At 36.1% G+C, this 45185-nt stretch carries 42 protein-coding genes, 1 tRNA gene and 1 rRNA gene; 7 read left to right on the top strand and 37 right to left on the bottom strand.

The genetic code is table 11. The annotated features are described in order from the left end of the window. Positions 1-208, top strand: a 208-nt coding sequence (locus EFD62_RS17880; RefSeq protein WP_206659758.1) for a hypothetical protein, incomplete at its 5' end; no start/stop codon positions are given. Here EFD62_RS17880 and EFD62_RS18325 read toward each other — a convergent pair. Both EFD62_RS18325 and EFD62_RS14670 read right to left on the bottom strand, forming a co-directional pair. Continuing rightward, positions 108-515 (bottom strand): DUF6338 family protein, encoded by a 408-nt coding sequence (locus EFD62_RS18325; RefSeq protein ID WP_407921095.1) that lies wholly within the window; start codon positions 513-515, stop codon positions 108-110. The genes EFD62_RS17880 and EFD62_RS18325 overlap by 101 nt on opposite strands. Before the next feature lie 364 nt (positions 516-879). Then, a complete protein-coding gene (locus EFD62_RS14670; protein WP_128706364.1) occupies positions 880-1398 on the bottom strand; it encodes an AP2/ERF family transcription factor in 519 nt (172 codons plus the stop codon). 137 nt (positions 1399-1535) lie between these two features. Here EFD62_RS14670 and EFD62_RS14665 point away from each other — a divergent pair, with 137 nt between their 5' ends. Both EFD62_RS14665 and EFD62_RS14660 read left to right on the top strand, forming a co-directional pair. Then, positions 1536-1730, top strand: a complete 195-nt coding sequence (locus EFD62_RS14665) for a hypothetical protein (RefSeq protein ID WP_128706363.1) — start codon at positions 1536-1538, stop codon at positions 1728-1730. Further along, positions 1727-2608, top strand: coding sequence for a hypothetical protein (locus EFD62_RS14660; RefSeq protein ID WP_128706362.1), 882 nt, complete (start codon positions 1727-1729; stop codon positions 2606-2608). Before EFD62_RS14665 ends, EFD62_RS14660 begins: the two co-directional genes overlap by 4 nt. A gap of 28 nt (positions 2609-2636) precedes the next feature. Here EFD62_RS14660 and EFD62_RS14655 read toward each other — a convergent pair whose 3' ends face one another. The 15 genes from EFD62_RS14655 to yycF form a co-directional block, all read right to left on the bottom strand. Then, entirely contained in the window at positions 2637-2798 is a 162-nt protein-coding gene (locus EFD62_RS14655; RefSeq protein ID WP_162302520.1) for a SymE family type I addiction module toxin, read from the bottom strand. Further along, a complete protein-coding gene (locus EFD62_RS14650; RefSeq protein ID WP_128706360.1) occupies positions 2795-3763 on the bottom strand; it encodes a tyrosine-type recombinase/integrase in 969 nt (322 codons plus the stop codon). Before EFD62_RS14650 ends, EFD62_RS14655 begins: the two co-directional genes overlap by 4 nt. Before the next feature lie 86 nt (positions 3764-3849). After that, positions 3850-3941 (bottom strand) — tRNA-Ser (locus tag EFD62_RS14645). 240 nt (positions 3942-4181) lie between these two features. Further along, the gene (locus tag EFD62_RS14640) at positions 4182-4868 is read right to left on the bottom strand and encodes a polysaccharide deacetylase family protein (protein WP_128706359.1); all 687 of its coding nucleotides are present in this window, start codon (positions 4866-4868) and stop codon (positions 4182-4184) included. A gap of 129 nt (positions 4869-4997) precedes the next feature. Further along, positions 4998-5474 (bottom strand): FMN-binding protein, encoded by a 477-nt coding sequence (locus EFD62_RS14635; RefSeq protein WP_069195351.1) that lies wholly within the window; start codon positions 5472-5474, stop codon positions 4998-5000. Between the two features lie 114 nt (positions 5475-5588). Then, positions 5589-6344 carry a YdcF family protein gene (locus EFD62_RS14630; protein WP_069195352.1) on the bottom strand — a complete coding sequence of 252 codons (756 nt, stop codon included), beginning with the start codon at positions 6342-6344 and terminating at the stop codon, positions 5589-5591. Between the two features lie 59 nt (positions 6345-6403). Further along, entirely contained in the window at positions 6404-7660 is a 1257-nt protein-coding gene (locus tag EFD62_RS14625; RefSeq protein WP_069195353.1) for a hypothetical protein, read from the bottom strand. A gap of 177 nt (positions 7661-7837) precedes the next feature. Next, positions 7838-8317 carry a 23S rRNA (pseudouridine(1915)-N(3))-methyltransferase RlmH gene (rlmH, locus tag EFD62_RS14620; protein ID WP_069195354.1) on the bottom strand — a complete coding sequence of 160 codons (480 nt, stop codon included), beginning with the start codon at positions 8315-8317 and terminating at the stop codon, positions 7838-7840. A gap of 18 nt (positions 8318-8335) precedes the next feature. After that, positions 8336-9127 carry an MBL fold metallo-hydrolase gene (locus EFD62_RS14615; protein ID WP_069195355.1) on the bottom strand — a complete coding sequence of 264 codons (792 nt, stop codon included), beginning with the start codon at positions 9125-9127 and terminating at the stop codon, positions 8336-8338. Positions 9128-9167: 40 nt separating this feature from the next. Continuing rightward, on the bottom strand, positions 9168-10424 hold the full coding sequence (locus tag EFD62_RS14610; protein ID WP_128706358.1) for a UDP-N-acetylglucosamine 1-carboxyvinyltransferase: 1257 nt from the start codon (positions 10422-10424) through the stop codon (positions 9168-9170). 122 nt (positions 10425-10546) lie between these two features. Next, the gene (gene yycI, locus EFD62_RS14605; protein ID WP_128706357.1) at positions 10547-11353 is read right to left on the bottom strand and encodes a two-component system regulatory protein YycI; all 807 of its coding nucleotides are present in this window, start codon (positions 11351-11353) and stop codon (positions 10547-10549) included. Positions 11354-11367: 14 nt separating this feature from the next. Further along, positions 11368-12714 carry a hypothetical protein gene (locus EFD62_RS14600; protein ID WP_235832666.1) on the bottom strand — a complete coding sequence of 449 codons (1347 nt, stop codon included), beginning with the start codon at positions 12712-12714 and terminating at the stop codon, positions 11368-11370. A gap of 120 nt (positions 12715-12834) precedes the next feature. Beyond that, positions 12835-13365, bottom strand: coding sequence for a hypothetical protein (locus EFD62_RS14595; RefSeq protein WP_069195359.1), 531 nt, complete (start codon positions 13363-13365; stop codon positions 12835-12837). A gap of 111 nt (positions 13366-13476) precedes the next feature. Beyond that, complete coding sequence (locus tag EFD62_RS14590) at positions 13477-15276, bottom strand: ATP-binding protein (RefSeq protein ID WP_128706356.1); 1800 nt, start codon at positions 15274-15276, stop codon at positions 13477-13479. Between the two features lie 41 nt (positions 15277-15317). Then, the gene (gene yycF / locus EFD62_RS14585; RefSeq protein WP_069195361.1) at positions 15318-16016 is read right to left on the bottom strand and encodes a response regulator YycF; all 699 of its coding nucleotides are present in this window, start codon (positions 16014-16016) and stop codon (positions 15318-15320) included. 292 nt (positions 16017-16308) lie between these two features. Between yycF and EFD62_RS14575 the strand changes: the two genes are divergently transcribed. After that, positions 16309-16524 (top strand): Spo0E family sporulation regulatory protein-aspartic acid phosphatase, encoded by a 216-nt coding sequence (locus EFD62_RS14575; RefSeq protein ID WP_128706355.1) that lies wholly within the window; start codon positions 16309-16311, stop codon positions 16522-16524. 164 nt (positions 16525-16688) lie between these two features. Here the strand turns inward: EFD62_RS14575 and EFD62_RS14570 are convergent, their stop codons facing one another. From EFD62_RS14570 to EFD62_RS14505, 14 genes are all read right to left on the bottom strand, one after another. Then, positions 16689-18533: a polysaccharide biosynthesis protein gene (locus tag EFD62_RS14570; protein ID WP_069195363.1), complete on the bottom strand. Its 1845-nt coding sequence runs from the start codon at positions 18531-18533 to the stop codon at positions 16689-16691. A gap of 142 nt (positions 18534-18675) precedes the next feature. Beyond that, complete coding sequence (locus tag EFD62_RS14565; RefSeq protein ID WP_069195364.1) at positions 18676-20124, bottom strand: flippase; 1449 nt, start codon at positions 20122-20124, stop codon at positions 18676-18678. Between the two features lie 26 nt (positions 20125-20150). Then, positions 20151-21272: a polysaccharide pyruvyl transferase family protein gene (locus EFD62_RS14560; protein WP_069195365.1), complete on the bottom strand. Its 1122-nt coding sequence runs from the start codon at positions 21270-21272 to the stop codon at positions 20151-20153. A 13-nt stretch (positions 21273-21285) separates the two neighbouring features. Further along, positions 21286-22278 (bottom strand): glycosyltransferase family 8 protein, encoded by a 993-nt coding sequence (locus tag EFD62_RS14555; protein WP_162302519.1) that lies wholly within the window; start codon positions 22276-22278, stop codon positions 21286-21288. After that, on the bottom strand, positions 22250-23437 hold the full coding sequence (locus EFD62_RS14550) for an O-antigen ligase family protein (RefSeq protein WP_128706354.1): 1188 nt from the start codon (positions 23435-23437) through the stop codon (positions 22250-22252). Before EFD62_RS14550 ends, EFD62_RS14555 begins: the two co-directional genes overlap by 29 nt. Positions 23438-23479: 42 nt before the next feature. Next, on the bottom strand, positions 23480-24586 hold the full coding sequence (locus tag EFD62_RS14545; protein WP_128706353.1) for a glycosyltransferase: 1107 nt from the start codon (positions 24584-24586) through the stop codon (positions 23480-23482). Between the two features lie 31 nt (positions 24587-24617). Continuing rightward, positions 24618-25784: a glycosyltransferase family 2 protein gene (locus EFD62_RS14540; RefSeq protein ID WP_128706352.1), complete on the bottom strand. Its 1167-nt coding sequence runs from the start codon at positions 25782-25784 to the stop codon at positions 24618-24620. A gap of 32 nt (positions 25785-25816) precedes the next feature. Then, positions 25817-26875: a lipid II:glycine glycyltransferase FemX gene (locus tag EFD62_RS14535; RefSeq protein WP_128706351.1), complete on the bottom strand. Its 1059-nt coding sequence runs from the start codon at positions 26873-26875 to the stop codon at positions 25817-25819. Between the two features lie 27 nt (positions 26876-26902). Next, on the bottom strand, positions 26903-27592 hold the full coding sequence (locus EFD62_RS14530; protein WP_128706350.1) for a sugar transferase: 690 nt from the start codon (positions 27590-27592) through the stop codon (positions 26903-26905). 1 nt (position 27593) lies between these two features. Beyond that, positions 27594-28736 carry a DegT/DnrJ/EryC1/StrS family aminotransferase gene (locus EFD62_RS14525; RefSeq protein ID WP_128706349.1) on the bottom strand — a complete coding sequence of 381 codons (1143 nt, stop codon included), beginning with the start codon at positions 28734-28736 and terminating at the stop codon, positions 27594-27596. 57 nt (positions 28737-28793) lie between these two features. Beyond that, complete coding sequence (locus EFD62_RS14520; protein ID WP_128706348.1) at positions 28794-31829, bottom strand: O-antigen ligase family protein; 3036 nt, start codon at positions 31827-31829, stop codon at positions 28794-28796. A gap of 73 nt (positions 31830-31902) precedes the next feature. Then, complete coding sequence (locus EFD62_RS14515; protein WP_069195371.1) at positions 31903-33165, bottom strand: GumC family protein; 1263 nt, start codon at positions 33163-33165, stop codon at positions 31903-31905. Positions 33166-33385: 220 nt separating this feature from the next. Further along, positions 33386-36487, bottom strand: a complete 3102-nt coding sequence (locus EFD62_RS14510) for an Ig-like domain-containing protein (RefSeq protein ID WP_128706347.1) — start codon at positions 36485-36487, stop codon at positions 33386-33388. Between the two features lie 387 nt (positions 36488-36874). Beyond that, positions 36875-37048 carry an alpha/beta-type small acid-soluble spore protein gene (locus EFD62_RS14505; RefSeq protein ID WP_069195373.1) on the bottom strand — a complete coding sequence of 58 codons (174 nt, stop codon included), beginning with the start codon at positions 37046-37048 and terminating at the stop codon, positions 36875-36877. Positions 37049-37390: 342 nt separating this feature from the next. On the opposite strand from EFD62_RS14505, the gene EFD62_RS14500 reads away from it, so the two are divergent. Beyond that, positions 37391-37834, top strand: a complete 444-nt coding sequence (locus EFD62_RS14500) for a cell wall hydrolase (protein ID WP_069195374.1) — start codon at positions 37391-37393, stop codon at positions 37832-37834. A gap of 42 nt (positions 37835-37876) precedes the next feature. Beyond that, a complete protein-coding gene (locus tag EFD62_RS14495; protein WP_069195375.1) occupies positions 37877-38326 on the top strand; it encodes a hypothetical protein in 450 nt (149 codons plus the stop codon). 180 nt (positions 38327-38506) lie between these two features. Here the strand turns inward: EFD62_RS14495 and EFD62_RS14490 are convergent, their stop codons facing one another. Then, entirely contained in the window at positions 38507-38935 is a 429-nt protein-coding gene (locus EFD62_RS14490; RefSeq protein WP_069195376.1) for a CBS domain-containing protein, read from the bottom strand. 279 nt (positions 38936-39214) lie between these two features. On the opposite strand from EFD62_RS14490, the gene EFD62_RS14485 reads away from it, so the two are divergent. Continuing rightward, complete coding sequence (locus EFD62_RS14485; RefSeq protein ID WP_235832665.1) at positions 39215-40357, top strand: PGAP1-like alpha/beta domain-containing protein; 1143 nt, start codon at positions 39215-39217, stop codon at positions 40355-40357. Between the two features lie 272 nt (positions 40358-40629). Here the strand turns inward: EFD62_RS14485 and nadC are convergent, their stop codons facing one another. The 5 genes from nadC to rrf all read right to left on the bottom strand — a co-directional run bounded on the left by nadC (position 40630) and on the right by rrf (position 45178). Beyond that, positions 40630-41463 (bottom strand): carboxylating nicotinate-nucleotide diphosphorylase, encoded by an 834-nt coding sequence (nadC, locus tag EFD62_RS14480; protein ID WP_069195377.1) that lies wholly within the window; start codon positions 41461-41463, stop codon positions 40630-40632. 28 nt (positions 41464-41491) lie between these two features. Next, complete coding sequence (gene nadB, locus EFD62_RS14475; protein WP_069195378.1) at positions 41492-43090, bottom strand: L-aspartate oxidase; 1599 nt, start codon at positions 43088-43090, stop codon at positions 41492-41494. 115 nt (positions 43091-43205) lie between these two features. After that, entirely contained in the window at positions 43206-44117 is a 912-nt protein-coding gene (nadA, locus tag EFD62_RS14470) for a quinolinate synthase NadA (protein ID WP_069195379.1), read from the bottom strand. A gap of 142 nt (positions 44118-44259) precedes the next feature. Beyond that, a complete protein-coding gene (locus EFD62_RS14465) occupies positions 44260-44892 on the bottom strand; it encodes an accessory gene regulator ArgB-like protein (protein WP_128706346.1) in 633 nt (210 codons plus the stop codon). Between the two features lie 169 nt (positions 44893-45061). Beyond that, positions 45062-45178 (bottom strand): 5S ribosomal RNA (rrf, locus tag EFD62_RS14460). Between the last annotated feature and the right edge of the window lie 7 nt (positions 45179-45185).

Below are 45185 nucleotides of genomic sequence, written 5' to 3'. Positions count from 1 at the left end.
GCACTTCCAAAGGAACTTAAGGGTAGGCTTTTACTGTGTGCATAAGAGCAAGAATCATGATACTTACTTAAAGCCAAATATTGAATTTTCAAGGTGCATAGAGATTATTAATCTGCGAAGTTTAAGTGAATTAAAACAAAACAAGGGTGTCCTAATCCAAAAAACCTGTCCCATGCTCTTGGAGTGGGGTGTACAATATGACCTTTGAAAAAATCCCAACTAAGAATAAATTTTATCAGCATAGGCCAAATAATTGGGAAAACAAATAGTATAATAAACGTTAGTAGTTTAAGCCAAACAGGGTGATTACTAACAAAGTCTTTATTGCTTATTATATTTATTAACCAAGACAAAACTGCAAAATTTATACAACTATAGCTAATAGTTTCTAACATATAATCAGTAATTTTCCTTTTTTCCGTTGGCACAAGCAGATTCCAAACTTTAGTTGAAACAAACCCAGGTACAAAAAAGAATAAAAACAGACTAAGCTTATCTATGTTAAATATATCCAACAAATATCTTCCTTTCTAAAAAAGCTACTTTTGATATTTATTCTACATTTATTGATAATATCCTGCTAAAAATTGTAACTTTTAATGTGTTATTTCGGGAATTTCTCTTTGCCAGAAGCTATTTTTGTTGATTAATAGGACGGTCAACGCCCTTTACATATTAATTTCAATATAAAGTATCATGGGGAAGTTGGTAAAAAATCAAGAATATAGTAATGTCAGTTATCCTGCCACTTAACATTTATAACCGGGGTGGTCGTGTGCTTTACTCGGCTTAAAAATCTTTGTAACCCTTATGGTTGTTGGCTTATTGTGTATACACGATTGTTAGTCGTGGTATTTTTAACGTGGAAAAGGGGTAAAATTAATCCCTCGTCCTTGCTTGGTGTGAATATGGGTGATATTTCGCCTTGGCTTTTAAATATGCTTCGTGGGCTTCCTCCGGCGTTTCAAAATAGCCCAAATACTTTGTTTTGCCGTCAACTGTTATCCTTGCCCGGTACTTGCCTTTATACTCTCCAACACCGGGTAAATTGCTTTTATTCTGCTTGCGTGTACCCCTCATGTTTTGGTTGTTCTCGCTGTGTGTGGCTAATCTCAAATTCCAACGGCAATTATTCAAACCGTTCCAATTTTTATGGTCTACCTCAATTTTGGGGTCTGTAACGTCCATAATCAAACGGTGTAGCCTTATTTGCTTTCCGTCAACATTGGTCGTTACATACCATGTTTCGCCCCTCTCGGAATATCTCGCTGTCCATGTGCCGGGTACGCTGTCCGCCTTGGGTAAATCCTCCGCACTTATTAAAGCGTACATTTGTTGCCCTTTTCCCATAACCCATATATAACAAATGTCGTCTATCACTTCATAATAATTTTTCACCGTTCCACCCCTTTCTGTATATATTATAGTTACAATTTATCTATATAATGTATGTGACAAAGGCATTATTTATAGACTTATAGGGAATTTTTGTATATAATTTATATTAGTAGAATACTATGTGAGGGGGCTATATAGTGAATAAAAACACAATACAGAATATCATTGACGATTGTAAGGTTATGTTGAGGAAATATGGTGATATTCCATATGATAAAGTTTTTATAAAGACACAAAAAGAATTTGGTGAAATTGGTAGGAGATATGGTATTACAGGTGCAGACGTATTTAAAATATTAATGGAAAATTTCCCAAGGAGAAATGATAAATGAATGCAACAAAATCGTTAGGGCATGTATTAAAAGCTTTTGCCAATGTAGTTAAAGATTTGTTTTATAAAAATCCTGTACTTTTTTTAGTATTAGTTTATTTGTCCGATTTAGGAATAAGAAGCTATATAGAAGCTGGATACTCAAAAATATTACTACTCGACATAATTATATTGGTTGTATCTATAGGTATATATATTTCTACAAAAAGTATCTCGCAAACTACTTTAAGTTTTATATTAGGACTTTTAACTGTTTATACAATTGATTGGGAAAAATCAAGTATTACATTATTTATGATACTATATATCACTTACTTTATAATAATATTTTTTATTGGAAGTGTTAGGCTGTCGGCGAAACAAGAAACTATTTTAATTCAGGCAACAAATAAGTTAGCGGATTTATCAGATAATAGAGATTATAAACATGTCTTCAAAAGGCTTAAAAAAATATCTTTAGTAAATACCAAGTCAAGCCAATTAACAATTATAGAAAAATCTGAAGTTATTAGGTATTTAGCATTTAGACAAGTTGCTATAGGAGAATATGAAGACGCAATAAACACTGTTGAATTAATCAAAACAGTTTGTCAAATAGACTTAGGTAAATCATGTGAATTATATTATAGTTTATATACATTCAGTAAGAATAAATTATCAACAAATAATCATTCAAAAGAGGTTATCAATATATTAGATAGAATTTTGACAATTCCAATGCCCCACGAAGAGTTCTTTAATATATTTAGACAGACGAAGAAATTATTATTCCAAGATAAAATTAACTTAAATGATTATTTTATTAAAATTAAACTTTTAGCGATTGACGGTTTTGACGAAGACGAAATAATAGGTGAATTAAATGATTCTTATATGTAAAATTTAAGCAGGGGATTAAACCCCTGCGTCATTCTTCTTTAAGCCTAATAATTAGTTTATTTGGTTCTTCCTCAACAATAATCTTTTTTCCTATCTTAAAACCCAATAATTCAAGCCATTTACCGTGTAACTTAATAAAGGGATAACATATTTCTCCAACGTAATTATAATATACCGTTAATTCTCTCAACGCTTGTTCCTCCCCTTCATTGATATATGGTTTCCTTTCTGATTACTTATAGTTTCTAATGGGTTAAAATTATCAAAATTCCGCTTTAAATCGTCGCTGAACATGTTTACATATTCCCGGACGGTTTCAATGCTTGAATGTCCTAAAACCTTTTGAAGCCGGAATATATCACCACCATTTAATATCCAATTCTTGGCGAATGTGTGGCGGAATAGGTGAAGGGACGTTTTATTAACCCCACGCACTTTGTTATATTTTGAAATGGCATGTTTACAGGAATTTTCGTCAAACTTGCCGCCATAAGCATTACAAAATAAAAAGTCGTCTGCTTCGCCGTTCCTTATAGATAGGTATTCCATTAGTACCTTTGTAATGGTCTTGGATAACGGCAAATGACGTTCACGCCTTGACTTGCCGTGTCTTATCCTTACAATGGCTTCGTCCATAAGAATATCACCAACACGGATATTTACAAACTCACCAACTCGAACGCCTGTAGCCAATAGGAAATTAACAGTTACCCAATTTCTATACTCTGCAAAATCCTTCATGTTGGGTTTATCCAGTAATAGCCTTAATTCATGGTCTGAATAGGTTTCCTTTATTTTCTTGTCTGCTTTAATCAGCTTGATTTTGAATTGGGAACAATAGCCCAATGATTGCCAATAATAAACAAACGCCCTAACTGCCCGGATTGAAGTATTAACGGTTATGTCGTTTACTTCGGTTTCTTCCTTTAAATATAGGATATAATCGTCAATGGTGGTTTTTGAAATATCCGCAATGTGTTTAGTCTTTGCATTTTGTAGAAATGCTTCAAACTTGGCAAAATACGCTTCATAATATACAATTGTTTTCTCTGCCAAATTCTTAATTTTGCAATGGGTTGTAAACTCCTTAAACCCTTCTTGAATTGTTTTTTCCTGCTTTGATTTTGATTGAATAGATAGTTTTTGCCTTGCCATATGGTACACACGACCCCTCGTTTTTTATTAGAAAATCGTGTGGATTGAAAAAGCGTCCCGAAACCTCGGAACGCTTGATATAACTGTGGCGGAGAGAGAGGGATTCGAACCCTCGGTACGCTATTAACGTACACACGATTTCCAGTCGTGCGCCTTAGACCAGCTCAGCCATCTCTCCATCTATGCGGCTTTTATGCCTATTCAACTTTATAAACTGTAAAATCTATGTGTACAAACACATGATTAGTTACTTAACGCTTAAATAGTATACCATGGATTTATTTTAAAAGCAAGAGGTAATTTTGCACAAAACTCTTTATGGACATAAGAAGTCATAAATATGATGACCACCCTTAGGTGAGTGGTCATCATTAACTAATTTTGCTTTTACTATTGTAATACTCTATTGTACTTCCCCTTAATTCATCGGAGCTTTGAGTATTTCTTTCAAATCTGCCAGAGGTATCTCAAATTCAAGAGGCTCATCATCTGTATATACCAGTGACTGATAGAATATTACCAACTTGTCGTCTTTTAAATAGTATGCTTGATTCTCATCCAAACCGGTAAAATCTTTATTGGTTTCAACCTCTAAGTTATTGAACTGTGCTTGTACTATTGCATTTAGCTTATCTTTATATGTTCTAATCTTAAATAAATCCGCTAATGGAATGTCTTCACCGCTGTTGAGGTCAAAATTAAAGGTGTCGATAGTAATGTCTGTATAATCGTCGTCTTTTATATAAGATTGAATATAGAATTTTATGCTAAGTTTTTCTTTTGATCTGTATGTAACTTCATACCATACCGTCAAGGTTTCTTCCAGTCCAAGATCTTCACTAATGCTGATCAAGCTCTTGTAATCCTCAACTCTTGCTGCCAGAGTGCTATTGATTTTTTCTTCAATCCTCTTGTCAATCAGGTCCTTTATTACCGGATAAGTAATTACCGTAACCAAACTATCATTGTTTTTTTCTTCAGATACGCTTTCCACCTGATACTTATCGGTCAATTCAGTCGCCTGAAGCTTGTCCTTGTCTTTGTCACCCGAACAACCCACAATGAGAAAAGAAAACAAAAGCATTAAAACTACTAATTTCTTCACCAGATTCCCCTCCACTTAATTCAAAAAATTAATATCATTATTCAATAATAATATAACATATTATTATCAAAACATAAATAAAAACTTTTCAACTTCCCTAAAAGACAACGACAAACCTCGCCGAATTCTCTATTTTATAGCATCTTTTAAGGCTATATTTGCTAATTCAAAAAATTCTTTTACATGAATTGACGCTCCAGATATTGCATCAGTATGTCCTTCATCATCTTTATACTTTATAGCTGTAGGATCTTGCTTCTCTACAAGGTATGCTTCAACCTTTTCAGCTTGCTCATGCCATTCTGCCTGGGCTCCGCCAAATTCTACCATTTTATAACCGCCGTTTTTCGATAGTGTATCTTTGTCGTCGCCGCCATCCTTGTGGATTGCATTCCAGTCCGCCGATATAATTTTTCCGTCCTTTACCTCTATAGTTACAGTGGTCTTCCATCCTGTTTCATCAAAAGCATCTGCCTCGGCATAATATCTGCCATCCTTATATTCTTTTGAACCATCATCTCGAGTGCTCTGAATTTTATTACATCCCACCAACACTCCTGCTACAACTATTGCCAATCCTGCAGCTAAAATCCTGCGTTTTAGCATAATTAATCCTCCTTTGAATTAATATTGAATTTTTCATCCAAAATTAATTAAATATTATTATCAGCTAATTTATCGTCATTTTTTAATATCGATTTAACAGCCCTGATCATATCATCAATACCACTTTGAAGCTACTATTCCAACATACTCCTTAATGGAAAAATAAAACTTTTGTAAAGCTTCCGCTGACGGAACAAAATCCATAAAATTAACTCTTCTTATACTGTTTGTTTGATAATCGGTAGGATATGGGATAACATACACCTCATTTTTTCTAAACTGCCTTACCGCTCTTTCCATATGAAATGCTGATGTTACCAGTATAGGTTCATTAAAACCGTGCTTTTCAATCAGCTCCCTCGTATAATTTGCATTTTGAGTGGTATTTAAACTTCTATTCTCAACAATTATCTTTTCCTCGGGGATACCTAAGCCCAGCAAAATATTCTTTGCAATTCCTGCCTCTGAGTTTTCGTGTCCGGGAATCTGCCCCCCTGAAATAATTATGGGAACATCCAGCTTGTGATAAAGCTGTATACAGGTCAATAGCCGATTCGATGCTATACTTGACAGATGGCCTCTTCCATTCACATTTGGGGTATCGGCATAGGCGCCTCCTCCAAGCATAATAATAACATCACCCCTAAATTCCAAAGGCGGTTCATATCTTCTCTCCAGTGACCAAATTAAATTATCGCATATTATAGGCGTAGAAACCGCGTAGAGTATTACGGCTATAATAACAAAAAACTTGGTAACCTTTAAGCTTTTCTTCTTATATTGCCAAATTGAAGCTGCTGCCAGCAGTAAAATTATACACCCCGGAGGAAGTATAAAAGTCTGATAAAAAAACTTAACCAGATACAACATTCTATTCACCCTCTTTCAACCCCATACCTGCCATTTGTGGCGGCTATTGCCATATATATCTAAATAGCGGTTATGTCTCTCCAATTATCTATTACAAGTTTTACAAGATACTCTGCCGTATTCTTCCGAAATGGCATCACATGACCATGAAACGGGTAGTAGGTCAAATAACTATAAAGCGTCTCAAAGCCACCTTTTTCCCATTCCTCCATATGGGGAAGATAACCCGTGCATCCGTTTGTATAACCATTGAAAAACACTAACGGATCATTTACTTTTTCCTGCACTTCAATTGCTATCTCTGCAAATATTTCCTCAGGAACACCACAGAAACACCCGTTATTCAGTTTAAAAAACTGCAATTCTCCTTGAAGAGTCTGTGTATTTATCCCAGCCTTTCGAAGTCTTTCACATTCACCAAGCCAATTGGCGCCATCGATTCCACAAGTATTTAGAGCCTCTTGGGCAATTCTTTGGGCTTCAGTTTCTGAAGGAACATCCGAAATATAATTTATTTCTCTTGAAAACATTCGAATGTCTTCTATATTGTCCAATTTAAATTCCAATCCCTTTGCAGAATCCACAAGAATATCAGCTATCCTCTCCAAGTCTGAAATTTTTCCGCCAAATATTTTATGCACTCCAACTGGTTTAACATTCCCTGCCGCGCCTTGAATTAGTATTACCGGACATGAAAAATAGCTGCGCAGTTTTTCACGGGCTATACTAAAATAATCACTTGAAATCCGACAATTATCACTCATCAAAATATTGGCATGAGCTGTAATTCTTAAAACCACAGCAATTGGCCTACCGCTCTTTGAATCCACAAGTTTCAATGCACCAAGCCTATTATCAACGACAGTGCAGCCTTCTCTTCGATTTTCACCTATCCATGTATCAGCTACAGCCCATCCAGCTTTACAAGGTGAATAATTAGTTTTAGCATCATCAACGCACTTTAAAATTTGCTCGCACAAATAATTGAAATATAATTCCCCATTTAATGCAAAAGAAGATGGAGCCGGTGCTGAATGTGTATGTGAAAAATTAAGCATTACATGTGAAATTACTGTATTTAGATGATTTGCAACCCTTGTACGCAAATCATCTGCCAGTGCTTTGGTTAGCCCAAGACTATCAATAGCAACAAGGCAAAAAGTCTCACCACTTTTTTGAAACAGCAGTATTTGTGCATAAAGTGGGTGTAAAACTCCCTGAGACCGATTATCTTTTCTATAGCAGCCAATTAGTTCAACTTGAAAATCAGGCGTTATATCTACTTGAGAAAATGCAACTTGACATAATTCGCTCATTATTCCACTTACCCTCTCAACTCAATTATCACCGGTAAAATTCAACAATTATAGATAATGTAATATTATATTATAGAATGTCCTTAGTCAATAAAGCCAGTGAAATTGTCCTTTGGTTTGACAATACTGATATTATTGCTTACGGTCATAAGGATAATATCGGCAATAAGGTTGACGTCATTTGTGGTACGGTTCACCATTGATAATTTTAAAGGATCTGTACACCTGCTCAAGAAGTATTAATCTTGCCAACTGATGCGGAAATGTCATATCCGAGAGTGAAAGCCTAAAGTCAGCCATATTAAGAAGATCTTTATCTAGACCCAACGACCCTCCGATTACAAAAGTGATATTGGATTTGCCTGAAATGAAAAATGAATCTATCTTGCGGGCCAATTCCTCCGAGCTCAACTTTTTGCCGCAAACGTCCAAAACGATAAGGGCTGCTCCCTCTTTCAGTCTCTTAATAATCCTCTCACCTTCGCGTTTTTTTACCTGTTCTTCCTGCAGGCTACTAAGATTATCCGGTGCCTGCTCGTCACTAACTTCAATTATTTCTAGATTGCAAAACTTGGAAAGTCTTTTGGTATACTCATTTATGCCATCTCTCAAATACTTTTCCTTTAGCTTTCCCACTGCAATTATTGTAATTTTCATGTGTTTATGCTACTCCATTCAAATTTCTACTACCTGGCCAACCCTGTCCCTTAAAGCTACAGAAAGCCTTATGTCCCTTTCTATATCTATGTTTTTCTCTTTTAGTATGTTGCGTACAGTCTCATAAGCCAGCTCCGGAAAATTGTTTTCTTGGCTTAAGTGCCCCAAAAAGAAGCACCTTGTTCCCTTTTCCGCGAGATGTGCCACAACCTTGCCCGCCATTTCATTGGACAGATGCCCCCTGTCTCCCAATATCCTCTTCTTCAGATGCCATGGATATGGACCTACCTTCAACATTTCTATGTCGTGGTTCGATTCTATCAGCAAAACATCGCTTCCCTCAATGCATTCCAGCAAATCTCTATTCATATGTCCAATATCTGTAGCTGTTGTTATCTTGTTATTGTCCACAAAAAAGTTAAAACCTACCGGTTCCGCAGCATCATGAGGTATCGGGAAGGGATTTACAAGCACATTTCCTATCTCAAATTCCTTTCCCGTGTTAAAATACATTTTATTCTTAACATTTATAGGGCCTATCTGCTTTTCCATAGCCGCCCATGTATTCTCATTTGCATAAATCGGTACGTCGTACTTCCTTGAAACTATTCCTGCACCTCTAACGTGGTCGCTGTGTTCATGCGACACTAAAATAGCGCTTAATTCCGTGGGCTTCTCGCCAATTGAAACAAGCGCTTCTGTAATTTTTTTACCGCTAAGTCCTGCATCAATTAAAACTTTAGTTTTACCAGCTGATAGGAAAATTGCGTTGCCGCTGCTTCCACTGTACAAGCTGCAAAATTTAATCATTTGTAATCTCCTAACTATTAATCCGATTAGTTAATCCCATCTATTCTTTTCTTATTATCTTTGCACCCAACCTCTTAAGCTTTACTTCCAGGTCTTCATAGCCTCGGTCAATGTAATTTATATTATACACCTCGGTATCACCTTCTGCAACAAGTCCAGCTATAACCATAGCTGCGCCGGCCCTCAAATCCGTAGCCTTTACAGGTGCCCCCGAAAGCTTTTCAACCCCTTCAATAATTGCAACTCTGCCTTCGACTTTAATTTTCGCTCCCATTCTTTTTAGCTCATCCACATACTGAAATCTTGAATCCCAGATTCCTTCGGTCACAGTGCTTGTTCCCTTGGCCAGACAAAGCAAAACCGATGTTGGAGGATGCAGGTCGGTAGGAAATCCGGGATAGGGCAGGGTCTTAATATTTGCCTTTTCTATTTCGTCAACACCGATAACCCTTACATAGTCTCCGCCTTCCTGAATCTCTACATTCATTTCAATAAGTTTTGCACTCAATGACTCTATGTGTTTGGGAATTATATTTTTAATAATTACATCTCCTCTAGTGGCTGCTGCGGCAACCATAAAGGTACCGGCTTCTATCATATCCGGAATTATTGAGTGAGATGTCCCTCCCGCCAAACTTGAAACACCCTTTATCTTTATAACATCGGTTCCCGCACCCTTTATATTGGCTCCCATTGCATTGAGGAAATTTGCCACATCAACTACATGGGGCTCCTTCGAGGCGTTCTCAATAATCGTCAGTCCTTCAGCCCTGACAGCTGCGAGCATTATATTAATGGTAGCCCCTACACTTACTACGTCCATATATATCTGGCAGCCCACCAGCCTTTCGGCTTCAAGCTTTACAATACCGTGATCTATTTTAACCTTTGCTCCTAATGCCTCAAATCCTTTAATATGCTGATCTATCGGTCTAAACCCGAAATCACATCCTCCCGGTAGTGAAACCTCCGCTTTTTTAAACCTACCCAAAAGTGCTCCCATTAAGTAATAGGATGCCCTTAAGCTTTTCACCATATCATATGTAGCAGTATATGAGTTTATATGCTGAGAATTTATAGAAAGAGTATCCTTGTCTTCAAAATTAACTTCCGCTCCCAAGTCTCTTAATATATTAATAAGTATTTTTACGTCACTGATATCCGGAATATTCTCTATCGTGCACTGACCATCAACCAATATGGCTGCAGGAATAATCGCTACGACAGAATTTTTCGCTCCGCTTATGCTGACCTCACCTTCAAGAGGTCTTCCTCCTGTAATAACAAACTTTTCCAACCAATACGCCCCCACCCGTATACTATATCAAAACCAATTTGTATAACTTTTCAAGTCAATTATACTACTAATTAATGTTGTTTGCATACAATAAATTTAAATAATCTTATCTTTACATACTTTTATTCTATTTCAGTTCCATCATACGCCTTAAAAAACTTATTTTGCTTCTTGCCTTTATCCTCATACTCAATACGCCAAACAGGAATATCATCCAATTCCCTGCTTCCGTCACCCATTTTATGCTCTTTAAAACCCAGATCAATCTTTGTAATGGTAATATTTTTTATAGTGTCATAGTGCCGTATCAGTACTTGGTGCACGGGCATGACCTTTTTGCTGCTGATTATGCTGTCAATCTTCCTGTATCGTAATTCAAGATATGTCACGCCTCCATCTATTAGACCCACGGCAATATAGTTTTCATGAATCCAGAGGCCCTTATATTTCTGCTTGAAGATATAAGTTTTTTGGCTATCCTTTTCCTCAATCATATCCAGATGATAATCCATCACCGGTATTTCTGTCCCTTTAAGGACATTGGACACAAAATTCAATATACCCTCTGCATTATTCAAACCTGGTACAGCGCTTTCGGGTTTACCGTCCCTAAAAACAATGGAATACTCGTCCAAAAAATCCAGTTCTTTACTTCCATCCTTTATCTCAAGCCTTCCCGATAAATTTTTTATTATCTTTTCTTTGTCAAGGCTCATGTCGTCGTAAGTGAGTGTTCCCATACTTCCATTAAAATTCGGTATATCGCAGGTTATGGCGACACCTCTCTCCGCCAAGGCCTGCCGGGCATCATAAATAGTATCCTTTGTGATGCTGTCATTGTCTATCGTATATATAAGGATAATAGTGAGAAAGACATTCAGAAGAAAAAATAGAATTATAAAAATACTCTTTGTCTTAGCCCAGTCCATATCTATTCTCCCTCCTAAGGTTTCTTTTGCATAGGAACAACATACTGTCTGCCCTCAATGGTCTCAATTATCCAGACAGGCTCTAAGCTCTGACTGTTTATGCTGTATTTAACCTCATATGACATATTTATATCCTTTACAGAAAAATCCTTAATATTTATATCTTTATACAGGGTAAATATATCATCAAACAAACTTTCAAATTTGACATTCAGCATCAGGTTATCCTTGCCCAACTTAAACTCCTTTAGCACCCAGTAGCAGCTCAAAACCCTCTGACTATTAACATCTACTGTTATGGCATGGTTCAGTTTATTTTTGTCCTTGTTGTTTACCGTATATTCATTAAACGACACCGCCATATCATTATATTTATAATCAAAAGTAAAGGTGTAATAATTGTTGTTCTCCTCAATTCCCGATAAGTAAATATCGACCCCCGATACCAACTTTTCTCTGTAATTAATAAACTCCAATGCTTTCTTTAATGCCTCAATTTCGCTGCCCTTTTCGTAGCTATTAATTGCATGAAGATATTTATACTCCAAAAGGCCATCTCTGTAAATCCTATATATACTGCTTAAATTTTGGAATACAATGGTTTCATAAATATCAACACTTCTTATGTAATCATCCTCATCCTCTCCAAGGACAGTTTTTGCTATATCATTAAGGTCCTGACTGCTATTTGGCTGGATATTTCTTATTTTCTCGGGAACCTCGCAAATAAGATTCTTGTAATTTCTGAATTTTGGTCCCTTCGCAACTATCAAAACATCCGGGCTTAGATATTGATACACATAGTTTGCTACATATTCCTTAATAACTCCGTATTCCTCAATATCTTCTTCGTAGAGATTCGATATAATATCGTCATAGTCCTTTATGGACAAGCCCTTCGCTACAAAGGGAACCACATATTTATTTACCTTCTCACCGTCAAATACATATATTGTAAGATTTTTATTTATGTTTTCCGACGGAAGGATTGCCATTTTATAGATACCCTCAGATTTGAACCCAGATACCCAGTTCTCATTAAGAAATGCCGCCAGAAGCTCAGAGTTTATGCAGGTTTTAAATTCAAAGACGAAGGATTTCTTTAATACTACATCCCCCCAAAACTCCTTGCCATACTCCCCTTTCGAAGATACATCTTTGTCAGTCAAAAGGTATTTTATATAGGCTTTAGCATCATTCCACAATGGCTTATAGTATTCATGATTTTCTTTAATTACCCAGTGGGGATTTTCAAACCCTTCCGAAACCACAACTCTATAGGGCTCGAAAGCATCTCCGATGTCATACTCCGTTTTCCCCTGTGCTTTGTTAAAAATGCCCCATAAAAAATTAGTAGGCACTCCTCGATTTTGATAATACCAAAGGATACCTACCTGTATAAAACTTGTTATTACTAACAAAAACAGTATGTACAACTTAATTCTTTCACGACTAAACCATTTCATCCAAATCCCAGACCTTTATGCTCCGAATAAATTATCTAACATATCTGTAATTCTAAGAAATCCGTTCTTAATTGAATTTCTAATGCTCTTGTCCAGTAGTGTAACGGTAAAAGTGTTTACCTGCAAATTCTCTCCTAAAACCAATTCTGCTTTGTCCATTTTTTCCGAACCCTGATATGCCGCAATTCTTATCCTGTTGGCTCCTTTCTTCGGAAGCTCGATCTCCTTCATAAAGAACCCCGAAGCTCCTATTACCCATGTGTCTTCGCCATCCAAATTCATGAAGGGCTCAAACTCTTCTGTCTCCTCATTGTACATAAGAAGCTTTACTGTTATGTCCTGCTTGTCGGAATTGCCGCAAATTACATAAGACTCTTTAAAAGTGGTTTCGTCTCCTTCAGGACGAGTAATTGTAACAAGAAATTGTTTGGTATCTTCAGTCTTCTTATCGGATATCAAATCAATTTTCTCGTTTGCAAATACTGTCATGAACGTACTCATTGAAAATATGACGATTAAAAGCAAAACACTTATTTTTTTAACCATAAAAAGCACCTCTTAGCTGAGAAATAAAGACAAAATCAAACTTTATCTCCCCTAATACTAATCTAATTATACTATATTACTGTTACAAAATTATTACACAGCATTTAAGATTCAGTTACACGTTGGCAACTTTACAGTAACCTCCGTTCCCTTTCCCTGTTCACTTGCCACAGATATCGTTCCTTTATGAGCCTCTACGATTTCCTTTGCAATTGCCAATCCAAGACCCGTACCGCCCATTTCCCTCGAACGCGCCTTATCTGTCCTGTAAAACCTTTCAAATATTCTATCAATATCATCCTTGGGAATTCCTATCCCCGAGTCAGCCACCTTGACATAAACATCACTGTACATCTTTCCGATATAAACTGTAATTTTACCGCCTTCAGGAGTATACTTTATGGCATTGGTAAGAATATTCAAAACCACCTGCTCAATGCGATCCCTGTCTGCAACAATCTCCATTGCCTCACCAATAGTAAAGCACTCCAGTATTTGATTTTTGTCTGTCGATGCAAATCTAACCTTTTCAATGCAATTTTTCACCAGAACATCAAAGGAAATTTTCTGCATATCCCACTTCATTTGATTATTATCTAGCCTAGAAAGTTGAAGAAGATCCTTTACAAGCCTTGTCATTCTGTCAGCTTCCGAATTGATAACGCCCAAGAATTTCTCAGCTATTTCCCTATCTTCCAAAGCTCCGTCCAGCAATGTTTCGGAATAACTCTTAATCGAGGTCAAAGGTGTCCTTAATTCGTGGGATACATTTGCAACAAATTCCTTACGCATGTTCTCGAGCTTTTGCTGTTCGGTTATATCATGAAGCACGGCAATTATACCGTCTGCATTATTTTCCTCATCAGTAAAAAGAGCAAAATATATTTTTACATATTTTTCATCAATATTAATACCGACTTCCTTGGCATTGTATATTTCAAGGTATTTAACCTCTTCTATTGAAACATCAAGATTATACTTCTTTGAAAATTCGTTGAAGTCAAAGTCAAATTCACTAACCTCCAGTATTGTTTTCGCTACCGGATTAATATGGATTACCTCTCCGTTTATATTAAAAGCAATTACGCCATCGGTCATATAATTGAGAATAGTCTCAATCTTGCTTTTTTCCCTGGATATTTGATTTAAAGTATTTCTAAGCTCCATACTCATAAAATTAAAAGCCTTTGTAAGCTTTCCTATTTCATCGTCGGATTTGACCTCCATCACCTGTCCGAAATCTCCCGCCGCCATTTTCCTGGCCTTATGCATAAGGTTGACAATGGGAACAGTTATTGTCTTCGATAGAGCATATCCAAAAATCAATGCCAGTATGACGGCAATAAGAAAGCTTAGCTTTATTATACTGTTAAAGGCTTCTATGGCTCCAGCCCATTCCTCCCGGTCATATCTGAAGTATAAAATATAATTCGTATTGCCAATTCGTCTTGCATAATCAAAAAAAGCCTTATCGTCAATTCTGATTAACTTTCCTTTATCTCCTTTACCTCCTGCCAATGCTGCAAGATAGTTTCTTGACTGTATAATATCCTCCCTCAATGTTTCCCTGTAGGGCATTTTTACATCGGAATACACTATTTCATTGGTGTTTTTATCAATTATAGTAAACGTTCTGAAATTGTTTATAAAAAACAGGGACATTGCATTTGCCTTGTTATTGGCAGTTAGGTACGAAACAATCTCTTCTCTTGTGGGTTCGTCCTTATCATCTATGCCCCAATATTCAAAACCATTCTCAATTCCTGCTTTAAAGGTATTATAAAAAAACAATTCAACAAAATGGTTTAATGATACACTTGCGGAAACTGCCAACACCAATGCCAAAAGTATAAAAATAGTTACAAGTCTCCACTGAAGGCTCCTTAGAAACTGCAAACGCTTCAAAACCATACCCATCCTCACACAGTCAAAATTTTCTGATTTCTTGCTCCCTAACTAACTTTGTTAAAGTAATATCCTACTCCCCTTTTAGTCATAATGTAAAAGGGATTGCTCGGATCCTTCTCAATTTTTTCTCTTACCCTTCTTACAGTAACATCCACTGTACGAACATCACCGTAGTACTCATAACCCCATACCTTTTCTAAGAGACTCTCCCTTGAAAATATCTGTCCCTGCTGCAAAGCCAAGAATTTAACAAGTTCAAACTCTCTTAGGGTAAGCTCTATTACCTCATTGTTTCTTCTTACTTCATAATGCTCAATATCTATTTCCAGTTCTCCACACTTCAAATAGTTGCTTTGCTTCTTTTGTGTCTCCGATGATGAAGCAACTCTCCTTAAATTGGCCTTTACCCTTGCCATCAGCTCCCTAGTACTGAAAGGCTTCGTTATATAATCATCTGCTCCAAGCTCCAACCCCAATACTTTGTCAACTTCCTCTTCTTTGGCAGTAATCATTATAATCGGAGTGGATATACTCTCCCTTAACTTGCGGCAAACAGTAAAGCCGTCCAATTTCGGAAGCATTATATCCAGCAGTATCAAATCCGGTTTTTCACTTAACGCAAGTTCGATAGCCTGTTCGCCATCGTTTGCCTCAACCGTGGAAAATCCCTCTTTTGATAAATTAAATTTAAGGATATCAACTATATTCTTCTCATCATCAACAACAAGAATTTTAGCACTCACAAAACACACTTCCTTTCATTAATGATTGAAAGATATCATTGCTACCATACCTTCCATTATAACATTAAAAACAAAAATAAGAACATATATTTTACGACAACATCACCAAATAATTGAATTTTTATATCCCCCAACCTGTTTTTCCTCAAATAATATAAAATATTGCACAGATTATATTGATATTATTCCATTATGTGCTATAATTATATAAGATGATTGTCCTTTTTTCCTTCTAATGTTAGTAGCTTTCTTGCAGAAAATAATAAAATTATACCAAAGGGGGCTGCATGTCATGTCCAAAGAGCTAATGTATATTATCATAACTAAGATGCACCTCAGGTTAAACGACTTAATCGAAAAAAATGATTTTAATCTTTTAAATGAAAAAGTTTTGCACTATAGCCAGCGATTAGACAAAGTTCTGTCCCTTTACGATAGGGTTGTACAGAGGGACAAGTCCTACGCTTTCAGCCTTAGTCATCTTAATAAAGCCGCAAAATGCAATTAATAAAACATGACATAAAACAAAAGCAGTGTTTAATAATAAAGGCTCGGGACATCGAGTCCCTTTGCTTTTGCTTCTTTAATTTCATTTCAAGAGGCCAAATAAATAGACGTTTTACATTCAAAACGTCTATTTTTAGTTTCCTTTCATTAAATACTTAAACAATCTCAATTACCATTCTCTGCCTTTTTGTAGGTGGGTACAATAAGTTTAATATACTCTGAAATCCCTTCTGAATTTGTCACCATAATGTCCTTTAGGCAGTCCAGCTCCCTCCTGAGCATTGCAAGATCAATGTGAACAGGCTTTGCAATATAAATCTTGTTGTTCTTGGTTGCCTTAAGCCCCTCTTCGCTAAGTAGAAGCTCTTCATAAAGCTTTTCGCCAGGTCTTAACCCGGTATATTCGATCTTTATATCCACATCCGGCTCAAAACCCGAAAGCTTAATAAGGTTTCTTGCAAGATCACGGATTTTCACAGGCTCACCCATATCGAGTACAAATATCTCGCCGCCTTTTGCCATTGCTCCTGCCTGCAGCACCAATTGCACAGCCTCCGGAATTGTCATGAAAAATCTGGTAATCTCCGGATGGGTAACCGTTACCGGACCTCCCATCTCAATTTGCTTTTTAAACAACGGTATAACGCTTCCGTTGCTTCCAAGCACATTACCGAATCTTACTGCAACAAACTCGGTTTTACTGGTCTTGTTTATCGACTGAATAATCATTTCTGCGATTCTTTTTGTCGCACCCATAATATTTGTAGGGTTTACAGCTTTGTCCGTAGATATGAGCACAAACCTTTTAGCTCCGTACTTATCCGAACACTCTGCCACATTCATAGTACCAAATACATTATTCTTTATTGCCTCTGTTGGATTGCTCTCCATAAGGGGAACATGCTTGTGGGCTGCAGCATGAAATACAACATCCGGCTTGAACCTTTTGAATATACTTTCCAGCCTCTGCTTTTCTCTAATATTGGCAATCACTGTGTCAAGCTTTAAATCCGGATATCTATACAGCAATTCATTTTGAATTTCGTAGGCATTATTTTCATAATTGTCCAAAATGATAAGTCTCTTCGGCGAAAAACCTGCTATCTGTCTGCACAGCTCCGAACCAATTGAGCCTCCTCCTCCGGTTACCATCACTACCTGTCCCTTTAAATAAGCGCAAACATCTTCAATATCAAGGTTTACAGGCTCCCTTCCCAAAAGGTCTTCAATATTGACATCCCTTATCTTTTGCATGACAACAGATTCATCAATTAGCTGTGAAACCGATGGAAGTATCTTCACCTTGCAGTCTGTCTGTGCACAACTGGTGTATATATCGTTTATTTTTTTGTGACTGGCAGAAGGCATGGCAATAATAACCTCATCTATATGCAGTTTTTCTATTATTTTTGAAACGTCTTTTGTATCTCCCACAACAGGAACGCCGTTTAATTTCTTTCCTATTTTAAAGGTGTCATCATCGACAATCCCCACCGGAGTACTCTTAAGCCCAGGATGAGACTTCATTTCCCTTACAATTATCGCACCAGCATCCCCGGCACCGGCAATCAGCACCCTCTTTGAGTTTGTAAAGCGAATCATTTCCCCTTTGATAATCCTTCTAAACACCCTATAGGCAAACCGAATTCCTGTAATCAGAGCTGTATCTGTCAAAATACATATTAGGAATATGCTTCTGGGCACAGATGTTTGAGACAAAAACACATAGCATATCATTATTGAGTTGCTGATAAATGATGCAGCAACCACCATACCCACTTCATATATTCCGGCATACTTCCACAGACTGTTGTAAAGCTTCATCCAAGTAAAAGTTATAAGCTTGGAAATTGTCGCAATCAAGGCAAGCTTCAACAGGTGTTCGGTGAAGCGCTCCGGAATATTTGCATAATTTAAGTCAAACCTCAAAAGATACGCAATAACAAGCGATATATTTACTAAAATTGCATCAATAGCAATTAATCCATTTGCTCTGATTTTTTGTTTCATTGTAGACCCCCATGCGTTACGAAGTTGAATGCTGCTAAAATTTATAGTTAATTACTCTTGTTATGTCTATTTTATTATAACAGATTAAATACAAAAAACAAAAATAAATTTTTGTTAAACCAGGTGCTTATCTCTATTGCCATTATGTTTTTCTATCAAGCTTTAGCCTAATTAAAACTTTTCTTAATTCCTGAGTGATAAATAGTTGCTTTTGAACAATCTCAAATACAATGGAAAAAGTAAAATATACAAAAATGCCTAAAGCAATTTGCAAAACTACAGTACCTGCCCCAGCACCCCACACATTACCTGCAATTGAAACAAACACCACCATAATCATTCCGCTTACCAGATATTTAAGACATGGTTTAATATATTGAATCATATTAAATTCATCCTTAATTTTTATTGACTGATAAATACATATTAAAGCTTCAGAAAGAACAGATGCAATCGCTGCGCCAAAAGCTTGAAAAACCGGTATTAACATTGCATTCAACATAATATTTAATATAGCCGCATAAATTACAGACTTAGTATACAGGCTATCCATACCTTTAGGAAGAATATATTGGGTTCTAAATACATTTCCCCATGAAATGAAAATCAATATAGGAATCAATGCTTTAACTAATATAGCCGAATCCACAAATGATTTTCCCAGATATAACGGAACAAAAGTATCTGCGATCCCAAATATACCAAATACACACCCAATAGTCAAAAACATTGTAAATATCAATGACTTTTCTATATACTTTTCAGTAGCCTGCTTTTGTCCAGTCGCAATCAGATTAGTCATCCTTGGGAGCATGACGGTTCCAAGGGATGTAATAACTGAAATAGGTACTCTTGCAATTTTGTTGGCATTTTCATAAAAACCTACCTGCTGATTATCTGCCATCAGCCCCAGCATTGTCTTGTCCACAATTGAAAACAATTGAATTGCAAGTACAGGAATAAAAAGCATAACAATAGGTTTAAATCTTTTCACAGCTTCATGAGTATCAATCTTTATTCTCTTGACGTATTTACTTAGATTAAACCACATAACAAACTGACTGAAAAAAGTTGAAGCAGACATTATGAATACATATCTATTCAAATCATTAGGTTCTTTAATAAACACAAAAATAAGTACCAAAGAAAGCACCTTAACTAATAAATTTCTTGAGACGGTTACTTTAAATTTTTCCATGCCAAAATAAAACCAATCTATATTAAAGCAGGATGACACCAGCATTACCAGCTGTATCACCAATAATGTTTTTATCTCATCATGGGTGGTTAATATGAAGCATGCATATATACCAAGAGATATAATTGACATTATTAACTGTATAAGGTATATTTCAAAGAATACCTTGCTTCTTATCGTTTCATCCTTATTAACTTTAGCAATTTCCCTTTTACCGTACAGTTGAATTCCCAGCAGAGAAATCAGGATAAAATAACTTACAATGGAATTGCTGTAGGCATAAACTCCTACACCTTCCGGCCCCAATACTCTCGAAATGTACGGCATTGTAACAAAGGGTAGTATCAAAACAAGAATCTCATATATTGTCATTAAAATTACATTTCTTCTCATATTATATCTTCCTACCAAATTACTTTTTATCTCGTTATATTTTTCTTTAGGTATTCTATTGCTTCATTTCTAATTCCTTCGCATATTTTCTTATTTCTAATAATATCAATTCTATCATCCACATTTGAAAGGCGGCCATTATAAATGCAGTTTTCCATATTAAAAAGCTTTAATAAATCAATTATCCTTGAGTCTCTTCCTTTGTTGCCTGACAAAAAAGTAACAAAATTTTTCTCAAACAGTATCGCAAACACTGTTGCATGGAAGGAATCCGTAAATATATATTTGGCATCATAAATTGATTTTAAATAATCAAGGGGCCCGCCAAATATTTTTACCTGAACATTTCTATCTATAAAATCCTTGAATGTTATGCCCCCAGCCAGTTTCACATTCTTATATTCTTTAAGCGCCGCGCTCTTATTATATTCGCTTTCAAACTGTCTTTTTGTATTATGGTTTAAAAAATAAGTGCAAATATTGCTATTTTCGCTCCGATTGTTTGGGTTGATCAAACTTATCCATTCTTCTTTAGGTATCAAAAATACAGGGTCACAAAGTACTTTCGCATCTTTTCCCGTCAGATCACGAATGATTTTTGAGCCCTGCTGTTCTCTAACCGAAATTTCCGGAATTCGCGCCAACAAGCTTGAATAGATCTTTTTCTTGTCTTCGTCAATAGCCTCCAGACCAAAACTTGATGAAAAACTAAATATCCTGCTCTCATCTTTAACGAAATCCATAAAGTATGTGGTATCCATGCCATTTATATTATAATTCCATACCTGGTCGCTGCCAATTATATATTTGTCATACTCCGGAGAGGCGTTTAGTATTTCTTCTCTTGTATCATACCCCTTTTTGCTCAGCATTGTATTTTTTTTGATAAACCCTTCGAATGATGCCTTCTTAAATTTAATCATAGGATAAGCACAAAGCAATTTTATAATGCTTTTAATATTGATTTTCTCTTTTCCTCTCCTTGTAATCATGGAAATGGGTTTTACATTATTTTTAATTACCCAGTTTCTATAATCAATTATTTCAACCTCAGCCCCAAGATTCGAACAAGCTTTGTACAATGCATAGCATTGCATTACAGCGCCAAAATTCAATGTATTATGATAAGTCAGTATTCCTACCTTCATTTTCAAAACCTTCCTACCTTATTTTTGATTTAACCCAACGCTTAATTTTTGTAATTATCCTTATTAATGTCCCCGGCAATAGCCGATAAATAGCAAGCTTATATTTACTGCTGCTCTTTCTTAATAAGGGTTTGCCCCTCCATGGGGTTAATTGCAGTATTCTTTCATATTCACTTCTATACGGATGAACACATTCTTCTTCCCACGGTCTGCCCACCACCCACGACGTGAGGTGTATTATCGCCGGTGACGACACTGCATCATCAAACTCTTTTTTTGGGTAATAATTCTTCACACCATAAACACTGATAAATTTCGAATACTTGAGAAAAAACATTCCGCTCATCACATTATACCTGGGGTGAAGGGCTTTAATTTTACCCTTGCAAACTTCATTAATTATTGTCTGGTCATGAAACTTTATTTTCCCGTTCGTATTTTTTATAAACTCTAGGCATTTTTGAACGAATTTATCTTCCCTACATTTTTTTAAATTCCATAGAGTCACTCCTGCATTAATGTGAAAACAGTGTTCCTGGTCCTCGTTGCAATCTGCCAAGTCTATAATCGATTTAACACCAGCTACATAATAGTTTTCAATGTCCACAGAAAATAAATCCGATAAATTTTCTCTAACCAATATATCTACATCCAAATACAATGCCTTGTCCACGTCATCGGGCAAAACATCAGCTATTAATAATCTTGCATAGGTAGCCAGGGATAGATGGTCGACATTCACATCTTTTCCCAGCCGTTTTTCCAAGTTGTCCAAATTGTGAATAATGATTTGAGCATTACTGAATTTATCCCCTATTGCTTTAATTTTCTCAATACTATTTTCTGAGATATCGTTGGATAAAACATGGATACACACTCCGTCAACCTTAGAATGAACTTCTAAAATCGAGTACATCGTAACCGCCAACTTATCTGCATAATTCTCATCACTGGACAAAACAATATTCAAAATTCTTTTACTGTTCCCGGTTATGGTCAACTTCAAAACCTCTTTCCATTTTATTTTGGTAGTTTAGTGAATTACAATAAACGAAGCCAAAAGCTATTACCAACCAATTTATTACAGATACGGAAACGTTGTTGCCAATCAAGGCCATTTCCGAGGATTGCTTCAACATAGTTATAATTAAAAACACTGCACTCAACTTTACTGCCTCTACATCTTTAAATTCCAGGTACCTGTTCCATACACTCCATAAAAAGTAGAGAAACAGAAACAACCCAATTAATCCTGTCCTAATCAAAATGCTCATATAAGTGTTATGTGACGAAAGTTCAGCACCGTAGATTGTGGTTGGTGTCACATGATGGCCGCTTCCTAAAAAAATATTTCCTTTCAGGTAGTACTCAAACATATTCGACCATATAACATCTCTACCTGAAAAAAATCTACTCTTAGTATATCTTATCGCATATTCATTCAATAAATCTTTATACTCGGAATGAGATAACATAACGTAAATTACCGGTATCGATATAATGAATATAACCATTAGAATAAACAAAATCCTATATAACTTTTTATGGTCAAAAACCCAATCTACAGATAATATTAGGAACAACAGAACGGGAAATAACAACATAAATGTCCTTTCTCCGTCAATAGCTGCAATAAGTAGCCATATACCCATATATAAAATCTTGCCGGGCTTCTTTGTCTTCTTATCAAGCAAAATAAAATATAACAGCAAAAAAAAGAATGCTGTTCTAGATACCCATTGAAAATCAATACCGGATAACGATAGTCCAACTGCTAATATCATTAAAATTTTAGTACCAATCGATATATATCGAATAAATGCCTCTGTATTTTTAAGATTTGTGCTGAAATTCATCAATACCAGGAAAAACAAAATACACGCCATATATAACAAGCCGTTATATATCGATGTAAAATCTTCGTAATAAGCAAAAAGAACAATAGCATTAAACAAAACCAATGCTAAATCTGCATATATTACTTTAGAGTTAAAGAATTTAGTCCTGCTCTTTAGCAAGGGAATAAATACAAGCACCAAAACAAAACTAAAATATAACAATATTCTGGGTGCAGACGGCCCGGAATTTGCAAATGTAATAATAAATACCAATATGCTCAGAAGCAACGGCTTGGTTCGAAAAGTAATATCATCGAGTATGGACATTATACCTCCATCCTCCCCTTTATCGTAAAATACTCTTAATAATTATTTCTTTACCCTTGTGATTAACTTACTATATATATCTTCCATTTCCCTTACATTATTTATCCAATTATACTTTTCAAGTACTCGATCTCTCTCAACTTTTCCAAGCTTTATGCGAAGGTCAGAATCCTTAATTAATTTGTATATTTGCTTCGCCATAGCTTCGTAATCTTTTCTTGGCACCATAATCCCGGCTTTTCCACTGTCTACAACCTCTTTAAATCCATCAACATCGGTAACAATCACCGGAACTTCACAGGCCATTGCCTCAACAACTGCAACTCCAAAGCTTTCGCTGTCAAGAACACTTGTACCAAGAAAAATATCAAATTGGTTCAATGCCTGAGGCACCAAATTGTTTGGAATTCGTCCTTTGAACTCAACTATATTCTGAAGGTTTAAATCTTTTACCAACTGTTCGAGTTCAGACCTTTCAGGTCCTTCTCCATAAATCAAATACTTTATTTTCATATTCTTTTCGTTTTCGGCAAGAAGGTTGTTAACTAAATAATTAATTGCCAAAATACCGTATTTTATTCCGTACTTGGGCGAAAGCTTCTTTATGCTTCCTATAACAATTCCATCTCTTTTATTAACACTTCTTTTGCAAAACTGTTTTATATCCACTCCAAAAGGAGTAATATAGATATCCTCGGCGCGACAATCTATCAACTTTGATGTCTGTTGGGCCATTGCATAACTTGTTGATGCTATTGAATCTGCGGCTTTTAAGTTTTTCCTGATTATTCTCATATTAGTCCTGCTCAGATACGGGAAGTCATAAACATCTCCTCCATAAACCGAAATCAGATACGGTGAATATCCGGTTAATCTGCCCAAAGTCCCATAACCGCTGGCGTAGTGCGAGTTCAAAACATCCGGCTTTATATTCTTAATGATTTGTTTTAGCTGATATACATTTAAATAATATCCAAAAGGAGCCGGAAATTTTAATTCATGCAAATACACATTATCATCAAACTTATCCATAGAAGGCTTTTGATTGGAAACATAACACAAATGTACTGTATTTCCATTACGGCTCAGTTGGTTAGCCCATCTGACACTATGAATATCTGTGCCTGACGCCAATAATAGTATCTTCATAACAAATCCTTTCTTTACATGCTCATTTATCCTATCTTGTGCTTTCTGCTTTTTCCCAAAAAGGCTTGGACTTTCCGGTTAATATATTATAAACTCCAACCCACTGAGATGCTATGGTAACACAATAATAATAAATAATTGCTAATATTCTGTTATTTGAATTTGTAAGCATTTTTATTAAAGCCAGCAAATAAAACAGCAATTGCCCTGTGAGTGTAGCACCATAAAACCACGAATTCGACGCCAAAAAAATATTTGACATCAACACAACTAAATGTGCTATCCATAATAGATACCTGCAAGTCCTGTGCCCGAAGTAAAAATATGAAAACCACCTGTACTTAAAAACATTAAGTATCCTAATATCAGGTAAAATAACCTCCAATATGGTACGATTCATACGTACTTTTCTTTTAAATTCATCTTCTATTACTTCTCCTGCTTTTTCATATGCTACAGCATCATGGTTGCATATCGCTCTTTTACCCTCTAGAGCGTAATATAAAGGCATAGACGAATCATGACACTCTATAGGGTCAAAATCATAATAATCCCTATTTCTACAAGCATACAGAGCACCGTTTCCGGCAGTTATTGTTTGAATTCTTGCTTCAATTTCACGGGAAACAAGATCTCTGTCCCAATAAGCGGCCTCTGAGTCGCTGACATCACTGGCTTGGCGATTCACAATTGATAATTTTCCGCAAATATATGCAATATCATCGGATGTAAATGCCGCCATTAATTCTTTTACTGCATTTCTATCCAACATCGAGTTGGCATCTGTCATAACAAGATATTCCGTTGTTACAGTTTTTTGTGCCTCATTTTGCGCATTTGTTTTTCCCTTCCGAGTCTTAACTTCATAAAGCCTAATTTTAGCCTCAGGATGTCTTTCGATAAATTCTCTGACGATATTGTTGGTTTGATCTGTACTATTGTCGGAAGCAATTAGAAACTCTATTTTGTCCTTTGGATAATCAATCTCCAGGATATTGTTAAGTTTTTCCAATATGACTTTTTCCTCGTTATGAGCAACAACCATAACCGTTACCGTAGGTTGATAATTATAGTCTTTTTCTAATTCACGCGATTTATAGAACCTATCAATTAATTTAAGCGATACGGGATACCCTATCATGGCCCAAAATATAATAAATCCGCTTATATAGAATAATATTTTAATAAATATTACCATCTTCTTCTCCCTTTACTGCAAATATTATTGATTCATCCCCTGTATACAGGAAAAAACAAATTATTCTCGTCAAAACTTTGGTCCTGTTTTCTGATTTTTATCAACTCATCATATTTCTCGCGGTCAAATATCTTCTTTCCTATGCAAAAATAAGTATTCGAATTCTTGTTAAACCCTTTTTTAAACTGATAAAGGCTATCTTCCCTGCTTCCCAAACCTCCACCTAAATGGAATGTCTTATACCCGTTTTCGCTCCCCCAGCATGCCGCTTCATATAACAAGAGGTTGGTAGGCGCAAGGCTCTTGTACTCTCTATCAGTTGTAGATAAATGATAATGCATATGTTGATTTGAAAACAAAATAATTGACATTGAAATTATCTTATTTTCAAAAACCGCGTAAAACATCAGTGAATTATATTTCAAGTCTTCAAGTATGCTATTATAAAAGTCATTCTTGAAATAATAATAGTCTGAAGCATCATCCTTGTCCATTGTTTGGTTATACATGGGTATAAACATATCAAATAATTCCCGGCTTCGCCCCCAATATATCTCGACACCGGACTTTTTGGCTTTACGGATCATATTACGGTTATTACTAGTAAAACTGTCCCAGATTTGCTTCTGTGAATCCAACTCTATTGTTATGGTTCTTCCAAGTTTTGAAATATCGTAAAATGACGAAAGCATTTCAGAATTATTCAATACCGGATGAAACCGAACAAATTCACAAATAATCCCCTCATCCATGCAAAGTCTGGAATATTCCTTCTCAAGAGCTGCTAAATTCTCATCCGTAACATCACCTTCAACTAAAAAACCACCGTATCCATACGGCGTTGCTGCATCGAAAAAGGTATTTGACTGCACTTTGCCCGAAAAGTTTTGATCTCTTTCAATATCCCTTTTCATAAAAACATTGATTGCTTTAAAATTCTTATCTTCATAAAAAAACAGTTTAGGCTCCCCATCGCCATGGGCTTGGAAAGCCTTTACATATTCCGCCAGATAATAAACATCAAAATTTCTAAAGTTTTTCACTATATTATTCCATTTTTCGTTATCATCTATATTCATCAATAAGACCATAAGAACACCTCAATAAAAAGCACAAAATCATCGCATTGTTAGGTTTTTATTATTATTTTTATTGCTTCTTTCAACATGTAAAGCTTCTACAACAACATCAATACCTTCCCTTTTAAATACTTTAATTATTGTCTTTGCAATAATTAAGGCATCAAGGTGAAATGTAACATTCTTAACGTATTCTACGTCAAACCCCAACCTAATATCCCATTCTAGATTGTTTCGCCCATTTACTTGAGCAAAACCGGTTAAACCCGGTCGAACAGTATGTCGAAGCTTCTCTTCTTCGGTATAATACGGCAGGTACTCTACAAGCAGAGGCCTAGGACCTACAATACTCATATCACCTTTTAGGATATTAAAAAGTTCCGGAAGCTCGTCAAGAGAAGTTGATCTTAAGAATTTGCCAAATTTAGTTAGTCTATAACTATCCGGTAACAATTCTCCTTTTTCATCTCTCTTATCCGTCATAGTGCGAAACTTGTAAAGAGTAAATACCCTCTCATTGAGTCCCGGTCTTTCCTGCTTAAATATTATCGGATTGCCAAGTTTTACTCTCACCATCAGCGCGACAAGAAGAATAAAAGGAGAGAGAATTATAATTGCAGTCAACGATAATATAAAATCTAGTGCCCTTTTTAGATATCTTTTATAAATGCCATCTCTGCTTAAAACCAGCACATCCGGCTTTATTTCCTGTTTGACCTCACTGTGCATGTTATCTCCACAACCCTTTTATAGTATTTACAACTCTATATAGATCATCATCTGTCATTTTTGTATCGCTAGGCAAACAAACACCATTTTCAAATATTTTCTCCGAAACATTTGAGCCAATATAATCATAGTGTTCAAAGTATGGCTGCATATGCATGGGTTTCCATATGGGTCTTGATTCTATATTTTCCTCTTCAAGATTTATTATCACATCCAGGGGTCTGATTTTGCCCTCTAATGTAATGCAACTGAGCCAGCAGTTGGGCTCATTCCAATCATTAATAGGCATAAAATCGATATCATCAATAGAACCCAATTCCCTCTTATAAAAATTAAATATATACCTTTTTTTCTCTATTCTCTGATTCAAGACCTTTAATTGTCCTCTACCAATACCGGCAACTACATTGCTCATCCTGTAGTTGTAACCCAATTCGCTATGCTGATAGTGTCTAGCCTTATCCCTTGCCTGAGTAGCCCAGAATTTTACCTTGGCAATTTTCTCCTCATTACTTGACACCAGCATACCCCCACCGGAGGTTGTAATAATCTTGTTTCCATTAAAGGAATAAATCCCATAGTCACCAATAGTACCGGTATGTTTACCTTTATAAGTGGTACCTAAAGACTCCGCAGCATCCTCAATAAGTTGAACATTATGCTTTTTACATATCTCAACTATTCTATCCATATTGGCCGATAATCCATAAAGATGCACCACCAATACTGCCTTTACTTTGGGATACTTTTCAAAAGCCTCTTCTAAAGCTTCTGGACTCATATTCCATGTCTCATAATCGCTGTCAATAAACACCGGTATTGCATTCTGGTATATTATAGGATTAGCTGTAGCTGAAAAAGTAAGTGTTGGACAAAACACAATATCTCCTTCACCCACTCCCGCAGCTTTTAGTGCCATATGGATAGCTGCGGTACCCGATGATAATGCGGCAGCTGCCTTTATACCCACTTTTGCCGCGAGCTCATTCTCAAATTTGTTAACGTTCTCTCCTAGCGGTGCAATCCAATTTGTATCAAAAGCTTGATTAATATATTGCTTCTCGTACCCTTCATCGCTCATGTGTGGCGATGATAGATATATTCGATTTTTTATCTCAGTCTTAACTCTCTTTTGACTTAACATTTTAATTACTGCCTCTCTGCTTATTATCTATATTAAATTTCATGTCTGGCTTGCCAACTATATCTCAGTCACAGTCAGGCTTTTAATCAATAAATCCTTTAAAAAACGGAATCTTATATAGGTATTTGCTGTATTAAAGTCCGATGGCAGCTCAATATTTGCCAAATACTTTCCTTCCCCTGCCTTCTCAAGCTGTACAAAATCTTCATGTAATCCAGGGATAAAATACAATACATCAGTTGCATCTTCCGGATTGTCAATTATTAATTCAATTTTATAGTCCTTGCCACCCTCAAAGCTTATACTTCTCGTCTCCACAGATCCGGGAGTATTATCCTTTATATTATTGACCAGAATATTAGTTTCACTAATGCTTAGATCTACTCTTTCTTTTTGGACAATTGTCCACTGATCCGGTACATTATCGGAGTCTATATCCATTTCATTGATGCTTAAAAATTTAACTTTATCTACTTGCTCTAAAGCAAAATCCTCAAAATTATCATTTATATAAGACAGCCTTTCCAGATATTCCATCGTCTTTTCACTAAATACAAAAGGATCCATATTCTCTTCATTCTTTGTCTTTGCGTTATTAATTGTCTCCAATGCCAAGTCTAAATGCTTTCTGGCATTTTCAGGATCACCGTTTTTTAAATATGCCATCATAAGCTGATAATGCATATTTATCTTAAGCTGCCAGCCCTGTTCATAAAACGGCCTTAACTCAATGGCTCTGTCTACAAGTTCAATTCCTTTATCAAACATAGACATTTTTATATTAAGTATAGACGCATTTTCCATCGTGGCGGCATTGTACTTGTCCGTTTTTTCTGCCTCGTCCACCAATCTCTTTGCAGTTTCAAAATCCTCTTTTGTAATGTTTTCTCCAGATAATAGCAAGTCCGCATACTTTATTTTATAATCAGCATTAAAGGCATCTAATGATTCGGCATTCTTTATATATTTTAACGCATCGTCTGTATTACCTGCCGCCATTGAATCTTGGTATTTGCCTTCAAAACTCGAGGCAGTTGCAAACAAAATCGGCATTATCATAATTACAAAAGATAAAACAGCCATTACTATTGGGTTGGTATTAAATGCTTTCAAATTATTTAGCCTAAAAAGCAAACCCGATTTCCCACTGGAACCGTCATTCTTTTTTACAACAACAGGTTTATTGTGTCTGTATCCCGAATTAAACAATGCTAGCAACGTCCACAACAGTAAGAATACTGAGGATAATGACAAATCAAAATCCAAACATGAATGCAAAAACATTCCGAGTATGGATGTTAATAATGTCCCCTGTACCACTCTATAATTAATATCCTCTTCTTCTTTATATTTATAATCCATGATAAACTGTGCAATAATTGATAACAACAGCATTACCAGAATTATTAATCCAAGTATACCGGTCTCTACCGTAACCTGTAGAAAATATGCATGGGATTGCGTGGACCAGTACAAGTACGACTGGTATGCAAAGATAAGGACCGACCATGCTCCTCCTCCTGCTCCAAGAAGCCAATTATCTTTAAATATTCTAAATCCATCGTTTAAATATATTTGTCTCTGAATAAAGCTTCTTGATACCATCAGATTTTGAAATCTTGAGGCTACAGAGTCCGGCAGATATTTGTATCCAAGCTTAATGCTTTTTAGATTTTTTCCGGTTTTGCTATCTACAATTTTGGCATTATCTATAGATACCTTTGATTTCTCTGAGTTATTTACAAATTTGAAATCTACTATTGAACTACCCTGCGGCACTGTAAACGGAATTTCCAAAGTATCACTGTTATTTTCGCTAACCTCTACAAGTCTTGAATCTCCTCCAAACATAATATTCGCTTTATCCCGGCTACTAACTGACACCGTTAATGAGTTCTCATCATCATTATTCATATATGATACATCAAATAAGAGCTTGTATTCTTTGCCCGGCTGCAGTTCAATACTTTTCTCAAAATAATACCCATCTCCCCCTTGAGGGTTATAGCTTCCAAGTTCCAACTCTTTTGGAATACTTGTAATAATCAATATTGCAACAACTGCCACTGCTACTGGAATAAATAAAAAATATGGCTTCAGCTTGAGCTTTAACATTACTTTAAAACGAAGTTTGAATAAACCCTCCACTACTGCCGTAAAAATCAAGGATAGTATCATCCCTAATACTATTCCAAGCCAAAGGTTCGAATCGCTTCTTCCCGATAAAGATGAAAACAGAATAGGTATTATACTTGAAACTGCTGCGCATAAAGCCATTAAAAATGCTCTTAGCTTGGTACCTTTAGGAACTACAATAAGATATAATACAAACATAATGGGTATTAATATCATTACACCACGACTCAATGTCAATATTATTGTAGTTGTAAATACAAAGCTACATACTCCTGCAATGAGTCTTTGCCAAATCTTTGGTGATATTATGGATATCGTTACAGTTACAAAAAATACTGCCATTAGATACGCAGCCAGTGCATTGGGATATTGGATCGTTGAATGGATACGCCCATCAACATAAATTCCAAAAAATTCAACCGGTATATGCAAAAAATCAAACACATTATTTAGCGCATCAACCACTTTGCCCCCAGCCGCACCATCTAGACCAACAACGCATAATCCCATTGATGCTGCAATAACAGTCCATAATACTATAAGTTTATTTTTCAGTGTTGACGAAAGGTCCGTAATCATGAAAAATACAGCAAAATACATACAATACTTCAGCCATTCTGAAATTGCAAGCCTTGTACTAGCTGAGCTTAGTATTGATATAAAATAAATGAGCATCAACCCAAACGAGCAATACTCTATTGGAGTTGATATGAATTTTCTTCCATTCTCCATGTGCTTCAATATCCAGAATATAGCAAAGCTCACCAATATAAATATCTCTGCTGGTAGCTGTTCTGCTTCGAAATACAATCCCCTTACAAAGGGTGAGTAGAATACCACAATTAGGTTTAGTACCAGTATTAACATTCTAAATATACTATATTTATTTTCATGTTTTATCGACTTCACAGTCTTTCTTGCTTTTCCTCTTTTTTCACCCTTGCTGCTTGTCCCCATTTCTATCACCCTTATGTCATTTTGATTTTATTCGTCTATTTGTCATTTAGTTCTGCTAAATCTATTTGCTTTTTCACTTCTTGCTTCTAATTAAATATTCTCTTATAAAAACTATAGCAAAACTAATTCCAATTCCCAGCACCCCTGCAATAGCTACATTTAAAACCTTCTTTGGTGCAACAGGATTAATAGGTGGAATAGCTTCAGACACAATTACTATACTTGACTTACCTATCTCGGCTGATTGCATGATCATTGATTCTTTATACTTTTGCTGATATGCGTTATATGCTTCCTTTGATAAATCAAGGTCCAGTTTCAGTATATCGTATTCCTGCTGTTTCTCTGCATATTCTACCTGGAGATTCTCAATTTCCTTTTGACATTCTTGGATAACCTGCTCTATATTCATTCTCTGGGCCTCCAGGTTTGACAGCTGAACCTCCAGTTGGTTGAGCATGTTTGACAATTCAACATATATCATATTTATTTGCTCTGTTGACATCTTTATATTTGCAAGGTCTTCTGACGTAAGACCTGTCTTTTCCTTAATCACTCCCGACAAGAGCTCATCAGTTAAAAGAGTACTATCTGTAATCAATTTTTGCGGTGTTTTGCCTATCAAACTTCTTGCACTATTTACCGACGCTCTCGTTGCATTCTCATCAACTTTGATTTGCGATAATTGAGTTTTGTATTCCGTAATCTTTAACAGTTTTGAATCCAACTCCATCTTAACTTCTTCAGGGCCTCTAGGCTGCGACAGGAAGTTTTTATACTCTTCCGATAGTTTTTCCATATTCTCTTTTTCTTTTTGCATCTGATTCTCAATAAACTCTGCAGAGCTCACAGCCTGCTTTTGATTTGTCTCAGATACAAATTTAGTAAACCTCTCACTAACTAAGTTTGCTATTTGGGCCGCAATGTCAGGGTTCACGTCAGTTACACTTATTGTAAGCAAATTTGTATTCTTTATCGCATTTACGGATATTTTTGATGCTATTTTGCTTAGTGGAACATCTTTCATATTCATTTCATCACGAATATACTGCAGTATTGCAGGAGCCTTTACTTGTTCCCTGTAAGTATCAATAGACATTTCCGGATATCGCGATATAGCATCAACCAAAGGCGAGAAATTGTTTATATCCTCAGCCTGTGCCTCGCTCTTTTTTATGGGCGAGATCATCAACATCGTTTGCGCTTCGTAAACCGGGTCTATAACAAATACACTTATTATTAAGCTAATAACTATACATATTGCAGTAACTGCAGCTATAATCCATTTACCTTTAATAACTATTTCAATAGCTTCTCTTAAGCTCAACTCTTCCATCGGCTCTGTCCCCCGTTAGGTTTATCTAATTAGAATTACAAGCATAAAAGGAGCAATGCCGTTGCAATACTCCCCTCAAAATAATCTATTTGGTAACTCAAAATCATTAATATTATATATAATTAATATGTTGATGTCAATTAGAAATATAAGGTGCTCAGCGCACATAAAAAGGACTTCCCCGACGGGGAAGCCCTTTTATTAGCAGTTGGAAGTAAAATTATTTAACTTTTACTTCTTTATTTTCGAACTTGTTAAGTGCATTACCAGCCAAGTCAGTGATATACTTCACAGTTTCCTTAGTTGATACTTTAAGAGTACCTGTGAATTTACCTACTCCGTAGTCATCACCTTTGAGAGTAACTTTAATTTCATCACCGTTAACGATTGCTACATCGTAGTCAATACCAGCTTCAAGAGTCTTTCCACCGTCTTTGATTACGAGGTCAGTTGCACCCAATCCTGCTGAGTTATTTAAGAACTTAATGTCTTCATCAAATGCTACTGAGAATTCATTGTTTCCTAAATAGTATACGTTACCAACAACGCTTGGAGCAAACTTATCTGCAAATGCTGCTGCAACTACTCCTGTTGCCATTGACTTACCAGTATCGGACTTAACGTCTCCAATAACTTCTAATGCATAACCCTGACCAGTGATATCGCCTGAGTTAGCAGGTTGTACTGAAGCTGCAAGTACACCCTTAATTGTTGTCTTACCATCTTTAAAGGTAACTAAGCTTATTCTTGTAAGTCCTTCTGCTGTCTTACCAGTTCTTGATACCTTAAAGTCTGCCTTTTCAATAGTTGCTTTATCAAGTATCTTGTTAACAACTATTTCGATTTCAGTCTTGCTGATAACTTTAATTTCTTCTACTTCTGGTGCTTCTTCATTAGCAAGAGCTATTTTCTTCACATCGAATGCACCTATAGCATTACCGGATGTGTCTTGAACATTAGCTACTAAGAGAGTGAAGTTTGTAGCAAGTGTTACTGAATCAGCAACAGTTATTCTTACTTTGTCTTTGTCTGAACCGAAAACTTCAATCTTCTTAATGTCTACATCTTTATCACTAGCGTCTTTGAGTTTGTAATTGTCCTTATTGAGAACTGAGCTGTCACCCTTTGTTGACATAGCTTCGCTGAATGTTACATAGATGTATTTGCCAACAAATGTTATTTCTTTAACTGATGGAGCTGTTTTGTCAGTAACTTCAAACTCAAGTGTGATTGCTTGCATTTCATTTTCAGATACTGAAGTGTCTTTAATACCCTTAATGTCTATTGTATATTTTCCGCCAGCGAGCTTATCATCTAAAGTAATTACTGCTTTTGTTTCATCGCTCTTATATTCGATGCCTGAAATAGACTCATCTATTTCTTTTCCATCTTTCTTAATTACATAGTTGTCTTTGTCTTCTGCTTGGCTTTCTTTTACATCTTCGCTGAAGATAACTACAATCTCATCTTCTTTTTCAGCTTTTACAGATTTTACTGTTGGAGCTTCATTATCAGATACTATTGTAGCAGTAAGCTTTATGTCAGATGCTACTTTGTTACCCCATGCATCTACTACAGCATCATCGTCTACTTCCTTGAGGATTGTTATAGTAACATTTCCTTCTGGAAGCAAGTATACACCGTCGTTACCTACTTTATAGTCTTCAGAGAAGTATAAAGTGTAAACTTTGTTGTTGTCAGAAGCTACAACTTTATTTGGCTTCCATGAAGAATAAGTGTGATAGAAGTAATCTCTTGTAAGAGAAGCTTCGTCACCTGAGAAACCGTCTCTTGTAGCAGGCTCGTTAAATTCGATTTCTACTTTGTTCTGAGTTGCTGACTTTATTTTAGCAACTGGAGCAGTAGTATCTTTTACATACTCTAAGTCAAAAGTTTTTGTTCTGAGTGAGTTTCCAGCGTAGTCTTTATAACCTTTAACTTTTACTTTGTAAGTTCCTTCTTTTAATGAGCTTACGCCCAATTCTACAGTCAATGTTCTGTAGTTTTCTGATAATTTTTCTTCACTTACATAGTAAGTTCCATCATCAACTACAACTTCTGAATCTGCATTGCCAGCAACAGGCTCTGAGAATACAATCTCAAAGGAGTTTGGACCTATCAATGCGATAGATACAGCTTCTGGATTTTCATAGTCAACAGGTACTACAGTCTTAGTAACTTCTTCCTTCAAGCCAGTAGCTGTCTTGATTGTTACTTCAACTTCTTCTTCAGCTTTCATAGCACCTTGAAGTGTCAATGTAACTGAAGTCTTGTCTTCTGATACTGTAACCAACTCGATAGTATGGTCTTCAACTGAGTAGCTGCTCTTTTCATCAGCCTTATCAGCTACTTCTCCGTTAAAGTTGATAACTATTTCTTTAAGGTTATCAGCTTCAACGCTGTTAACTATAAGCTCTTCAGGTGTAACTATAACCTTAACAGTAGCCTTTGGAGCTTTGTAATTTCCGATAGTACCTTCGATTGTCTGTTCTCCAACTTCTGCTGTGTCAACTGTAGGCCAAGTAACTTCAAGTTTAGCAGTTGTATCATCTTCGTATACTACTTCAACTTCTTTTGGAAGTTCAGCTGTTTTACCTTTTTGTACTTTAACATCTGCTAAAGCTTTTACTTCTTTAATTCCTTTTAAGAGAACTCCGATTTCTAATGCAAGTTCTTTATCAACGTTTCCGTTTGCAACGAGAACTTCAATTACTGTCTTTCCGTCTGCTTTGTATGAAGCCTGTAAAGCAGAGTAGGAAATACCAACCATTGAATCTCTGTTTATTCCAGCATTGCTGTTGAATATTTTAGCTTGTTCTTCGGTCAAACCGCCGAATTCCTGTAATTTGTATGCAGCTTCTTCATATTTGAAGTCACCGTCATATCCCAATTGTTGAAGGATTAATGAACAGTAAGCTAAACCGTTAAGATCAGCAGTTGGAGCAAATGTTCCATCTGGCAAACCTTTTACATATCCTTTTTCAACTGCATATGCAACCTGTCTTTGTGCCCAATCTGCAACGTCAGCTGCATCTTTGAATTTAGCAGCAAGCTTTGCAGCAGCATCTTCTAATGACATTTCTAATGCATCATCTTCCTGACCGAACAGTCTGAGGAGCATAACAACCCCTGTCTGTCTGTCAAGCTTACCTTCTAAGTTAGGCACATATTCACTTTCTGATGTGCCTTTGTACAAGCCAAGCTCATACAATTCTTTTGCTTCTTTTTCATAGCTGAATGAATCAGCAAATGCAGGCACCAAAAAAGTTGAAACCATAGAGATTACAACTAATACTGCCAACAATTTTTTGAGATTCTTCATACTCTCAAATCCTCCTTGTAAGTTTTTTTGGGAAGCAGGCTTTAATATTGAAGCCAGGCTACGCCTTATCCCTTTTGTTTCTTAACCTGACCTATCTTGCATTTTGATCAAGACTGGCGCACATAACCTATCTTGAATTCAAACTTATTATACCATTGGCCTTTTGGAGAGTCAACAATTTGAATTTAAGTGTAAAGAAATTGTAACAGAATTGAAACAAACTGTTTTGTTGGATTTACTAGGTAAATTCAGTAGTTTCAATAATTAATATTATACTATAAAATCACTGCGAGAACAATTATATTATTAATTTTTTTGGGAAATGATCTTTTGGACGTATTAAAAAAGCCGGTATTTCACCGGCTTCTCTTACGCTTTAAGGCAATACTATTTGCTTGTGAGGTTTCTTTCTGCCATTTCTATAGCCTTTTTGACTATATTACCGCAGTCTCTTGAACTAACTGAGCCCCAACCTTCGTTTGATACTGTGTTGTATACCCCAAGTTCCTTTGCAATTTCCGTTTTGAGCTCTTCTGACATTATACCTCTGTTTCTGCTCATGGTATGTGCCTCCTTTTTGCATAAGTCAAAAGACCTATGCTAAAAATTTTGCGTACATAATTATTATCTTCATTTTTAATTAATTAATTTGATGTAATTTTTTCAACTGTTTATCCAACACGATACTTTTACTCCTTGCATTATTTTTTTGGCCTTTTATTTTAATTTATAGTTACCAATTTTCCGTTATGTTAATATACTATACTATGTATATATCTCGCAATATCCAAATTCAATATAGAACGTTTATTGCAATATATACGTGTGTTTTTAATATTGCTTACATTATATTCACAAGAATGATTGCATTCTATCTAAAAGAAAAGAGTCAGGGTGATCATTATGCCATTTTCTGCGAGAGAATTATTTGCGCGACTTATTAAATGCGAGGCTGGCGGAGAAGGAATAGACGGTATGAAAGCCGTTGCTACTGTTGTTATGAACCGCGTACATGCTTCATATGGTGAATATCTGCGAACCGGTCAAGGAGACCTTCGAAAAGTGATATTCCAGCCCACCCAATTCACATGTGTAATGAGTAAAGTATATGGGGAAGTAAACCCCCAGACAATCTGGTCAAGTCCCCCCGAGCAAATTCACTATGACATTGCCGACTGGGCACTGGCTGGAAACAAGCTACCGGGTGTAGGTGAATGTCTTTGGTATTATAATCCCTTTAGTGCGACGTGCAACTATATATTCCCGGCAAGCGGCTCAGGTCAATTTGTAACCCGTGTCAATCAACATTGCTTCTACCGACCAACTGAATTTTATGCACAGACTTAAAAATAATATCATTAGAATCATTTCATTACGGAGGGAAATTTCATGGCTAATTATTTTAATCCGAATAACTGTCAATCTTTTTGCAACAATTTGAACCGTCAAATGACTCCAAACCAGTTTTCTCCTAGCAATATACCCGCTTCACCATCGACAACAGCTTTGCCTCCTATGCCCACAGGTTACCCTTCTGGCCCCATGTACAGTCAGATGCCCGCACCGACGAGTATGACTCCTACGCAGGTCACTATGCCTTCAAGTCCGGAGCCTGAACCCGAAACTCTCCAGAACATTGCCTATACCCAAGGATATCTTAAAAAACATATAGGCTCAAGAGTAAAGGTTGAGTTCCTTATTGGCACTAGTATGCTTGTAGATAGAGAAGGAACTTTAGTCGACGTAGGCACAAGCTATATTGTAATCAGAGAGGTGGATACGGACGATTTGTTGCTTGCTGATATGTATTCTATCAAATTTGTCCGCTTCTATTACTAATTGATGACCACTTTTAATATTATAGTTTAATTCTATTATATATTATAGAAGCATTGCAAAATTTAAATAAAAATTCGGGACACCGCGGCCCTTCACTTTTGCCTCTCTCATTTCACTTTGAGAGACTAAAATAAGCATTGAGATGACACTGTTCGTGTCATCCCAATGCCGTCATTCTTCTTAGATTCTGAATGGTTTGGCCGGTTTGGATATTTCACATAATGCCTCCGATGCTTCCATGTCAAGTCTCGTATCTGTAGCTATATCTCCTAAAGAGAGCATTCCAACAATCTGATTATTTTCAACCACCGGTACTCTCCTAATTTGCTGATTGGCCATCAACTTTGAGACTTCCTCCACATCCATCTCCGGTGATACGCTAACAACCTGCGATGTCATGACATCCTGCACTTTTGTGTCTTTAGGAATTTTACCGTGGGCAACATTTCTGACAACAATATCTCTATCCGTCACTATCCCTACTACTCCCTGGTCATAAACAGGAATAGATCCTACATTATGCTTTTGCATAAGCTGGGCTGCCTCAACGACGCTGGTATTGGGCTCAACATATGCTACAGATTTCGTCATTTTATCCTTAACCTTCAACCTTATCATCTCCTTATTTGTATTTCAAATTTATTTTCCCCTCAGATGACTATTTCATAAATGAAAATATAGACAACAGAATTTGCACGTAAATATGTAATTGATGAAATTTACTAATAGAGTTTACATCGTCCTATTATAAAATTAATAGCCATTGTATCCAGTATTTACTTTTATAATCCAACTGTTTCTTATTTATAATATGTCCATGGGATGCTATAATTAAAATTGATCACATCGTTATAATTTCACAAAACTATTAATAAGGGATTGATTTTAGTGCATCAAGTACGCAATCACAAGATCTTTATAATAATCGTTCTGGTATTTTTTCTCTTATTTGTTCACTTTGAACATATTAATATCTTTTTTTGCAAAACTTTTTATGACAAAATCAACTTAAATGTTTACCTAAGTCTTATAAATAGCGAGGTTCATTCAATTTCATCTGAGCCTTCAAACAAGGTACATTTAAAGGCTGTAGTTAAGGATTCAAATGGAAATCTCATTCCCTATATTGAAGTTAGTTTTGAAAATACAAAGGATTTTGGTGCCATGCATCCCAGCAAAGCTGTGACTAATAGTCAAGGGGAATGCCTTGTTACTTATGTGCCCGATAATTATTATAATTTGAATGCCGGTACAAATCCCCAACCAATTAGTATTACTGCTTCAATAGCCGGCACTAATATAAACTCTACGGTGAAATTAAACCTTGTTCCCATACCTATCGTTTTCATCCATGGATATCGGGAAACCGAAGATGTGTTTGACAATTTAAATGAATTTATTTCATCAAAGGGATATACCTGTTCCTCCATAAATTACGATTCAACTCTAGGAGTAGAATATGGAGCCAAAGAACTGGAGTTATTTTTACAGGATCAAAAACGAGAATTCTTAAGTCAGGGAATTCTTGTGGGCAAATTCGACCTAATTGTCCACAGTATGGGAGGTCTTGTGGCAAGGTACTATTCCGGAAGTAAAAATTATCTGAAAAACGATGATGTCAATAAAGTAATTTTCCTTTCGGTGCCTCATAAAGGCTCTGTTCTGGCGTCAATCGGAGAAGAATATTTTAATGATAAGTCAATTAAAGAACTAGTCCCCGACAACGAATTATTTGTAGGCATATTTCCTAATACAATTAATAACGGACTAAACAGTTCAATACAAATAGGAAATCTTTTAAGTCAGTACGATGAGGTAGTGACTAATGAAAGCGCCAGCCTTGACAAATGGGGCATTAAAACTGAAATATTCAGCGTAGGTGAAAACAGTTTTACTGTGAATAACTTGTTAAATGGCAATATTCTTGACGCTCCAAATCATAAAGGAATATTAAACAATAACACGGTTTTTAGCCGGATTTTCGAAATGCTTAATACCGATTTGCCTTATCCTGCAGTCATAAACAAATAGAATAAACCCATTAATCCACATAAAACACAATAGATATCCACAAGGCTGTGGATATCTATAAAAAAATTAACAGCCGCAAACAGTTGTTTCATGCGGTGTTCACAACTTATGCACAAATCCAATGAAAAGTATGTGAATTAATTGTGGATATGTTTTCGTTTTATCCACAAGTCGTCATTACATCCTAACTTATTTTTAATTTTGGAAAGCTTTTTATTAACAGAATGAGCTTAAATTTTGAAAACTGTCCTTTTAAATAATTGCTGACTGTTTTAACTGATTTTCATACTAATATCAAATGCATTTACTGAATGTGTAAGGCCTCCTACGGAAATAATATCAACCCCAGTACAAGCGATATCATATATTGTATCGGCATTTACGTTACCGGATGCTTCCGTAATAGCTCTACCATTAATAATTTTAACAGCTTCTTCTAATTTGTCAAGCCCCATATTATCAAGCATTATTATGTCAGCTTTTCCATCTAATGCCTCCAGTACTTCTTCAATACTTTCGGTTTCAACTTCAATCTTCATAGTATGTGGAATCCTTTCTCGTACAAGCTCAATTGCCTGTTTGATTCCCCCCGCGGCTTTTATATGATTATCCTTTATCAAAACCCCATCGGAAAGGCAAAACCTGTGGTTATACCCTCCACCAACTCTAACAGCATACTTTTCCAGTATCCGAAGCCCCGGTGTCGTCTTCCTTGTATCCACAAGCTTTGCAGGCAAATCCTTAATTTTATCCGCAAGATACCTTGTCTTAGTTGCAATGCCCGAAAGCCTTTGAAGAAGGTTTAAAGCTGTCCTTTCACCCTTTAAAAGAGCTATGGTATTACCTTTGATTTTTGCGATTATATCACCGCGTTTTACTATCTGCCCATCCTCTACTTTCTTTTCAAAAATAACTTTTTCATCCAGCATTAAAAATACCTTTTTTGCAACATCTAATCCCGCTATCACTCCTTCGTCCTTTGAAATCAATAACGCCTCAGATTCAGATGCTTCATCAATAATGCTCTCAGTTGTAATATCTCCTGACGGGATATCTTCCTTTAATGCATTTATAATAATTCTGTCTATGTCCGATATGTACTGCATATTTTTACTCCTTCCCTATTAGTATGTACTAAAATTTTCTTTTTATTATGTTTCTTTTCCAATTTTCATCATCGGTTTTTTGATGATCCAGTCTAAAATGTGCTCCACGGCTTTCATTACGTTCTAAGGCTGCTTCAATGACAAGCCTTGAAATAAGAACAATATTTTGTGTCTCAAAGTCCCTGACATTGATATTTTTCATGTCCTTTATCAAATCGCAGTATTCTTCGATCTTCTTCTTTGCTTTTTCAAGTCCTTCCCTCTCTCTTACTATACCTACATATTGGGTCATTGTTTCCTGTATATCCTTCTTAATTTGATTTACGTCAATATCTTTTAGCACTCTGTTTGAATGCGCTTTTATACTGATTTTTTGCGGCTCCTTTGGATAGTCTTCTATTATATTCTCAACCTCTGTTCCTATTTTATGTCCAAACACCAAACCTTCAAGAAGTGAATTGCTGGCCAACCTGTTTGCTCCATGTATGCCATTACATGCAACCTCACCGCAGGCATAGAAGCCCTTTATATTTGTTCGCCCAAATACATCTGTCCTTATTCCTCCCATACAGTAGTGCTCGGCAGGAGCAACAGGAATATAATCTTTGCTTATATCAATTCCATAGCTCAGGCATGTCCTGTAAATATTCGGGAACCTTTGTTCCAGATATTCTTTATCCTTAAAGGTAATATCAAGATATACATGGGTTGAATTTGTCTTTTTCATCTCATGAAAAATCGACCTTGAAACTATATCTCTAGGAGCCAGCTCATTTAGCTCATGGTATTTGGGCATAAACCTTTCACCGTTAATATTCCTTAATATAGCTCCTTCTCCTCTTACCGCCTCAGATATAAGAAAGCTTTTGTTATCGGGATGAAAAAGAACTGTGGGATGGAACTGAATAAACTCCATATCCATGAGCTCCGCACCAGCCCTATATGCAAGGCCGACCCCATCACCTGTTGCTACCTCCGGATTTGTTGTGTTTGAGTATAATTGTCCAAACCCTCCTGTTGCACATACGACAACATTTGCCCTATATAATACGTAGGAAGAGCTATCCTCATCATAGGTTAATACTCCTTTACACACATTGTTCTCGGTGATTAAATCTATTGCAGCAACTCTTTCCTTTATTTTAACATTCTCTCTTGTCCTTACTACCGATATGAGCTTATCGCAAACTTCTTTGCCCGTTGTGTCTCCGGCATGTATAATTCTGTTTTTGCTGTGAGCGGCTTCTCTTGATAGAGAGAGCTCATTTTGACTTTTCCTGTCAAAATTAACTCCAAACTCACACAAAGCCTCAATGTTGGATGCGGCTTCATTAACCAAAACCCATACACTTTTCTCATCACACAAGCCCGCTCCGGCATAAATTGTATCCTTAAAATGCAACTCCGGAGAATCTCCCTTGTCAAGGGAAACAGCTATTCCCCCTTGGGCAAGAACCGAGTTGCTAATTTCTATAGTTTCCTTTGTCAGTATGGCAACATCATATTTTTCAGGTATCTCAAGCGCAGTATAAACTCCCGCTATCCCGCTTCCTATAATAATCACATCGTGCAACTCTGTGCGTATATTATCTGTATCAAAATCTACTAAATATCTACTCTCCTCCAAAATTCGTTGTTCCTCCTCTATAATAATCACATTTAATTTATATCACAACAAAAGCTCCGGATAACCATACCCAGCACCTCGGAGCCTTAGATTAATCTAAAGAAATAGCCATAAATCAGCCAATCCGGAGCATTCTATCCAGAGCCTTTTTGGCATTTAATCTTACATCCTCATCAAGTTTTATTTCATACTTCATTTCATTTAATGCAGTATACACACTCTTTAAAGTAGTTTTCTTCATATTTGGACATACCAGTCCTTGAGAGAGCAGATAGAAGCTTTTATCAGGATTATCCTTCTTTAGTTTATACATTATTCCCATTTCTGTACCTATAATGAACTTTGAATGGCCGGATTCTCTTGCAAAGTCAATTATCTGCTTGGTACTGCCGACAAAATCCGCCTGTTCCCAGATCTCCTTCTGACACTCCGGATGTACAAGCAGCAAGGCATCAGGATGAATATTTCTAATTTCTTTAATTTGGTCAAGGTTAACCCTATGATGTGTTATACAGTAACCTTCCCACAAAATTATATTTTTTTCCGGAACCTTTTGTGCAACATAACTACCCAGATTTTTGTCGGGAACAAACAATATGTCCTTCTCCGGGATTGACTTTACAACTTCAATGGCATTAGATGATGTGCAGCATATGTCACTTTCCGCCTTTACTTCTGCAGATGAATTTACATAACAAACAACTACAGCCCCGGGGTGCTTTTTCTTTTCCTCTTTTAAAGCATCCGCTGTTACCATATCAGCCATAGGACAACCGGCATCAATTTCCGGAAGCAAGACGGTCTTTGAAGGCGAAAGTATCTTTGCGCTCTCAGCCATAAAATGAACACCGCAAAATACTATAACATCTTTATCATTATCTGCACAGTACCTGCTCAAGGCCAGGGAGTCACCAATAACATCTGCAACTTCTTGAACTTCGTCATTCTGATAATTATGAGCCACTATTACAGCATTTTTCTCTTTCTTCAATTCATTTATTTTTTCAATTAATTCAATATTATTCAATCTTATTACCTACCTATCAGCTAATTATATTATTTTTCTTACTATAATACTTTTTTTAATTTTAATACTTTACTACCCTTTTGTAAAGGATATATTAAAAAACCTGCATATCGCAGGTTTTAATTTATTTTTTCATTTTTAATTATCCATTTTTTACTCTATCCATTCCTTGCTCAAGACCTGTGAAAAACCTGTGCCCTAGTGGCGTTATCGTAAACACTTCCAGTATAACTCCAAAGCATCCTGCCAAAGTATACATATTTAATTTGAAATGCACTGCTGTCAATGACGCAAATAACCACATTATTATAAACAGTACAGATAGCCTTTTAAATTTGTTGATTTCCTCCTGCTTAGTTATCGGTCTATTGGGATTGTCGGAAGGTGCCCATTTTAACAAGGATACTAGCGAAATAATAAATGTTAATATTACAAAAAACACAATTGATGTTCTATTCCAGAGGTGATATGTATATTTCGAAATTAATGCTGCCGTGATAAACATCCCCAGAGAAGCTGCAATGCACTTTCCATAAGTTTTCATATGGTAACCTCCAGCAATTTGCCTTAAGGCTACAAAAACGGCTACAATTGTGAGAGAAGGAAGTACTGTCTGCGTAATACTTGCCAGCAATATTAAAAGTAATCCTTTAAATATTGCACCAATTATGATTTGAAAACCAAAGTAATAGACTCTCCTGCTTTCGTGATTTCCTTTCATCTGCTTCATTAAATAATCTGCACTCTTATAGGATAAAGCATGAATAAATCTCATTCCACCACTCCCCCCTTTATTCTTTTATATTAATTATACTATAGATAGATAAGTTATGTAATATTAAATAAGAAATATTGTCTATTTAATTCAATTTTTGTATATAACATAGTAAATAGATATAGATAAAACAAAGCCCTACGGGGTAACCATAGGACTTTGATATTAAATCTGGCAGCGACCTACTTTCCCGGGACGTCTCCATCCAAGTATCATCGGCACTGAGAAGCTTAACTACCGTGTTCGGTATGGGAACGGGTGTGTCCTTCTCGTCATAGCCACCAGAAGATTGT

The organism is Acetivibrio mesophilus (assembly GCF_004102745.1).
Lineage (GTDB): Bacteria > Bacillota > Clostridia > Acetivibrionales > Acetivibrionaceae > Hungateiclostridium > Hungateiclostridium mesophilum.
Note: the sequence above shows the minus strand (reverse complement) of the source record. Positions and strands in the feature narration are given on the sequence as shown.

Excerpts from the sequence above, each read along its gene's own strand:
- EFD62_RS14575 (WP_128706355.1), top strand. The coding sequence starts at position 16,309 with ATGTCCAAAGAGCTAATGTATATTATCATAACTAAGATGCACCTCAGG.
- EFD62_RS14595 (WP_069195359.1), bottom strand. The coding sequence starts at position 13,365 with ATGGTTAAAAAAATAAGTGTTTTGCTTTTAATCGTCATATTTTCAATG.
- EFD62_RS14565 (WP_069195364.1), bottom strand. The coding sequence starts at position 20,124 with ATGAGAAGAAATGTAATTTTAATGACAATATATGAGATTCTTGTTTTG.
- EFD62_RS14495 (WP_069195375.1), top strand. The coding sequence starts at position 37,877 with ATGGCTAATTATTTTAATCCGAATAACTGTCAATCTTTTTGCAACAAT.
- EFD62_RS14465 (WP_128706346.1), bottom strand. The coding sequence starts at position 44,892 with ATGAGATTTATTCATGCTTTATCCTATAAGAGTGCAGATTATTTAATG.
- EFD62_RS14630 (WP_069195352.1), bottom strand. The coding sequence starts at position 6,344 with ATGTTGTATCTGGTTAAGTTTTTTTATCAGACTTTTATACTTCCTCCG.
- EFD62_RS14535 (WP_128706351.1), bottom strand. The coding sequence starts at position 26,875 with ATGGTCTTATTGATGAATATAGATGATAACGAAAAATGGAATAATATA.
- EFD62_RS14510 (WP_128706347.1), bottom strand. The coding sequence starts at position 36,487 with ATGAAGAATCTCAAAAAATTGTTGGCAGTATTAGTTGTAATCTCTATG.
- EFD62_RS14515 (WP_069195371.1), bottom strand. The coding sequence starts at position 33,165 with ATGGAAGAGTTGAGCTTAAGAGAAGCTATTGAAATAGTTATTAAAGGT.
- yycI (WP_128706357.1), bottom strand. The coding sequence starts at position 11,353 with ATGGACTGGGCTAAGACAAAGAGTATTTTTATAATTCTATTTTTTCTT.
- EFD62_RS14550 (WP_128706354.1), bottom strand. The coding sequence starts at position 23,437 with ATGTCCATACTCGATGATATTACTTTTCGAACCAAGCCGTTGCTTCTG.
- nadC (WP_069195377.1), bottom strand. The coding sequence starts at position 41,463 with ATGCAGTACATATCGGACATAGACAGAATTATTATAAATGCATTAAAG.
- EFD62_RS14625 (WP_069195353.1), bottom strand. The coding sequence starts at position 7,660 with ATGAGCGAATTATGTCAAGTTGCATTTTCTCAAGTAGATATAACGCCT.
- EFD62_RS14560 (WP_069195365.1), bottom strand. The coding sequence starts at position 21,272 with ATGAAGGTAGGAATACTGACTTATCATAATACATTGAATTTTGGCGCT.
- EFD62_RS14660 (WP_128706362.1), top strand. The coding sequence starts at position 1,727 with ATGAATGCAACAAAATCGTTAGGGCATGTATTAAAAGCTTTTGCCAAT.
- EFD62_RS14615 (WP_069195355.1), bottom strand. The coding sequence starts at position 9,127 with ATGATTAAATTTTGCAGCTTGTACAGTGGAAGCAGCGGCAACGCAATT.
- EFD62_RS14590 (WP_128706356.1), bottom strand. The coding sequence starts at position 15,276 with ATGGTTTTGAAGCGTTTGCAGTTTCTAAGGAGCCTTCAGTGGAGACTT.
- EFD62_RS14525 (WP_128706349.1), bottom strand. The coding sequence starts at position 28,736 with ATGTTAAGTCAAAAGAGAGTTAAGACTGAGATAAAAAATCGAATATAT.
- rlmH (WP_069195354.1), bottom strand. The coding sequence starts at position 8,317 with ATGAAAATTACAATAATTGCAGTGGGAAAGCTAAAGGAAAAGTATTTG.
- EFD62_RS14635 (WP_069195351.1), bottom strand. The coding sequence starts at position 5,474 with ATGCTAAAACGCAGGATTTTAGCTGCAGGATTGGCAATAGTTGTAGCA.
- EFD62_RS14505 (WP_069195373.1), bottom strand. The coding sequence starts at position 37,048 with ATGAGCAGAAACAGAGGTATAATGTCAGAAGAGCTCAAAACGGAAATT.
- EFD62_RS14570 (WP_069195363.1), bottom strand. The coding sequence starts at position 18,533 with ATGAAACAAAAAATCAGAGCAAATGGATTAATTGCTATTGATGCAATT.
- EFD62_RS14500 (WP_069195374.1), top strand. The coding sequence starts at position 37,391 with ATGCCATTTTCTGCGAGAGAATTATTTGCGCGACTTATTAAATGCGAG.
- EFD62_RS14520 (WP_128706348.1), bottom strand. The coding sequence starts at position 31,829 with ATGGGGACAAGCAGCAAGGGTGAAAAAAGAGGAAAAGCAAGAAAGACT.
- EFD62_RS14540 (WP_128706352.1), bottom strand. The coding sequence starts at position 25,784 with ATGGTAATATTTATTAAAATATTATTCTATATAAGCGGATTTATTATA.
- EFD62_RS14650 (WP_128706360.1), bottom strand. The coding sequence starts at position 3,763 with ATGGCAAGGCAAAAACTATCTATTCAATCAAAATCAAAGCAGGAAAAA.
- EFD62_RS14530 (WP_128706350.1), bottom strand. The coding sequence starts at position 27,592 with ATGCACAGTGAGGTCAAACAGGAAATAAAGCCGGATGTGCTGGTTTTA.
- EFD62_RS14545 (WP_128706353.1), bottom strand. The coding sequence starts at position 24,586 with ATGAAGATACTATTATTGGCGTCAGGCACAGATATTCATAGTGTCAGA.